The organism is Blastomonas ursincola (assembly GCF_013607875.1).
GTDB lineage: Bacteria > Pseudomonadota > Alphaproteobacteria > Sphingomonadales > Sphingomonadaceae > Blastomonas > Blastomonas ursincola.
In genome coordinates this window covers 846,248-901,040 of the sequence record NZ_VDES01000002.1, presented here as the reverse complement: position 1 = coordinate 901,040, position 54,793 = coordinate 846,248, and the positions used below count along the sequence as shown (strand labels likewise).

59 protein-coding genes and 1 tRNA gene (2 of these 60 cut by a window edge) are annotated in these 54,793 nt (G+C 65.2%); 27 read left to right on the top strand and 33 right to left on the bottom strand.

Annotated elements, in window-relative coordinates; genetic code table 11:
- The 7 genes from pstC to FG486_RS10365 form a co-directional block, all read left to right on the top strand.
- A protein-coding gene (gene pstC / locus FG486_RS10395; protein WP_060977223.1) for a phosphate ABC transporter permease subunit PstC crosses the window boundary here: on the top strand, positions 1 to 868 show its 3' portion. Its footprint begins 509 nt before the window's first position; only the last 868 of its 1,377 coding nucleotides appear in the window; its start codon lies off the left edge, out of view; it ends in the stop codon at positions 866 to 868.
- Entirely contained in the window at positions 861 to 2,156 is a 1,296-nt protein-coding gene (gene pstA / locus FG486_RS10390) for a phosphate ABC transporter permease PstA (RefSeq protein ID WP_066275601.1), read from the top strand. The genes pstC and pstA overlap by 8 nt, the downstream gene beginning before the upstream one ends.
- A gap of 8 nt (positions 2,157 to 2,164) precedes the next feature.
- Positions 2,165 to 2,950, top strand: a complete 786-nt coding sequence (gene pstB / locus FG486_RS10385; RefSeq protein WP_181267448.1) for a phosphate ABC transporter ATP-binding protein PstB — start codon at positions 2,165 to 2,167, stop codon at positions 2,948 to 2,950.
- A gap of 90 nt (positions 2,951 to 3,040) precedes the next feature.
- A complete protein-coding gene (phoU, locus tag FG486_RS10380; protein ID WP_231750002.1) occupies positions 3,041 to 3,751 on the top strand; it encodes a phosphate signaling complex protein PhoU in 711 nt (236 codons plus the stop codon).
- Between the two features lie 31 nt (positions 3,752 to 3,782).
- Entirely contained in the window at positions 3,783 to 4,478 is a 696-nt protein-coding gene (gene phoB / locus FG486_RS10375; protein ID WP_023838588.1) for a phosphate regulon transcriptional regulator PhoB, read from the top strand.
- Between the two features lie 139 nt (positions 4,479 to 4,617).
- Positions 4,618 to 5,514 carry an SDR family oxidoreductase gene (locus FG486_RS10370; RefSeq protein ID WP_060977303.1) on the top strand — a complete coding sequence of 299 codons (897 nt, stop codon included), beginning with the start codon at positions 4,618 to 4,620 and terminating at the stop codon, positions 5,512 to 5,514.
- Between the two features lie 272 nt (positions 5,515 to 5,786).
- Complete coding sequence (locus FG486_RS10365; protein ID WP_181267447.1) at positions 5,787 to 6,554, top strand: hypothetical protein; 768 nt, start codon at positions 5,787 to 5,789, stop codon at positions 6,552 to 6,554.
- A gap of 122 nt (positions 6,555 to 6,676) precedes the next feature.
- On the opposite strand, the gene serB is transcribed toward FG486_RS10365, so the two are convergent.
- A complete protein-coding gene (gene serB, locus FG486_RS10360; protein WP_181267446.1) occupies positions 6,677 to 7,561 on the bottom strand; it encodes a phosphoserine phosphatase SerB in 885 nt (294 codons plus the stop codon).
- On the opposite strand from serB, the gene miaA reads away from it, so the two are divergent.
- The 8 genes from miaA to FG486_RS10320 all read left to right on the top strand — a co-directional run bounded on the left by miaA (position 7,548) and on the right by FG486_RS10320 (position 15,864).
- On the top strand, positions 7,548 to 8,513 hold the full coding sequence (gene miaA / locus FG486_RS10355; protein WP_181267445.1) for a tRNA (adenosine(37)-N6)-dimethylallyltransferase MiaA: 966 nt from the start codon (positions 7,548 to 7,550) through the stop codon (positions 8,511 to 8,513). The genes serB and miaA overlap by 14 nt on opposite strands.
- Positions 8,514 to 8,737: 224 nt before the next feature.
- Positions 8,738 to 10,486, top strand: coding sequence for a biosynthetic-type acetolactate synthase large subunit (gene ilvB / locus FG486_RS10350; RefSeq protein ID WP_066285048.1), 1,749 nt, complete (start codon positions 8,738 to 8,740; stop codon positions 10,484 to 10,486).
- A complete protein-coding gene (gene ilvN, locus FG486_RS10345) occupies positions 10,486 to 11,001 on the top strand; it encodes an acetolactate synthase small subunit (protein WP_066285043.1) in 516 nt (171 codons plus the stop codon). The genes ilvB and ilvN overlap by 1 nt, the downstream gene beginning before the upstream one ends.
- A gap of 116 nt (positions 11,002 to 11,117) precedes the next feature.
- Positions 11,118 to 12,137: a ketol-acid reductoisomerase gene (gene ilvC / locus FG486_RS10340; RefSeq protein ID WP_066285042.1), complete on the top strand. Its 1,020-nt coding sequence runs from the start codon at positions 11,118 to 11,120 to the stop codon at positions 12,135 to 12,137.
- Positions 12,138 to 12,141: 4 nt separating this feature from the next.
- On the top strand, positions 12,142 to 13,284 hold the full coding sequence (locus tag FG486_RS10335; protein ID WP_241695688.1) for an 8-amino-7-oxononanoate synthase: 1,143 nt from the start codon (positions 12,142 to 12,144) through the stop codon (positions 13,282 to 13,284).
- Positions 13,281 to 13,898 (top strand): dethiobiotin synthase, encoded by a 618-nt coding sequence (gene bioD, locus FG486_RS10330; protein ID WP_181267444.1) that lies wholly within the window; start codon positions 13,281 to 13,283, stop codon positions 13,896 to 13,898. Before FG486_RS10335 ends, bioD begins: the two co-directional genes overlap by 4 nt.
- Entirely contained in the window at positions 13,895 to 15,148 is a 1,254-nt protein-coding gene (locus tag FG486_RS10325; protein WP_181267443.1) for an adenosylmethionine--8-amino-7-oxononanoate transaminase, read from the top strand. Before bioD ends, FG486_RS10325 begins: the two co-directional genes overlap by 4 nt.
- 83 nt (positions 15,149 to 15,231) lie before the next feature.
- On the top strand, positions 15,232 to 15,864 hold the full coding sequence (locus FG486_RS10320; protein WP_181267442.1) for a YceI family protein: 633 nt from the start codon (positions 15,232 to 15,234) through the stop codon (positions 15,862 to 15,864).
- A 182-nt stretch (positions 15,865 to 16,046) separates the two neighbouring features.
- Here the strand turns inward: FG486_RS10320 and FG486_RS10315 are convergent, their stop codons facing one another.
- Positions 16,047 to 16,520: a YHS domain-containing (seleno)protein gene (locus FG486_RS10315; protein ID WP_181267441.1), complete on the bottom strand. Its 474-nt coding sequence runs from the start codon at positions 16,518 to 16,520 to the stop codon at positions 16,047 to 16,049.
- A 310-nt stretch (positions 16,521 to 16,830) separates the two neighbouring features.
- Between FG486_RS10315 and leuA the strand changes: the two genes are divergently transcribed.
- From leuA to FG486_RS10300, 3 genes are all read left to right on the top strand, one after another.
- Positions 16,831 to 18,495 carry a 2-isopropylmalate synthase gene (gene leuA / locus FG486_RS10310; protein WP_181267440.1) on the top strand — a complete coding sequence of 555 codons (1,665 nt, stop codon included), beginning with the start codon at positions 16,831 to 16,833 and terminating at the stop codon, positions 18,493 to 18,495.
- Positions 18,496 to 18,625: 130 nt separating this feature from the next.
- Positions 18,626 to 19,600 carry an NAD(P)H-dependent flavin oxidoreductase gene (locus tag FG486_RS10305; RefSeq protein ID WP_066285034.1) on the top strand — a complete coding sequence of 325 codons (975 nt, stop codon included), beginning with the start codon at positions 18,626 to 18,628 and terminating at the stop codon, positions 19,598 to 19,600.
- 87 nt (positions 19,601 to 19,687) lie between these two features.
- Entirely contained in the window at positions 19,688 to 20,599 is a 912-nt protein-coding gene (locus FG486_RS10300; RefSeq protein WP_181267439.1) for a hypothetical protein, read from the top strand.
- 2 nt (positions 20,600 to 20,601) lie between these two features.
- Here FG486_RS10300 and FG486_RS10295 read toward each other — a convergent pair whose 3' ends face one another.
- The 14 genes from FG486_RS10295 to gspI form a co-directional block, all read right to left on the bottom strand.
- Complete coding sequence (locus tag FG486_RS10295; protein WP_181267438.1) at positions 20,602 to 20,901, bottom strand: putative quinol monooxygenase; 300 nt, start codon at positions 20,899 to 20,901, stop codon at positions 20,602 to 20,604.
- 11 nt (positions 20,902 to 20,912) lie between these two features.
- A complete protein-coding gene (locus FG486_RS10290; RefSeq protein WP_099046467.1) occupies positions 20,913 to 22,814 on the bottom strand; it encodes a potassium transporter Kup in 1,902 nt (633 codons plus the stop codon).
- A 207-nt stretch (positions 22,815 to 23,021) separates the two neighbouring features.
- On the bottom strand, positions 23,022 to 23,723 hold the full coding sequence (locus tag FG486_RS10285; RefSeq protein ID WP_181267437.1) for a tetratricopeptide repeat protein: 702 nt from the start codon (positions 23,721 to 23,723) through the stop codon (positions 23,022 to 23,024).
- Positions 23,723 to 24,145, bottom strand: a complete 423-nt coding sequence (locus FG486_RS10280; RefSeq protein WP_181267964.1) for a cytochrome c-type biogenesis protein CcmH — start codon at positions 24,143 to 24,145, stop codon at positions 23,723 to 23,725. The genes FG486_RS10285 and FG486_RS10280 overlap by 1 nt, the downstream gene beginning before the upstream one ends.
- Entirely contained in the window at positions 24,145 to 24,672 is a 528-nt protein-coding gene (locus tag FG486_RS10275; RefSeq protein WP_181267436.1) for a redoxin family protein, read from the bottom strand. The genes FG486_RS10280 and FG486_RS10275 overlap by 1 nt, the downstream gene beginning before the upstream one ends.
- Positions 24,673 to 24,685: 13 nt before the next feature.
- The gene (locus FG486_RS10270) at positions 24,686 to 26,668 is read right to left on the bottom strand and encodes a heme lyase CcmF/NrfE family subunit (RefSeq protein WP_181267435.1); all 1,983 of its coding nucleotides are present in this window, start codon (positions 26,666 to 26,668) and stop codon (positions 24,686 to 24,688) included.
- Entirely contained in the window at positions 26,665 to 27,117 is a 453-nt protein-coding gene (ccmE, locus tag FG486_RS10265) for a cytochrome c maturation protein CcmE (RefSeq protein WP_060977243.1), read from the bottom strand. Before ccmE ends, FG486_RS10270 begins: the two co-directional genes overlap by 4 nt.
- Positions 27,118 to 27,133: 16 nt before the next feature.
- On the bottom strand, positions 27,134 to 27,262 hold the full coding sequence (locus FG486_RS18300) for a hypothetical protein (RefSeq protein WP_269454100.1): 129 nt from the start codon (positions 27,260 to 27,262) through the stop codon (positions 27,134 to 27,136).
- Positions 27,259 to 27,990, bottom strand: coding sequence for a heme ABC transporter permease CcmC (gene ccmC / locus FG486_RS10260; protein ID WP_181267434.1), 732 nt, complete (start codon positions 27,988 to 27,990; stop codon positions 27,259 to 27,261). The genes FG486_RS18300 and ccmC overlap by 4 nt, the downstream gene beginning before the upstream one ends.
- Before the next feature lie 374 nt (positions 27,991 to 28,364).
- The gene (locus FG486_RS10255; RefSeq protein ID WP_181267433.1) at positions 28,365 to 29,432 is read right to left on the bottom strand and encodes a Glu/Leu/Phe/Val dehydrogenase dimerization domain-containing protein; all 1,068 of its coding nucleotides are present in this window, start codon (positions 29,430 to 29,432) and stop codon (positions 28,365 to 28,367) included.
- 68 nt (positions 29,433 to 29,500) lie between these two features.
- Positions 29,501 to 29,577, bottom strand: a tRNA-His gene (locus FG486_RS10250).
- A 161-nt stretch (positions 29,578 to 29,738) separates the two neighbouring features.
- Positions 29,739 to 30,737, bottom strand: coding sequence for a type II secretion system minor pseudopilin GspK (gspK, locus tag FG486_RS10245; RefSeq protein ID WP_181267432.1), 999 nt, complete (start codon positions 30,735 to 30,737; stop codon positions 29,739 to 29,741).
- Positions 30,734 to 31,324 carry a type II secretion system minor pseudopilin GspJ gene (gene gspJ / locus FG486_RS10240; RefSeq protein ID WP_181267431.1) on the bottom strand — a complete coding sequence of 197 codons (591 nt, stop codon included), beginning with the start codon at positions 31,322 to 31,324 and terminating at the stop codon, positions 30,734 to 30,736. The genes gspK and gspJ overlap by 4 nt, the downstream gene beginning before the upstream one ends.
- A gap of 116 nt (positions 31,325 to 31,440) precedes the next feature.
- Positions 31,441 to 31,818 (bottom strand): type II secretion system minor pseudopilin GspI, encoded by a 378-nt coding sequence (gene gspI, locus FG486_RS10235; RefSeq protein ID WP_181267430.1) that lies wholly within the window; start codon positions 31,816 to 31,818, stop codon positions 31,441 to 31,443.
- A gap of 113 nt (positions 31,819 to 31,931) precedes the next feature.
- Here gspI and FG486_RS10230 point away from each other — a divergent pair, with 113 nt between their 5' ends.
- Genes FG486_RS10230 through FG486_RS10210 form a run of 5 tightly spaced genes read left to right on the top strand, consistent with a single transcriptional unit; the run spans position 31,932 to position 36,156 of the window.
- Complete coding sequence (locus FG486_RS10230; RefSeq protein WP_066285011.1) at positions 31,932 to 32,579, top strand: prolyl hydroxylase family protein; 648 nt, start codon at positions 31,932 to 31,934, stop codon at positions 32,577 to 32,579.
- A complete protein-coding gene (locus tag FG486_RS10225; RefSeq protein ID WP_206678383.1) occupies positions 32,576 to 33,799 on the top strand; it encodes an Nramp family divalent metal transporter in 1,224 nt (407 codons plus the stop codon). Before FG486_RS10230 ends, FG486_RS10225 begins: the two co-directional genes overlap by 4 nt.
- On the top strand, positions 33,796 to 34,587 hold the full coding sequence (gene pxpA, locus FG486_RS10220) for a 5-oxoprolinase subunit PxpA (RefSeq protein WP_181267428.1): 792 nt from the start codon (positions 33,796 to 33,798) through the stop codon (positions 34,585 to 34,587). The genes FG486_RS10225 and pxpA overlap by 4 nt, the downstream gene beginning before the upstream one ends.
- A complete protein-coding gene (locus tag FG486_RS10215) occupies positions 34,559 to 35,218 on the top strand; it encodes a 5-oxoprolinase subunit B family protein (protein ID WP_181267427.1) in 660 nt (219 codons plus the stop codon). Before pxpA ends, FG486_RS10215 begins: the two co-directional genes overlap by 29 nt.
- A complete protein-coding gene (locus FG486_RS10210; RefSeq protein ID WP_181267426.1) occupies positions 35,215 to 36,156 on the top strand; it encodes a 5-oxoprolinase subunit C family protein in 942 nt (313 codons plus the stop codon). Before FG486_RS10215 ends, FG486_RS10210 begins: the two co-directional genes overlap by 4 nt.
- Here FG486_RS10210 and FG486_RS10205 read toward each other — a convergent pair whose 3' ends face one another.
- The 7 genes from FG486_RS10205 to FG486_RS10175 form a co-directional block, all read right to left on the bottom strand.
- Positions 36,157 to 36,792 carry a glutathione S-transferase family protein gene (locus FG486_RS10205; protein ID WP_181267425.1) on the bottom strand — a complete coding sequence of 212 codons (636 nt, stop codon included), beginning with the start codon at positions 36,790 to 36,792 and terminating at the stop codon, positions 36,157 to 36,159.
- Between the two features lie 41 nt (positions 36,793 to 36,833).
- A complete protein-coding gene (locus FG486_RS10200; RefSeq protein WP_066281577.1) occupies positions 36,834 to 38,147 on the bottom strand; it encodes a serine hydrolase domain-containing protein in 1,314 nt (437 codons plus the stop codon).
- A 143-nt stretch (positions 38,148 to 38,290) separates the two neighbouring features.
- On the bottom strand, positions 38,291 to 38,977 hold the full coding sequence (locus FG486_RS10195) for a glutathione S-transferase family protein (RefSeq protein ID WP_181267424.1): 687 nt from the start codon (positions 38,975 to 38,977) through the stop codon (positions 38,291 to 38,293).
- Positions 38,977 to 39,882, bottom strand: a complete 906-nt coding sequence (locus FG486_RS10190; protein ID WP_181267423.1) for an alpha/beta hydrolase — start codon at positions 39,880 to 39,882, stop codon at positions 38,977 to 38,979. Before FG486_RS10190 ends, FG486_RS10195 begins: the two co-directional genes overlap by 1 nt.
- A 10-nt stretch (positions 39,883 to 39,892) precedes the next feature.
- Complete coding sequence (locus FG486_RS10185) at positions 39,893 to 40,528, bottom strand: 3-oxoacid CoA-transferase subunit B (RefSeq protein ID WP_181267422.1); 636 nt, start codon at positions 40,526 to 40,528, stop codon at positions 39,893 to 39,895.
- Positions 40,528 to 41,442 (bottom strand): HAD family acid phosphatase, encoded by a 915-nt coding sequence (locus FG486_RS10180; protein ID WP_181267421.1) that lies wholly within the window; start codon positions 41,440 to 41,442, stop codon positions 40,528 to 40,530. The genes FG486_RS10185 and FG486_RS10180 overlap by 1 nt, the downstream gene beginning before the upstream one ends.
- Positions 41,442 to 42,149: a CoA transferase subunit A gene (locus tag FG486_RS10175; RefSeq protein ID WP_066281559.1), complete on the bottom strand. Its 708-nt coding sequence runs from the start codon at positions 42,147 to 42,149 to the stop codon at positions 41,442 to 41,444. The genes FG486_RS10180 and FG486_RS10175 overlap by 1 nt, the downstream gene beginning before the upstream one ends.
- 183 nt (positions 42,150 to 42,332) lie before the next feature.
- Between FG486_RS10175 and FG486_RS10170 the strand changes: the two genes are divergently transcribed.
- Positions 42,333 to 43,151 carry a universal stress protein gene (locus FG486_RS10170; RefSeq protein WP_181267420.1) on the top strand — a complete coding sequence of 273 codons (819 nt, stop codon included), beginning with the start codon at positions 42,333 to 42,335 and terminating at the stop codon, positions 43,149 to 43,151.
- Positions 43,152 to 43,197: 46 nt separating this feature from the next.
- Here FG486_RS10170 and FG486_RS10165 read toward each other — a convergent pair whose 3' ends face one another.
- Positions 43,198 to 45,525 carry a TonB-dependent receptor family protein gene (locus FG486_RS10165; protein ID WP_181267419.1) on the bottom strand — a complete coding sequence of 776 codons (2,328 nt, stop codon included), beginning with the start codon at positions 45,523 to 45,525 and terminating at the stop codon, positions 43,198 to 43,200.
- 256 nt (positions 45,526 to 45,781) lie between these two features.
- Between FG486_RS10165 and FG486_RS10160 the strand changes: the two genes are divergently transcribed.
- Both FG486_RS10160 and FG486_RS10155 read left to right on the top strand, forming a co-directional pair.
- Positions 45,782 to 46,813 carry an alpha/beta fold hydrolase gene (locus FG486_RS10160; protein ID WP_181267418.1) on the top strand — a complete coding sequence of 344 codons (1,032 nt, stop codon included), beginning with the start codon at positions 45,782 to 45,784 and terminating at the stop codon, positions 46,811 to 46,813.
- A gap of 28 nt (positions 46,814 to 46,841) precedes the next feature.
- A complete protein-coding gene (locus tag FG486_RS10155) occupies positions 46,842 to 47,585 on the top strand; it encodes a ParA family protein (RefSeq protein ID WP_171007870.1) in 744 nt (247 codons plus the stop codon).
- Between the two features lie 157 nt (positions 47,586 to 47,742).
- Here FG486_RS10155 and FG486_RS10150 read toward each other — a convergent pair whose 3' ends face one another.
- From FG486_RS10150 to ispG, 7 genes are all read right to left on the bottom strand, one after another.
- Positions 47,743 to 48,123 carry a type II toxin-antitoxin system VapC family toxin gene (locus tag FG486_RS10150; RefSeq protein WP_181267417.1) on the bottom strand — a complete coding sequence of 127 codons (381 nt, stop codon included), beginning with the start codon at positions 48,121 to 48,123 and terminating at the stop codon, positions 47,743 to 47,745.
- Complete coding sequence (locus FG486_RS10145; protein WP_066283519.1) at positions 48,120 to 48,362, bottom strand: AbrB/MazE/SpoVT family DNA-binding domain-containing protein; 243 nt, start codon at positions 48,360 to 48,362, stop codon at positions 48,120 to 48,122. The genes FG486_RS10150 and FG486_RS10145 overlap by 4 nt, the downstream gene beginning before the upstream one ends.
- Positions 48,363 to 48,418: 56 nt before the next feature.
- Positions 48,419 to 49,171: a hypothetical protein gene (locus FG486_RS10140; RefSeq protein WP_181267416.1), complete on the bottom strand. Its 753-nt coding sequence runs from the start codon at positions 49,169 to 49,171 to the stop codon at positions 48,419 to 48,421.
- 76 nt (positions 49,172 to 49,247) lie between these two features.
- The gene (locus FG486_RS10135) at positions 49,248 to 49,763 is read right to left on the bottom strand and encodes a hypothetical protein (RefSeq protein WP_181268001.1); all 516 of its coding nucleotides are present in this window, start codon (positions 49,761 to 49,763) and stop codon (positions 49,248 to 49,250) included.
- Between the two features lie 127 nt (positions 49,764 to 49,890).
- Positions 49,891 to 50,370 carry a GNAT family N-acetyltransferase gene (locus tag FG486_RS10130; RefSeq protein ID WP_181267415.1) on the bottom strand — a complete coding sequence of 160 codons (480 nt, stop codon included), beginning with the start codon at positions 50,368 to 50,370 and terminating at the stop codon, positions 49,891 to 49,893.
- Between the two features lie 11 nt (positions 50,371 to 50,381).
- Positions 50,382 to 50,705, bottom strand: coding sequence for a DMT family transporter (locus FG486_RS10125; RefSeq protein ID WP_181267414.1), 324 nt, complete (start codon positions 50,703 to 50,705; stop codon positions 50,382 to 50,384).
- A 3-nt stretch (positions 50,706 to 50,708) separates the two neighbouring features.
- Positions 50,709 to 51,860, bottom strand: a complete 1,152-nt coding sequence (gene ispG, locus FG486_RS10120; protein WP_066283498.1) for a flavodoxin-dependent (E)-4-hydroxy-3-methylbut-2-enyl-diphosphate synthase — start codon at positions 51,858 to 51,860, stop codon at positions 50,709 to 50,711.
- 91 nt (positions 51,861 to 51,951) lie between these two features.
- Here ispG and FG486_RS10115 point away from each other — a divergent pair, with 91 nt between their 5' ends.
- Positions 51,952 to 53,385, top strand: a complete 1,434-nt coding sequence (locus FG486_RS10115; protein ID WP_181267413.1) for a M20/M25/M40 family metallo-hydrolase — start codon at positions 51,952 to 51,954, stop codon at positions 53,383 to 53,385.
- A gap of 13 nt (positions 53,386 to 53,398) precedes the next feature.
- Here FG486_RS10115 and egtD read toward each other — a convergent pair whose 3' ends face one another.
- A complete protein-coding gene (gene egtD / locus FG486_RS10110; RefSeq protein WP_422125050.1) occupies positions 53,399 to 54,391 on the bottom strand; it encodes an L-histidine N(alpha)-methyltransferase in 993 nt (330 codons plus the stop codon).
- A gap of 51 nt (positions 54,392 to 54,442) precedes the next feature.
- Positions 54,443 to 54,793: the 3' portion of an ergothioneine biosynthesis protein EgtB gene (egtB, locus tag FG486_RS10105; RefSeq protein WP_181267412.1), read on the bottom strand. 927 nt of this gene lie beyond the right edge of the window; only the last 351 of its 1,278 coding nucleotides appear in the window; the start codon falls outside the window, past its right edge — the gene reads right to left on this strand; its stop codon occupies positions 54,443 to 54,445.

Below are 54,793 nucleotides of genomic sequence, written 5' to 3'. Positions count from 1 at the left end.
CGCCTCGCTGATCGCGATCCTGGCGACGCTCGGCATCGTCGCCTCGCTGATCTTCGAGACGATCCGCTTCTTCGGCATGGTCTCGCCGTTCGAATTCCTGTTCGGGCTCGACTGGAACCCGTCGGACAAGGTCGTCGATGGCCAGGCCACCGGCTTCGGTGCTGTGCCGCTTTTCTGGGGCACGGTGTTCATCGGTGCGATCATCGCGATGCTGGTCGCGATCCCGCTGGGCCTGATGAGCGCGGTGTATCTGACCCAATATGCCAGCGCCAATGTGCGCAAGTGGATGAAGCCGATCCTCGAGATTCTCGCGGGCGTGCCGACCGTGGTCTATGGCTATTTCGCCGCGCTGACCGTGGCGCCTGCGCTGCGCAGCTTTGCCGTGTCGATCGGCATCACCGACGCAAGCTCGGAATCGGCGCTCGCGGCGGGCCTGGTGATGGGCGTGATGATCATCCCGTTTGTCTCGTCGATGGCCGATGACAGCATCGCCGCCGTGCCCGGCAGCATGCGCGACGGCTCGCTCGCCATGGGCGCGACCAAGAGCGAGACGATCAAGCAGGTGCTGATCCCCGCGGCGCTTCCCGGCGTGGTCGGCGGCGTGCTGCTCGCGGTCAGCCGCGCGATCGGCGAGACGATGATCGTGGTGATGGCCGCAGGTCTGGCCGCGAACCTTACCGCCAATCCCTTTGCCAGCGTGACAACGGTGACCACGCAGATCGTCCAGCTGCTCACCGGCGATACCGATTTCGACAGCCCGATGACGCTCGCCGCGTTCGCGCTGGGCCTGACGCTGTTCGTCGTCACGCTGTTGCTCAACATCGTCGCGCTGCAGATCGTCAAGAGATACCGGGAAGCGTATGACTGAGGCCCTGACCATGACCGCAACGCCCCCGACTGCAAGCCCCTCGTCGCGCAAGACCGACTGGATGGGCGATGCCATGCAGCGCCGCATCGCGCGCCGCTATGCCGCCGAGCGCCGGTTCAAGTTCCTGGGCCTGGCTGCGGTGGCCGTGTCGTCGCTGTTTCTCGCCTTCCTGCTCGTTGTCATGGTCGGCAACGGGGCCAAGGGCTTCGTCACCACCGAGGCGACACTGACGATCGACCTGCCCGCGGCCACCGGCAGCATCTCGCCCGATCAGCTGACCGGGCCGCAGCTTTCCGCCACCATGGCCTCGATCGACGTTCGCCGCATCTTCGATCAGGCCGTGCAGGCGCAATATGGCGAGGATGGCGCGCGCTATTTCGCCAGCACCGCCTGGACCGCCTTGCGCGACCAGCTGGTCGAAAATCCCAATCTGGTGATGGGCGAGACCAGCTTCTGGCTGCCGACCTCGAGCGATATCGACCGCGCCGCCAAGGACCGTTCGACGCCCGAGGCCGAGCGCGATTATGCCGCGCTCACCAAGGCAGGCGAAGTGCGGCAGAGCTTCAACATGCAGTTCCTCACCGGCTCGGACGGCACCGACCCTGCGCGCGTCGGCATCTGGGGCGCGCTCAAGGGCTCGCTGATCACGATGGTCGTGACCCTGTTCCTCGCCTTCCCCGTCGGCGTGCTGGCGGCGGTCTATCTCGAGGAATATGCGCCCAAGAACCGCTTCACCGACCTGATCGAGGTGTCGATCAACAACCTTGCCGCCGTCCCCTCGATCATCTTCGGCCTGCTGGGGCTCGCGGTGTTCCTGCAGTTCCTGTCGATGCCGCGCTCGGCGGCCCTGGTCGGGGGCCTGACGCTCGCGCTTATGACCATGCCGGTGATCGTCATCGCCGCGCGCAACGCGATCAAGGCGGTGCCCCCCTCGATCCGCGAGGCGGCGATGGGCGTGGGCGCGAGCCCGATCCAGGTCGTGTTCCACCATGTGCTGCCGCTCGCCATTCCCGGCATCATGACCGGCACGATCATCGGCATGGCGCGCGCGCTGGGCGAGACCGCGCCGCTGCTGATGATCGGCATGCGCGCCTTCACCACCACCCCGCCCGATGGCCTGACCGATCCCGCCACAGTGCTGCCGGTGCAGATCTTCCTCTGGTCGGACGAGGTCAATCGCGGATTTGTCGAAAAGACCTCCGCCGCGATCATCGTCCTGCTCGTCTTCCTGCTCACCATGAACGCGATTGCCGTATACCTGCGCAACCGCTTCGAAACCCGCTGGTAACCCGATCCATGCTCGACAATCTGGCCTCTGCCAACACCAAAGCAAAAATGTCCGCGCGCGACGTGCGGGTCTTTTATGGCCCCAAGGAAGCGATCAAGGGCGTGTCGATCGATATCGACATGGACAATGTCGTCGCGTTCATCGGCCCCTCGGGCTGCGGCAAGTCGACCTTCCTGCGTACGCTCAATCGCATGAACGACACCATCCCGATCGCGCGGGTGGAGGGCGATATCACGCTCGACGGCGAGAATATCTATTCGAGCAGCATGGACGTGGTGCAGCTGCGCGCACGCGTCGGCATGGTGTTCCAGAAGCCCAACCCCTTCCCCAAGTCGATCTACGACAATGTGGCGTACGGCCCGCGCATCCATGGCCTCGCCCCCAACAAGGCCGAGCTCGACCAGATCGTCGAGAATTCGCTGGTGCGCGCCGGCCTGTGGAACGAGGTCAAGGACCGGTTGCAGGACAGCGGCACCGCGCTTTCGGGCGGCCAGCAGCAGCGGCTGTGCATCGCGCGTGCGATCGCGGTCGATCCCGAGGTGATCCTGATGGACGAGCCCTGCTCGGCGCTCGACCCGATCGCCACCGCCAAGATCGAGGAACTGATCCATGAGCTTCGCGGCCGCTATGCCATCGTCATCGTCACGCACAACATGCAGCAGGCCGCGCGCGTCTCGCAGAAGACCGCGTTCTTCCACCTGGGAACCATGGTGGAATATGGCGACACGTCGGATATCTTCACCAACCCGCGCGAGGAACGGACGCGCGACTATATTACTGGCCGTTACGGCTGACCGACACCACATGCTTAAGCGAAACGGCTTGGCAGCACGGGGATACGGGGGTCCCGCCAAGCCTGGCATCGCAACGAACGGAATTTCTTGATGAACCATAGCCTGAACGAACACACCCTGAAGGCCTTTGACGGCGACCTCATCACCCTGCGCGGGCTGATCGCGGAGATCGGCGGGCGCGCCGAAAAGGCGGTCGAGGGCGCGATGGCCGCGCTCGCCAACAACGACCATGATCTGGCGCGCCAGGTGGTCGAGGGCGACAAGCGCATCGACGCGCTGGAAGAGCAGATCGACCGCATGGTGATCCAGACGATCGCACTGCGCGCGCCGATGGCGGACGACCTGCGCGAACTCGTCGCGGCGCTCAAAATCTCGGGCGTGGTCGAGCGCATCGGCGATTATGCCAAGAACATCGCCAAGCGTGTGCTGCTGATCGATGCCGACCAGCAGATCGATGCCGCGCGGCTGCTGCCCGCCATGGCTGACGCGACCCGCCAGCTGGTCGACGATGCGTTCACCGCGTTTGCCAAGCGCGATGCCGACCTTGCCGTCGCCGTCTGCGCGCAGGACAAGACCGTCGACGATTTCTACAACAGCATCTTCCGCGCGCTCATCGCGCACATGATCGAATATCCCGAACATGTCGGCGCGGGCACGCACCTGCTGTTCATCGCCAAGAATCTCGAACGGATCGGCGACCACGCCACCAATGTGGCCGAAATGGTTTACTTCGCGGTCATGGGCCAGTCGATGAACGAGCGCGAGCGCGGCGACGACGCGCTGGCGCCCGGCAGCGACTGACCGGACCTTTTGAAACGAAAGCACGATACCGATGACGACTCCGCATCTGCTGCTGGTTGAAGACGACATGGCCTTGGCCGAATTGGTGTCCTGGCATTTCGACAAACAGGGCTTCCGCGTCAGCCAGACCGCCGATGGCGAGGAGGCGATGCTGATCGCGCGCGAGGAACGGCCCGATATCGTGCTGCTCGACTGGATGATCGAGAATCTGTCGGGCATCGAGGTCTGCCGCCGCCTGCGCCGCGACAACGATACCTCGAACATCCCGATCATCATGATGTCGGCGCGCGGCGAAGAGGAAGACCGGGTGCGCGGGCTCGACATCGGCGCGGACGATTATGTCACCAAGCCCTTTTCTCCGCGTGAGCTGATCGCGCGGGTCAACGCGGTGCTGCGCCGTGTGCGCCCCGCGCTCGCCGGCGAGGCGCTGAGCTTTGCCGATATCGAGATGGACACGGTGGGCTACAAGGTGAAGCGCGCCGGCCAGACCATTCCGCTCGGCCCCACCGAGTTCCGCCTGCTGCGCCATTTCCTCGAGCATCCCGGCTGGGTGTTCTCGCGCGAGCGGCTGCTCGACAGCGTCTGGGGGCATGACAGCGATATCGAGATTCGCACCGTCGACGTGCATATCCGCCGTCTGCGCAAGGCGCTCAACGCCAATGGCCAGCCCGATATCATCCGCACCGTGCGTTCTGCCGGCTATGCGCTGGACAGCGAACTGGCCTGATCGCCGTAGCGTCAGCTCTGCTTGACGGACGCGTAAAGTTGGATGCCCATGGCTTGGCGCTTGCCAAGCGCTTCAACATGGCTAAAACCCGCGCCATTCCGCGTGGCAATGCCGCGCATTCAAGAGAGGGATGCTTGCCATGACCATCAGTTTCAAGGACCGCGTTGCCATCGTCACCGGTGCAGGCGGCGGCCTCGGCCGCGCCTATGCGCTCGAGCTTGCCGCGCGCGGCGCGAAGGTTGTCGTCAACGATCTGGGCGGTGCGCGCGACGGCACCGGCACCTCGGACGCGGCCGAAAAGGTTGTCGAGGAGATCAAGGCCGCAGGCGGCGAAGCCATGGCCAATGGCGGATCGGTCACCGAATACGAGCAGATGGTCGAGATGGTCGCCAAGGCCAAGGAAGCCTGGGGCGGCGTGCACGTGCTCATCAACAATGCCGGCATCCTGCGCGACAAGAGCTTCGCCAAGATGGAGCCCGCCGATTTCGACCTCGTGGTGAAGGTCCACCTCGTCGGTTCGGGCTATTGCACCAAGGCGGTGTGGGAAACGATGCGCGAGCAGAATTACGGCCGCATCCTGATGACCGCCTCGTCGACCGGCCTGTACGGCAATTTCGGCCAGGCAAACTATGGCGCGGCCAAGCTGGGCCTCGCCGGCCTCACCAAGACGCTGTATCTCGAAGGCGCGAAGAACAACATCAAGGTCAACACGCTGGCTCCCGTCGCCGGAACGCGCATGACCGAAGATATCTTCCCGCCCGAAGCCTTTGCCCAGTTCAAGCCCGAGAACGTGGTTCCGGCCGCGCTCTACCTGGTCTCTGAAGAGGCACCGACCAACATGATCATCGGCGCGGGCGCAGGCGCGTTCCACGCGGCCTATGTCACCATGACCCAGGGCGCGGCGCTCCCCGAAGGCGAGCGTACCCCCGAAGGCGTGGCGCGCATCTTCGACAAGATCATCGATCGCACCGGCGAAACCGTGCCGCAGTCGGGCAGCGAACAGGCGATGACGATCATGCGCCTGCTGCAGGGCTGATCGGGACAGCGCAACCCAATTGCCGTCACCCCCGCGATAGTGGGGGTCCCGCTTCTCGAATGTCGAGGTAGAACAGCGGGATTCCCGCTTTCGCGGGAATGACGAGAGATGCTGGCTAAAGTTACGAGAAGAAGGGCGCGGCGAGCGATCGTCGCGCCCTTCTTGATTCCGCGCCGAATTAGTGCACCGCCATCGCGATTCATCACTAGGTGACATTCGACTGCTATTCCTGCTGGCATCGGAATTAGCTTTGGATGGCAGGGGCGTTGAGCATGTTAATTTCAGGCGGCTTGCGCGGCGTAACGGCCCTGATGGCTGGCCTTGTCGTGCTGCTGTCCGGCTGCGGCACCGCCTTGCCCGATTATCGCTATCGGCTGACAGTGGAGGTCGAGACACCCGAGGGGTTGAAGACCGGCTCCAGCGTGATCGAGGTGTCTACATCGACGACGAGCAGCACCAGCATTCCCAGCCCCGGCGCGGTGCGGCATCGACTCAACGGCGAGGCTGTCACGATCGATCTGGGGCAGCACGGAACCTTGTTTGCTCTGCTGCGGTCGGATGTTGACGTCGATTGGGCGACAAATCTCCTGTTTCTCCTGGCTCCGGAAGTGGGCGCAGTCCGGGATGAGAATGGCAAATATGACTCTGACGCCTCGTTCAGAGCACGATATGAAGCCATGCTGCAAAATCGTCGGCTGATCGTGCTGCCCAGGACCTTTCACCATATCAGAGTTCTCAGGGATATGCCTGCCCGCCCGATGCTGGTGCGCTTTCGCGACATAACCGACCCGACGACTGTCGAGCGCGTCGATCCGGACGATCTCGCGGCCAGTTTCGGCGAGGGCGTCAAGCTCAGGCGCGTGACGGTTCAGTTGACCGATGATCCCGTGACCACGGGGATCGAGAGGCGTTTGGGCTGGATAGATAGCTACCGCTTGAATAAATTTGACGGCAGCAAATCGCGTATAACTGACAGGCGTAAGAAAGATCTCGCAAGCCAATTATCAGCAGGATCGTTCAGTACGGAGTTTGCGAAATGAACGCAGATGTTTTTCTGCCCGTTCTCGCGATGGATGCACTCAACTTACCGTGACGGGCGTATTCTCCGACAAACAGCACACCTGTCATTGAAACCATCGGTCGGCCGCATAAACCCAGCCCCCTATTCGCTCCAGTCCCCCCGCGCGATACCCAGCGCGTGGAGCAAAGCCGTCCAGTCGCCGTGCGCGATATGCGCGTCGGCGGCGGCGACCGCGGCGGGCTTGGCGTGATAGGCGACGCCCGTGCCTGCGGCCTTGAGCATCGGGATGTCGTTCGCGCCGTCGCCCAGCGCGATCACCTGCGCCACCTCGAGCCCCTGGCCCACCGCTTGCTCCATCAGGATCGCCGCCTTGCGCGCGGCATCGACGATCCCGCCTTCGAGCGCGCCGGTCATATGGCCGTGCTCGATTACCAGCCGGTTGGCGAACACCGCGTTGAAGCCCAGCTCCGCGCCGATCACGTCGGCAAAGGAATGAAAGCCGCCCGAGACGAGCACGCAATCCACGCCGCGCGAGCGCAGCGTGCGCACCAGCGTGCGCGCGCCCGGCATCGGCTGGATGCGGTGGCCGAGGCAATCGCCGATGACATGCTCGCTCAGCCCCTTGAGCAGCGCGACACGCTCGCGCAACGCCGCCTCGAAATCGAGCTCGCCCTGCATCGCGCGCTCGGTAATCTCGGCGACCTGCGGCTTGACCCCGGCATAATCGGCGAGCTCGTCGATGCATTCATTGGCGATCATCGTGCTGTCCATGTCGGACACGAGCAGGCGCACGCCGCGCGCTGCATCGTCGAGCACCAGCACGTCGGCGGCGGCGCGATAGTCAGCCAGCGCGGCATCGGCGGCGGCGCGGTCACCGGTGAAGTGCAGCTCGCCCACCCGGCCCGGCTCGATCCAGCGCGATTCGCCGATCGCGAGGCCAGCCGCGTGCAATCGGTCGGCAGCGGCGTTTAGCTCTCCCGCAGGCAGGCTGTCTGCTGCTATCAGCGTGGCGATGGGCACGAACATTTCCCCCGAGACCGCCGACAACACCCGTCCGGCGCTGGCGCTTATTGCCGGACCCACCGCCAGCGGCAAGAGCGGATTGGCGGTGCGCTATGCGCAATTTCTGCAATCTCGCGGACAGCGCGTGGTGATCATCAATGCCGACAGCGCGCAGGTTTATTCGGATTTGGCGATCCTGTCCGCCCGGCCATCCGAAGGCGAGATGGGCGGCATAAAGCACCGGCTGTTCGGCTATATTGACGGGGCCGAAGCCTGTTCTGCCGCGCGCTGGGCGGAGGATGCGCGAGGCGAGATCGCTGCAGCGCATGCGGCAGGAGCGCTGCCGATCCTGGTCGGCGGCACCGGCCTGTACCTGCGCACGCTGCTCGACGGCATCGCGCCTGTCCCGCCGATCGATCCGGCGATTCGCCAGGCGGTGCGCGCGCTGCCGGTCGCCGAGGCTTACGCCGCGCTCCAGACCGAAGACCCTGTAGCCGCCGCGCGCCTGAACGCGGCGGATACCACCCGCGTCGCGCGCGCGCTCGAGGTGGTACGATCGACCGGTCAGACGCTCAAGGCGTGGCAGGCGCGCAAGCAGGGCGGCATCGGCGATGCGGTTCGTCTGGCACCGCTGGTGCTGCTGCCGCCGCGCGACTGGCTGTTCGAACGCTGCGATCGCAGGTTCGCCGCCATGCTGGACTCGGGCGCGGTCGAGGAGGTCGAGGCATTGCTGGCGCGCGGACTCGATGGCGATCTGCCGGTGATGCGCGCGATCGGCGTGCCCGAAATTGCCGGGCTGTTGCGCGGAGAACTGACGCGCGAGGCTGCGCTGGCCGCAGGCCAGCTTGCCACCCGCCAATATGCCAAGCGGCAATATACTTGGTTCCGCAACCAGCCGCCGGAGAGCTGGCAACGGTATACGAAGCCATATTCGGATAGCGATGGGCTGGATTTTGATATTTTATTTCTCATTTAGCTGTTGACACGGCATTTTATGTCGCATAGATCGGCCTCGTCAGGCGTTGCTGCCAGCGCCCTTCTGACACGTCGCATATTCACCCTGCCCGGCGCGGCCCGTCTGCGCCGGGTGCTTTTTTGCTGAGGGCAGGGATGCGGCACCCAAGGCAGCATATGGTTTTGCAACATCGGCCCAGCTTGTCTAAGCGGGCTGCGGTTTAACGACGAAGTAAGGCTTGCATCATGGCCGAATTGAGCGGCGCGCAGATACTGGTTGAAACGCTGGTCGAACAGGGCGTCGAAGTGATCTTCGGCTATCCTGGCGGCGCGGTACTGCCGATTTACGACGCGATTTTCGGCCATCCCTCGCTGCGCCACATTCTCGTCCGGCACGAACAGGCCGCCGCCCACGCCGCAGAGGGCTATGCCCGCGCCACCGGCAAGCCGGGCGTCGTGCTCGTCACCTCGGGCCCGGGCGCGACCAATGCGGTCACCGGCATCACCGATGCGCTGATGGATTCGATCCCGATGGTCGTCATCACCGGCCAGGTCGCTACCACGCTGATCGGCACCGATGCGTTTCAGGAGGCCGACACGATCGGCATCACCCGCCACTGCACCAAGCACAATTATCTGGTGAAGGACCCCGCGCGGCTCGCCTCGACGGTGCGCGAGGCGTTCCATATCGCCACGCAGGGCCGGCCCGGCCCGGTGCTGATCGACATCCCCAAGGACGTCCAGGTCGCCACCGCCGCGCATGACGGCGACACCCCTGCCCGCCCGAACATGCGCTATGCTCCGGTCAAGGCGGGCACGGCGGACGACATCGCCACCGCCGCGCAGATGATCGCTGAGGCGACAAGTCCGGTCATCTATTCGGGTGGCGGCGTCATCAATTCGGGACCGGAAGCGACGCAATTGCTGCGCCAGCTTCAAGCGATGACCAATGCGCCGGTCACCTCGACGCTCATGGGCCTCGGCGCCTTTCCCTCCGAGCATCCCGACTGGCTGGGCATGCTGGGCATGCACGGCACCTATGAAGCCAACATGACGATGAACCGCGCGGACCTGATCATCTGCGTCGGCGCGCGCTTCGACGACCGCGTCACTGGCAGGCTCGATGCCTTCGCGCCAAATTCCAAGAAGATCCATATCGATATCGACCGCTCGTCGATCAACAAGACCGTGCGCGTCGATCTCGGCATTGTCGGCGATTGCGCCACCGTGCTGCAGCAGATCATCGACCAGCTGGATGCGATCGGCCATTCCCCGCGCGACTTTTCCGAATGGAAGGCGCGGATCGCCGGATGGCGCACGCGCGAGTGCCTGGCCTATCCTGCCAACAAGAGCGAGATCATGCCGCAGCTGGCAATCGAGCGGCTCTATGCGCTGACCAAGGACCAGAGCCCGATCATCTCGACCGAGGTCGGCCAGCACCAGATGTGGGCCGCGCAATATTTCCGCTTCGAACAGCCGAACAAGTGGCTGACCTCGGGCGGGCTCGGCACCATGGGCTATGGCCTGCCCGCCGCGATCGGCGCGCAGCTCGGCTGCCCTGACGCGCTGTGCATCGACATTGCCGGCGAAGCCTCGATCCAGATGAACATCCAGGAACTGGGCACCGCGACGCAATATCGGCTGCCGGTCAAGATCTTCATCCTCAACAACGAATATATGGGCATGGTGCGCCAGTGGCAGCAGCTGACCTATGAAAGCCGCTATTCGGAAAGCTATTCCGACGCGCTGCCCGATTTCGTCGCGCTGGCCGAAGCCTATGGCTGGAAGGGCATCCGCATTTCGGATGAAAGCGAGCTCGACAGCGGCATCCAGGCAATGATCGATCATCCGGGTCCCGTGATGGTCGACTGCCGCGTCGCCAAGCTCGCCAACTGCCTGCCGATGATCCCTTCGGGCGCGGCCCATACCGACATGATCCTCTACGGCGATGAAGTCGCCGGGACGATGGAAGACGAAGCGAAAGCCCTGGTCTGATGCATATCCGTGAAGCCGCGTCCGAGCGGCACGTCCTGACCGTCACGGTCGATAACGAGGCGGGCATCCTCGCCAAGATCGCGGGCATGTTCACCGCGCGCGGCTATAATATCGAAAGCCTGACGGTGGCCGATATCAGCGAGGACCATGCGACAAGCCGCATCACCATCGTGACGGTGAGCCCGCCTGCAGTGATCGACCAGATCATTGCCCAGCTCGACCGGCTGGTCGCGGTGCACCGCGTCGCGGACCTCACCGAGCTCGGCCCGCATGTCGAGCGCGAGCTGGCGCTGATCAAGGTGGCAGGCGTGGGCGAACATCGCATCGAGGCGCTGCGCCTGGCGGACATCTTCCGCGCGCGCCCGGTCGATACCAGCACCAACAGCTTCGTCTTCGAAATTTCCGGATCGGTCGAGAAGATCAACCAGTTCATCGCGCTGATGCGCGAGGTCGGGCTGGTCGAGGTCGCCCGCACCGGCGTGGTCGCCATGACCCGGGGGGCCGTGGCGGGGTAACGAATTTTTGCAACACATCGTCGCCCCCGTGCAGGCGGGGGTCCCGCTTTTGCACCCTTGAGCGGGATTCCTGCTTTGGCGGGAGGGACGAACAGATTTGGAAATGGGGAAAGAACATGCGCGTTTATTATGATTCCGACTGCGATCTGAAGCTGATCCAGGACAAGAAGATCGTCATCGTCGGCTATGGCAGCCAGGGCCATGCCCATGCGCAGAACCTGCGCGACAGCGGCGTCAAGGATGTCGCGATCGCGCTTCGTCCCGGCAGCGCCACCGCCGCCAAGGCCGAAGGCGCCGGCTTCAAGGTGCTGAGCAACGCCGAAGCTGCCGCCTGGGCCGATATCGTGATGATCCTGGCACCCGATGAGCACCAGGCCGCGATCTATGCTGCCGATTATCACGACAACATGAAGCCCGGCGCGGCGCTGGCCTTCGCGCATGGTCTCAACATCCATTTCGGCCTGATCGAGGCGCGCGAGGACCTCGACGTGATCATGATCGCGCCCAAGGGCCCCGGCCATACCGTGCGCAGCGAATATGTGCGCGGCGGCGGCGTGCCCTGCCTGATCGCGGTCGATCGCGACGTGTCGGGCAATGCGCATGACATCGCGCTGGCCTATGCGAGCGGAGTCGGCGGCGGCCGCAGCGGCATCATCGAGACCAATTTCCGCGAAGAGTGCGAAACCGACCTGTTCGGCGAGCAGGCGGTGCTGTGCGGCGGCCTGACGCACCTGATCCAGGCCGGTTTCGAAACGCTGACCGAAGCCGGTTACGCGCCCGAAATGGCCTATTTCGAGTGCCTGCACGAGGTGAAGCTGATCGTCGACCTGATGTACGAAGGCGGCATCGCCAACATGCGCTATTCGATCAGCAACACCGCCGAATATGGCGACATCACCACCGGCCCGCGCATTATTACCAGCGAGACCAAGGCCGAGATGAAGCGCGTTCTGGAAGACATCCAGCAGGGCCGGTTCGTCAAGAATTTCGTGCTCGACAACCGTGCCGGGCAGCCCGAGCTCAAGGCTGCGCGCAAGCTCGCCGCCGCGCATCCGATCGAGAAGACCGGTGCCCAGCTGCGCGCAATGATGCCGTGGATCGGCGCGAACAAGCTGGTGGACAAGGCCAAGAACTGAGCCCTTGCCCATCAACGCGTTTTTCAAGGAACAGGCTGCACAGCTCGACTCCCTGAAAAGGGGGTCGAGGCTGCGCAGCCTCGCGCCGCGTTCGGGCAAGGACTTCGCCTCGAACGACTATCTGGGCCTTGCCGGCTCCACCCTGCTCCACGATGCGCTGCGCGAGGGAATGGCGCTCGGCCTGCCCGCAGGCTCGGGCGGGTCGCGGTTGCTGCGCGGAAACCATCCGGCGCACGAGGCGCTCGAGGCCGAGGCCGCCGCGCATTACGGCACCGAAGCGGCGCTGTTCATGGCGACGGGTTTTGCTGCCAATGCCGCGATCTTCGCCACCCTGCCCCAGCGTGGCGACCTGGTGATCTACGACGCGCTGATCCACGCATCGGCGCATGACGGCATGAAGCTCGGCCGCGCCGAGACGCGCGCCGCGGCGCACAACGACCCCCAGGCGTTCGACGATGCCATCACCGCCTGGCGCGCTTGCGGAGGCACGGGCCGCGCATGGATCGCGGTCGAGAGCCTGTACAGCATGGACGGCGACCGCGCACCGCTCGGCGATCTCGCGCAAGTCGCCGCTCGGCACGAAGCCATCCTGATCATCGACGAGGCGCATGCGACCGGGGTTTTCGGCACCGGCGGACGCGGCCTCGCCGAGGCGCTGGCCGACCAGCCGAATGTCATCACGCTGCACACCTGCGGCAAGGCATTGGGCTGCGAAGGCGCGCTGATCTGCGCCCCCCGCGTCGCGATCGATTTCCTGGTCAATCGCGCACGTCCGTTCATCTTCTCCACCGCCCCTTCGCCGCTGGTCGCGCATATGGTGCGCAAGGCGATCGGCCTGGTGGCGAGCCATGACGACTGGCGCGAGGACCTGTTCGCGCGTGTGGCCGAAGCGCGCAGCCTGCTCGCCCCCCGGCTCGGCGCAGCCCCTGCCGACACGCAGATCCTGCCCGTCATCATCGGCGAGGATGCGCGCACGATGCGCATCGCCTCGGCCCTGCAGCGCCAGGGCTTCGATATTCGCGGCATCCGCCCGCCGACCGTACCGCAGGGCACCGCGCGCCTCAGAATTTCGATTACCCGCAACGTGACAAAGGGTGATATCGGCGCGCTCTCCGAATCACTCGACAAGATCATGATCCCCGCATGAAACCGCGATTTGTTGTGACAGGCACCGACACCGGAATCGGCAAGTCGGTGTTCAGTGCTGCGCTGACCCAGGCGCTTTCCGCTCGTTACTGGAAGCCCGTGCAATCGGGCATCGAGGACGAGACCGACACCCAGTTCGTCGAGCGCATGGCTCCGGGCTCCACGCTGCCCGAAGCCTGGCGGCTGGTGAGCCCGCTTTCGCCGCACCGCTCGGCCGAGATCGACGGCGTCACAATCGACACCGATGCGCTCACCCCTCCGCATGTCGATGCGCCGCTGGTGATCGAAGGCGCGGGCGGTGCGCTGGTGCCGGTAACGCGGCAGGTGCTCTATGCCGATATCTTCGCGCGCTGGCAGATCCCGGTCATCGTCTGCGCGCGTACCGCCTTGGGCACGATCAACCACAGCCTGATGACGGTCGAGGTGCTCAAGGCGCGCGGCGTGCCGATCCATGGCATCGCGTTCATCGGCGAGCCGATACCCGACAGCGAGATGACCATCACGCAGATGTCCGGCATCCGCCGCCTGGGCCGGCTCGACATGCTGCCCGAAATCACGCCCGAGGCGCTGCGCGCGGCATTCGCCGCCGGGTTCGACCTCGCCGGTTTCGCATGAGCGATTCCCCGGTCTGGCATCCGTTCACCCAGCATGGGCTGGGTGAGGACATTCCGCTGATCGCGCGCGGGCAAGGCGCGCTGCTGCATGGCGCCGATGGCCGGACATGGATCGATGCGATCTCGAGCTGGTGGGTAACGACGCACGGCCATGCGCATCCGCGCATCATGGCCGCGATCCGCGAGCAGGCGGACCGGCTCGACCAGATCATCTTTGCCGGATGGACGCACGAACCGGCAGAGACGCTGGCGCGCGGTCTGACCGAGATCATGCCCGAGGCACTGACCCGCGTGTTCTTCAGCGATTCAGGGTCGACTGCGGTCGAGGTCGCGCTGAAAATGGCGCTCGGCTATTTCCACAACCGGAAAGAACCGCGCCAGGGCATCATCGTGATGGAGCACAGCTATCACGGCGACACCATCGGCGCGATGTCAGTGGGCGCGCGCGGCGTGTTCAACCGGCCCTATGCGCCGCTGCTATTCGACGTGACCAGCATCCCCTTCCCCGCGACCGGGGCCGAGCAGGCGACGCTCGATGCGCTGGAGGCGGCGTGCAAGGCAGGCGCGGCGGCGTTCATCGTCGAGCCGCTGGTGCTGGGTGCGGGCGGTATGCTGTTCTACCCGCCGCATGTCCTCGCCGAGATGGCCTCGATCTGCGCCCGCCATGGCGTGCTGTTCATCGCCGACGAGGTGATGACCGGCTGGGGCCGCACTGGCAGCCTGCTCGCCTGCGAACAGGCAGGCGTGGTGCCCGACATAATGTGCCTGTCCAAGGGATTGACCGGCGGGGCGGTGCCGCTGGCCGTCACCATGGCGCGCGAGGATATCTTCATGGCGCATTGGTCGCAGGACCGCGCCGACTGCTTCTTCCATTCGAGCAGCTATACCGCCAACCCGATCGCCTGCGCGGCGGCGGTGGCCAACCTTTCCATCTGGCGCGACGAGCCGGTGCAGGCGCGGATCGTCGGGCTTGCCGCGATGCAGGCCTCCGAGCTGACCGCGATCGCATCGCATCCCAAGGTCGAAAGCACGCGCCAGTGCGGCACAATCGCCGCGTTCGATCTTGCTGCCGATACCAGCGGTTACCTGTCGAACTGGGCGGTGCATCTGAACGCGTTCGGCAAGGCGCATGGCGTGCTGATCCGGCCGCTGGGCAACACCGTCTATGTCATGCCGCCCTATTGCATCACGGCCGAGCAGCTGAGCCATGTCTATGCCGTGGTGCGCGATGGCTTGGAGCGCAAAACGTAAACGCTGCGTTGCGCGGAACAATGATTGACTTGGGGGCCTCGGAGCCACAGTTTCGGGCTTCCTACCCTCCCAAGGAGTTCGTCATGCGCAAGACCATCGCCATCCTCGCCCTCGCCGCCGCTGTCGCCACCACGCCGCTGATCGGCCAGGGCATGCAGCTGCCCGGCCAGAAGGACGCGTCGCGCGTCACCGCCGGTACCTACAAGACCGACCCCGGCCATTCGCTGATCGGCTGGGAAGTCAACCATTTCGGCTTCAACGACTATTTCGGCATTTTCGGCGATGTCGCCGGCACGTTGACCATCGACCCTGCCAACCCCAATGCCGCCAAGGTGGATGTGACCATCCCGGTTGCCAAGGTCACCACGGCAAGTGCCGGCCTCACCAGCCATCTGCTGCGCGCTGGCAAGGATGGCGGCAAGCCCGACTTCTTCGGCCCCGCGCCAGCTGATGCGCGCTTCGTCTCGACCAAGGTCGTCGCCAGCGGAATGACCGCCAAGATCACCGGCAACCTGACGCTGAACGGCGTGACCAAGGAAGTCGTGCTCGACGCCGAGTTCACCGGCGCGGGGAACAACCCGTTCAACAAGAAGGCCACCATTGGCTTCGAAGCCGAAACCACGATCAAGCGCAGCGATTTCGGCATCGCCTACGCCCTGCCGATGGTCAGCGACGAGGTCGAGCTCGACATCAGCGTGGCGTTCGAAAAGCAGTAAGCTTCCACCTCCGCTCAAATAGAGCCTGTCGAAGGCCCCGCGCTCGCTCAAGCGGGTTTGCGGGGCCTTCAGCTTTGTCCGTCACCCCTCGCGCGGGCGGGGGTCCCGCTGTTATTTTGCGGTGCGCAAACGAAGCGGGATTCCCGCTTTCGCGGGAATGACGAGAGGAGCCTTTACTGGTCCTAGCCCCCGAACTTCGCGTCATCGGGAAAGCCCGGCCAGTTCTTGTCGCCGCTGGCGATGAAGCCGGGAATGTCCTGCAGCCACTTGGCTTTCACCTCGGCGTTGAAGTTCAGGTACAGCTTGCCGTCGACGACGCGCGATTGCAACGGATCGCCCGGCGCGAGATAGCCGCGCGCCATCGCCCAGGCGCAGTGCCCGCCATATTGCGGCGCGTAATGCGCAGGGTCCGCCTGGAATTTCGCGGCATTTTCGGCATTGGCGAAATGATAGACGGCATTGCCATGTCGCACCGCGAATTCGGCCGAGCCCTTGGCGGGCGTTCCGTCGCCGGTGAAATAGGATACGGCATCATAGCCGCCGACCGCGACATCGCCCTGCAGCCCGGTATAGACCGGTCCTGCCAGGGCTGCGCTGCCCGTCGCAAGACCAGTTGCGGAAAGCGCGAGGGCGAGCGCCGTCATCATGTGTTTCATCGCTGGAATACCTTTCGAGTCAGGGAATGGCCTGCGGTTCGCCTGAAGCGCGGCTCAGGTTTCATCACCCGGCAAATGATTTTTTTATTGCGCCTGCACGCCATTTGACGCAATGACGCTTCCGAAATGACGGTCCACGCCCTTCTTCTCGGTCTGCGACTTACGCGCCCTTAGGCGCGGCTGACCTTGTGCGCGCCGCAACGGCGTGCCCCGCGCCTAAGGGCTTTTTCCCTCCCGAAACACCAGCAGCCGGTTGCGCTCGCCGCTCGGCCTGCCTATCGCACAGCCATTCAGACAGGGCGCTTCTCTCATGCCGATGCTTGACCATCCCTCGCAGAAATACAGGCCGTTCCCGCGCGTCGACCTGCCCAACCGGACCTGGCCCGATGCGGTCATCACCGCCCCGCCGCGCTGGCTTTCCACCGACATGCGCGACGGCAACCAGGCGCTGATCGATCCGATGGACGGCGCCAAGAAGCAGCGCTTCTTCGACCTGCTGGTCAAGATCGGCCTCAAGGAGATCGAGGTCGGTTTCCCCTCCGCCGGCGAGACCGAGTTCAACTTCATCCGCGGCCTCGTCGATGGCGGCAAGATCCCGCAGGATGTCACCGTGCAGGTGCTCACCCAATCGCGCCGCGACCTGATCGAGCGCAGCTTCGAGAGCCTGGCCGGCGTGCACCGCGCCATCGTTCACCTGTATAACGCCGTGTCCCCGGCGTGGCGCGAGATCGTGTTCGGGCTCGACCGTGCGGGCGTGAAGGCGATCGCGGTCGAGGGCGCGAACATCCTCAAGGAACAGGCAGCGAAATACCCTGAGACCGACTGGCATTTCGAATACAGCCCTGAAACCTTCTCCACCGCCGAGCTCGATTTCAGCCTGGAGGTGTGCGAGGCGGTGATGGAGGTGCTCCAGCCGACCCCCGACAAGCCGCTGATCCTCAACCTGCCCGCCACCGTCGAGGCGGCGGGCCCGCATATCTATGCGGACCAGATCGAATGGATGTGCCGCCATATCAGCAAGCGCGACTGCGTCGTGATCAGCCTGCACCCGCATAACGACCGCGGATCGGGTATTGCGGCGGCGGAACTCGGCCTGATGGCCGGCGCGGACCGGATCGAGGGCTGCCTGTTCGGCAATGGCGAGCGCACCGGCAATGTCGATCTCGTGGCGCTCGGCCTCAACATGTACACGCAGGGGCTGCACCCCGGCCTCGATTTCTCGGACATGGACGAGATCGTCAAGACGGTCGAATATTGCAACCAGCTGAAAGTGCCCGAGCGGCACCCCTATGCGGGCGAGCTGGTGTTCACCGCCTTTTCCGGCAGCCATCAGGATGCGATCAAGAAGGGCTTTGCCGCGCAGGAAAAGCGCAACGACCAGATCTGGGCGGTTCCCTATCTGCCGCTCGACCCGGCGGATATCGGCCGCAGCTACGAGGCGGTGATCCGCGTCAACTCGCAGTCGGGCAAGGGCGGCGTCGCCTGGGTGCTCGAACAGGACCAGGGGCTCAAGCTGCCCAAGCGGCTCCAGGCCGATTTCAGCAAGACCGTGCAGGCGCTCGCCGATGCGAAAAGCGTCGAGCTCAGCTCTGCGGATATCTGGCAGGCGTTCCAGCAGCGCTATCACCTCGATGGCACCGGCAAGTACCGGCTGGTCGATTACGAGGAGCGCAAGGCGGGCGCCGACCGGCTGTTCGTCGGGCGCATCCTGGCGAACGGACAGGAAATCCCGGTCAGCGGGCGCGGCAATGGCCTGATCTCGGGCGTGGTCGACGCGCTGTCGTCGGCGCTGGGCATCGCGATCGACATTGCCGATTATCGCGAGCACGCCATCGGTTCGGGCTCCAAGGCGCGCGCAGCGGCCTATGTCGAATGCGCGATCGACGGCCGCTCGCCCTGCTTCGGGGTGGGCGTGGACGAGGATGTCGCGACGGCCTCGATCAAGGCCGTGCTGAGCGCGCTCGAGGAGTTGTAGAGCAACGTCAAGTCCTCCCCGACCTCGTCTCGGGGAGGATTTTGCACTTCCAAACCCATCCCCAATCAAAACTTAATTGGCCGCTTAATTGCCTCTGGACACCAACGAAACCCAGGTTAATGTCCCCGCCATGACCATGCCATCTCCGCTTTGCGACAACCTGCGCCTGCCCGTGATCGGGTCGCCGCTGTTCATCATTTCCGGCCCGGAGCTCGTCATTGCCCAGTGCAAGGCGGGCGTGATCGGCTCGTTCCCGGCGCTCAATGCGCGGCCCCAGGCACAGCTTGACGAGTGGCTGCACCAGATCACCGAGGAACTGGCCGAGTATAACCGCGCCAACCCGGACAAGCCCGCCGCACCCTTTGCGGTCAACCAGATCGTCCACAAGTCGAACGACCGGCTCGAAGCCGACCTGATGACCTGCGCCAAGTGGCAGGTGCCGATGATCATCACATCGCTCGGCGCGCGCGAGGACCTGAACAAGGCGGTGCACGACTGGGGCGGCATCACCATGCACGACGTGATCGACGACCGCTTCGCGCGCAAGGCAATCGAAAAGGGCGCCGACGGCCTGATCCCCGTTGCGGCGGGCGCTGGCGGACATGCCGGCACCATCTCGCCCTTCGCGCTGATGCAGGAAATCCGCAGCTGGTTCGATGGACCCATCGCGCTGTCGGGATCGATCGCCTGCGGTGCCTCGATCCTCGCCGCGCAGGCAATGGGCGCGGACTTCGCCTATATCGGTTCGGCCTTCATCGCCACTGAAGAGGCGCGCGCCACCGACGGCTACAAGAACGGCATCGTCGAAGGACGCGCCGCGGACATCGTCTATTCGGACCTGTTCACCGGCGTGTCGGGCAATTACCTGCGCCAGTCGATCGTCAATGCCGGGCTCGATCCCGACAATCTGCCCAAGGGCGATTACAGCACGATGAACTTTGGATCGGGCGGCAATACCGAAGCCAAGGCGTGGCGCGACATCTGGGGCAGCGGCCAGGGCATCGGCGCGGTCGGCAAGGTCGATACGGTCGCCGACATGGTCGCCCGCCTCACCGCCGAATACCAGGCCGCCAAGGCCTCTCTACTGGCGCGGACGAATTATTGATCGCGAAGCCCGGCAATTCATCTGCCGGTCAGCATTGGCTCTATTAGTATAGCTCCCGTGGTGTTCATTCAGCACGGGAGTTTTTATATGCGGGTCGCTTGCAGTTTCATCATTCCGGCACTGGTTCTTGCTTCTCCTGCCCTGGCCAAGGCCGGGCCTTCGCTCCCGGACGAGCTGGTTCTCTCCGGCGACAACATCATCGATGTCACGATCAACGGCCAGCCGCTGCGGCTGGAGGTGCGACCTGAAGCCGCCGAAGCGCCCACGCTCAACGCCGATGTCGCTGCGAAGCTTGGCCTCAAGCCGGGCATGCTCGCGTTTCGCAGCATGGTGGGGCCCGAAAAGATCAATGGCAACTCGTCGGTGCACCGGGTCGATTATGGCGCGGGCGAGAAGAAGCAGCGCATCTTCTGGACCGATCGGCAAAGCTCTACCATCGCCGACGGTACGATCAGTCCGGCTTCGCTGCCGTACAAGAAGGTCACTTTCCGGCTCGGCGAGGCGGGTCCCGGGGCAAGCGACATCAGCCTTCCGCTCGACAATTTCGGCTTTCTTGGGCGCCTGGGTGTCGGCACGACCTTGAACCTTGCTGACGAGAAGGTGCGCTTCCAGTTCAGCCTCGCCCGCGACGAAACTCTGGTCAGCGCGCCCACCGGCAACTGGCTCGCGCAGTATCGCGGCGGCAAGTTCACCGGCCAGCCGCGCCAGACGCTGATCTTTTACGGCATCCAGCGCCCCACCCGCGAAATGACCCTCGCCCAGCCCATCGCGCTGGGCTCGCGCCAGCTTGTTACCGCCGATGTGCGCTACAGCGATTATGGCGATGCCAGCGGCATTGCCGCGGCCGACCAGGCGAGTGCGGACTCGGACGAGATCGTCGTGGTGGGCGACAAGAAGCGCGATGTCGATCTGCGCATCGTCGCCGGGCGCGCGTTCCTGAAAGGCTGCGCCAGCCTGACCTATGACATGCAGAAACGGACGCTGGGGCTGCGCTGCTGACCTTAAAGCGAGCGCTCGCCGGTCACCTCATAGGCGGTGATCGTGCGATCGTGGATGCCGTGCGCCGCGCTGGCGGCGCGCCATTGGGCCATGTGCGCGCTCGCCGCGTGCGCCTTCAGCGCATCCTCATCCGCCCAGGATTCGCTGACGCGCACCATGCCGGGCTCGACCACGTCGAACGAGAAGGCATAATGGCCGCAGCCCGGTTCTGCCCGGCTGAGCGCGATCATCTTCGCCATTGCGGGCTTCACTGCCTCGATCTGGTCGAGCGGAAAGCGATAGAAACCGGCGATGACGATCATGGCGAAGCTCCTCAGATCTCGAGCTGGCTGCCCAGTTCGACCACGCGGTTCGAGGGCAGGTTGAAGAATTCCATCGGGCTCGCCGAATTGCGCAGCATCCAGGCAAAGATCTTCTCGCGCCAGACCGGCATGCCGGGCCGCTCGGCGGTGAGCAGCGTCTGGCGCGACAGGAAGAAGCTGGTCTGCAGCATCTCGAACTTGCCGCCGCACAATTCCTTCACGTCCTTGAGCGCGGCGGGAACGTCGGTCGACTGCATGAAACCATAGCGCAACACCATGCGGTAGAAGCCATGGCCCAGGTCCTCGACCTGGAAGCGGTTGGCGTCGGTGACATAGGGCACTTCCATGATCTGCACGGTCAGGATGACCACGCGCTCATGGATCACCTTGTTGTGCTTCATGTTGTGCAGCAGCGCGGTGGGCACGCCGGTGGTCGCCGAGGCCATGAAGATCGCGGTGCCCTTGACCCGGGTTGCAGAGCCCTGCGCGGACTTCACGAACACCTCGATCGGCAGCGCGCTCTCGATCATCGTTTCGCGCATCAGCTTGCGCCCGCGCGCCCAGGTGGTGAGCAGCGTGAAGGTGAACGCGCCGATGACCAGCGGGAACCAGCCGCCATCGGGGATCTTGGTGGCGTTGGCGAGGAAATAGGCGCCATCGACCACCACGAAGGTGACGATGATCGGGATCGCCATCCAGAGCTTCCATTTCCACATCGCGATCAGCAGCACCGCCATCAGGCAGGTGTCGATCAGCATCGCACCCGTCACCGCGATGCCATAGGCCGCAGCGAGGTTGCTCGAGCTCTGGAAGCTCAGCACCAGCAGGATCACCGCGACCATCAACACCCAGTTGATCAGCGGAATGTAGATCTGTCCGCTTTCCGACGCGCTGGTGTGCTTGATCGACAGGCGCGGGATATAGCCGAGCTGGATCGCCTGATGCGTGATCGAGAACGCGCCCGAGATCACCGCCTGGCTGGCGATGAAGGTCGCGCCGGTCGCGAGCAGCACCAGCGGCAGGCGCAGCACATCGGGCGCAAGCAGGAAGAACGGGTTCCTGATCGTCTCGGCCGCGACCTCGGGCGACATGCCGATGATCATCGCGCCCTGGCCGAAATAGTTGATCAGCAGCGCGGGCATGACAAAGCCGAACCAGGAAAGGCGCAATGGTCCCCGCCCGAAATGGCCCATGTCCGAATAGAGTGCCTCCGCCCCCGTCACCGCGAGCACAACCGAGCCGAGCGCCAGAAACGCGAACCAGCCATCGTTGATGAAAAAACGGATCGCGAACCAGGGGTTCAGCGCGAGCAGAATTTCAGGGTTGAACACGATCTGGTACATGCCCAGCACCGCGATCGTGCCGAAATACAGCACCATGATCGGCGCGAACAGCGTCCCGATCTTAGCCGTTCCGCGCGACTGGATGAAGAACAGGAAGACCAGCAGCCCCACCGCGATCGGCACGACCAGCGGCTGCAGACCGGGATTGACCACGGTCAATCCCTCCACCGCCGACAGCACCGAGATCGCCGGCGTGATCATGCTGTCGCCATAGAAAAGCGCCGTGGCGAACACACCGAGCAGGATCAGCAGCCAGCCATAGCTGGTCCGCCCGATGCTGCGCGAGATCAGCGCGACGAGAGCGAGACTTCCGCCCTGCCCCTTGTTGTCGGCGCGCATCAGGATGCTGACATATTGCACCCCGACGACCAGGGTCATCGACCAGAAGATCAGGCTGACGACGCCGAAAATATGCTCGGCATCCGGCGTCAGCGGATGGTGGCCGGCAAAGGTCTCGCGAAAGGCATAGATCGGGCTGGTGCCGATATCGCCGAACACGATACCGATCGCGCCGAAGGCCAGTGCCGCGACCGAACTGCCCTTGCCATGGTCATGCCCGGGAGGCTGCATGCCTGGTTCCCCGGCTGCCGATCCGGCGGCGGGTGGCGCTATGGGCGCATCTGATGGTGAATCGCTTATCATCGGGCAATATGCAGGCGCTGCGGACCTTGCGATCGAACAGCGCTCATCGTCCCCTTTCGCCTATCGCCCATAGGGGCAATGGCAGGCGGATTAGCATGGCGCATGATGCAGTGCAATATAATCGCAATAGAGCGATTATGGCTTTTTTTCAGTAGCTTGACCGGGTTCTGCGACAGGCGGAACCGATCCGGGCATACCGGGCGCAGGCGCACCGTCCTGCTGAGCGATCAGGGCATCGATCCGGGCGAGTCGGCTCGTCAGGTCCTCGCGCCACTCGGCATCGGGCGGCGAACGCTCGAGAAGCTCCGCCCAGATGGCGCGTGCCTGCTGCAACTGGCCCGATGTCGCAAGGGCAAGACCCAGGAAAAACGGCGGTGCCGGATGATCGGGCGAGAGCGTCGCGGCCTTCTGATAGGCATATTGCGAGGCCGGGGTCAGCAGGCCATTGCTGTGCCCGACCAGCGCATTGCCGAGCGCCACCCACAGATCCGGGTCTTCGGGAAAGGTCTCAAGCCCCTTGCTGAGCGCGGTGGCGGCCGTGGCGAACTTGCCTTGGCGGCTCTGTGCATCGGCGAGCACCAGCCAGGCGCGGGCATCGCCGAAATTGCCGCCCATCTCGTCGCGCTGCTTGGCGAGGTCCTCGTCGAACATACCGAGCTTCTCGACCGGCTCCTTGGGCGACCCGGCGAGCGAGGGCTGGCCCTGCCAGGCATAGCCTGCGATGCCGACGAACAATGCGGCACCTGCGAGTTCCCACGCCTTGCGCGGCATCTTGCCCAGCCAGATGAGCCCCGCCATGATCAGCAGCGCGAGCAGTCCCACGACGATCCAGGCCATCAGCTCTTGCCTCCTTGCGCCCTGGCGCGGGTGAAACGCTTGCGCACGATGATCGCGGCGAGCAGCAGCAGCACGACCGGCGCGGCAAACAGCGGCCAGGTCATCGTCGTGACGCGCGGCTCATAGGACACCCAATCGCCATAGCGTTCGATCAGCCAGGCGCGGATCGCCTCGGGGTCCTCGCCCCGCGCGATGCGCTCGCGCACCTGATTGCGCATGTCGCCCGCCATCGGGGCATCGGAATCGGCAATCGACTGGCTCTGGCAGGTCAGGCAGCGCAGCGTCATCATCAGGTCTTGCGCGGCCTTTTCCTTCGCCGGGTCCTCGAGCTGCCTGTAGGCATAGGGCGCGGGAGGGAGCGAGTCCTGAGCTGCTAAAGGCGCCGCCAGCGCGAGCGACAGGAAAAGAATGAGAGCGCGGATCACTGCGCCTCCTTCAGCTTTTGCAGGATCATGGGCACCTGATCGGCGCGGATTTCGCCGATATGCTGATAGGTGATGATCCCCTTGCCGTTGATCACGAAGGTTTCGGGCACGCCCGAGGAGCCGAGATCGAACTGGATCTTGCTGACATCGTCGCGTCCGATCCGCGTATAGGGATTGCCGTTGCGCGCGAGGAACTGCTGCACGTCTGCGGTCCGATCGCGAATGGCGACCCCATCGATCTCGACGCCTGCCCGGGCGAGCTCAGCCAGCACCGGCGCTTCGGCGATGCACGGCACGCACCAGCTGGCGAACACGTTGAGCAGCTTGGGCTTGCCGCCCGTAAAATCGGCCTTGGCCAGCGCCGGACGATCGGGCACGGCCTGGGGCAGGTCGAAATCGGGAAGCGGCTTGCCGATCATCTGCGAGGCGATGGTGCGATCGCCAGGCGCGATCAGCCCCGATGCGAACACCGCGAACAGCAGGCCGAACAGGGCCAGCGGCAGCCAGATCGCCCAGTGCTTCATGACTTTACGGGCTTCATGCGAGCGCTTCCTGGCCCCCGGCAGCAGGCTTGGGCGCGGCGGGTTCGCTTGCCGGCTCGAGCTCGGGCTCGCCCTTGCGGCGCAGGTCGCGCGCGGTGCGGCCGACCAGCGACAGCACGCCGCCCAGCCCCACGAGCAGGCCGCCATACCAGATCAGCGGAACGAACGGCTTCCACCACAGCCGCAGCTGCCAGCGGCCGTCATCGCCCTCTTCGCCGAGCACGGCATAAAGCTGGCCATTCCAGCGCGTGAGCAAAGCCGCCTCGCTCGTCGCGGTGGGCGGCGAGGCGAACATGCGCGCCTGCGGGTTGAGTACGGTCTGGACATTGCTGTCGCCATAGCGCGCGACCAGGCGCGCCTCGAGCGCGGTCCAGTTGGCTCCGGCGATCGGCCTGACGCCCTGCAACTCGATCGTCCAGGGGCCGACGGTATGGCTCTGCCCGATCTCGCTCGCCACGAGCTTTTCGGTGTTGAACGCGCTTTCGGACGCCATGCCGGCGAGCGCGACAGCGATGCCGAGATGCGCGATCACCATGCCCCAGATATGCGCAGGGGTGCGGCGCAGATTGCGCTTCCACAGCGGCAGCAGGCTCGCCACGGCAAGGCCAGCGGCAAAGACCAGGCCGAGCAGCGGCAGCACGCCGATATCGCCGCCGAACACCACCACCAGCGCCAGCGTTCCGGCGGCCACCAGCGCGGGCACGGCGAGCAGATTGGCGAGCTTGCGACCGTTATCCTGCCGCCAGCGCATCAGCGGACCCGCCGCCATGATGACCAGCATCGGGAACACGAAGATTGCGCTCACCGGGTTGAAATAGGGCGGGCCGACCGAAACCTTGGTGCCGAACGCCTCGGTCACCAGCGGGTAGAGCGTGCCCATCAGCACGATGCCCAGAATGCCGACCAGCAGCACGTTGTTCATCACCAGCGAGCCTTCGCGGCTGAACAGATGGAATTTCGCGCCCTCGGTGACGGTCGAGGCGCGCAGCCCGAACAGGGCTAGTGCGCCGCCGATATAGATGGCCAGCAGCGTGAGGATGAAGCTGCCGCGCTCGGGATCGACCGCAAAGGCGTGCACGCTCGTCAGGATGCCCGAACGCACCAGGAAGGTGCCGACCATTGACATCGAGAAGGCGACCACCGCCAGCATCACCGTCCAGGCCTTGAGCGCATTGCGCGTTGCCAGCACGCTGACCGAATGGAGCAAAGCGGTCGCCGCGAGCCAGGGCATCAGCGAGGCATTCTCGACCGGATCCCAGAACCACCAGCCGCCCCAACCAAGCTCGTAATAGGCCCACCACGAACCCGCGGTGATGCCGAGCGTCAGGAAGATCCACGCGCCCATTACCCAGGGCCGCATCGCGCGGGCGAAGGCAGGACCGACATCGCGGGTGATCAGCGCGCCGACAGCGAAGGAAAAGGCGATCGAGAGCCCGACATAGCCGATGTACAGCGTCGGCGGATGGAAGGCGAGGCCCGGGTCCTGCAGCAGCGGGTTGAGGCCATTGCCCTCGACCGGCGCGGGATTGAGCCGCTCGAACGGGTTCGACGAAAACAGCATGAAGGCGTAGAAGCCCAGGCTCACGAACGCCTGGCCCGCCAGCGTGGCGACCATCGTGCGCTCGTTGAGCCGCCGTTCGAGCAGCGCGACGAAACCGCCCGCCAGGCCCATCACGGTGACCCAGAGCAGCATCGAGCCTTCGTGATTGCCCCAAGCCCCGGCGATCTTGTAGATCAGGGGCTTCAGGCTGTGGCTGTTCGCCGCGACCAGCTTGACCGACAGGTCGGTGCGCAGGAACAGCACGATCAGCAGCGCAAACGCGACCGCCACCAGCAGCCCCTGCACCACCGCGATCGGGCGCACAGCGCGCAGGAATTCTGCCCCGCGTGCGGTCAGCGCATAGCTGCCCAGGCCCAGCTGCAAGACCGCCAGCGCGGCGGCAAGCCACAGGATCGCAAGCGCGATTTCGGCAATCATGGCTGCTGCACCGTTCCGCCGAGCTTCTTGACATCGGCCTTGGTCATGTCGCGCATCTCGCGCGGCACGTAATTCTCGTCATGCTTGGCGAGGAGGTTGTCGGCGACGAACTGGCCCGAGGCGTTCATCCGGCCTTCGGCCACGACTCCCGATCCTTCGACGAACAGGTCGGGGGTGATGCCGGTAAAGCGCACCGGCACCGTGCCCTTGCCATCCTCGACGATGAAATCGATCGTCACGCCATCGGCCTGTTTCTTGATCGAGCCTTTCTGCACCATGCCGCCCAGCCGGATCGCCTGGCCCGGCTCGACGCCCTTTTCGGCAATGTCGCCGGGGGTGTAGAAATAGCTCGCCTGGTCGCGCAGCGCATAGGCCGCGATCAGCCCGGCGGCGACGAGGCCGACCAGGGCGATGCAGATCAGGACGAGACGCTGGTGCTTGGCTTTCATGGGGTCGTTATCCGGTTCACTTGCGCTTGAGCGCATCCAGCCGCGCTTCTGCGCGTTTGAGCGCGAACCAGCAATAGCCGATCAGCCCGGCAGTGCCGGCAATGCCCAGCCCATAGGCCATGATGACATAGGTCCACTGGGTCATACGGCCGCGAGCCTGCGCATGCGCGCCTCGATGCGGATATCGGCCAGCAGGGTGCGCATGCGCATCAGCACGATCGCGCCGAAGATCAACGAAAAGCCGATCACGGCCATACCGAGCGGCCAGAGAAAGGCAGGATCGATCGCCGACTTGCCGATCGAGATGCTCGCGGGCTGGTGCAGGCTGTTCCACCACACCACCGAGCGGTTGATGATCGGCACGTTGACCGCGCCGACCAGCCCGAAGATCGCGGCGACGCGCGACGTGCCGCCACGGCCCGCAGCCGCATCCTTCTGGCTGGCGTCGGCGAGCGCGATATAGCCCAGGTACAGGAAGAACAGCACCAGCATCGAGGTCAGCCGTCCGTCCCACACCCACCAGGTGCCCCAGGTCGGCCGTGCCCAGATCGATCCGGTCGCAAGGCACAAGGCGCAGAAAAATGCGCCGGGCACGGCAGAAGCGCGCGCCGCGATCCCGGCGAGCGGATGCCGCCAGACCAGCTCGACCAGGCTGGCAATCGCGATGCTGGTCCAGCCTGCCATTCCCAGCCAGGCGGCGGGCACGTGAATGTAAAGGATGCGCACCGTCTCGCCCATCAGCCGGTCGGCAGGCGCGTTGAACACGCCGAGGAACAGCGCGATGGCGACCATGATCAGCCCGGAAACCATGAACGCCGGGGTTAGCGGACGGGCGATGGACAGGAACCGCGTGGGATTGGCAAAACCGTGCATGAGCGAAGGTGCGTCAGCTTCCTAGCGCCGAGGCATATCGGCGTCATGCCCTTGTTGCCACGATGCCGCTGCAGCCTCAAGGGAATTTGCGTGCGGATGGGGGAGGACGATCGCAGTGCCTTTGCAGGACAATCACTTCCTCCCCCTTGATGGGGGAGGCTGCGGAGACTTGGTGGTCCTGAGCTTGTCGAAGGGCCACCTAGTCGTAGCGGTGGGGGTGATGGCGCCGCTGGGCGCGGCGATTGACCGGGGGCCTGAACTCGAAAGATCACCCCCACCCAACCCTCCCCCATCAAGGGGGAGGGCTTAAGCTACGCCACCGGTGATACGTCAACTCAGCCACCCCTCCCGCAAACGGGAGGGGAGAGAGCGGCTCAACCCCGCCCGATGAGCTTTTGCGCCATGCGGTCTGCGACGGTCGCGGGCGACTCGCCGGTGGTGCGGCTTTCCTGCCAGATGCCGGTCAGGCGCTGCGGAATGCCGGTGAGGCGTGCGTGCACTTCCTCGACCTGCGCCGCGCGACCTTCGGCCTGCGCGAAATATTCGAGCGCGACCGAGATGATGCCGCCGGCGTTGATCACATAATCGGGCGCATAGAGGATGCCGCGATCGATCAGCATGTCGCCATGGTGCGGCCGCGCGAGCTGGTTGTTCGCACCGCCCGCGACGATCGCGACATTGAGCTTCTCGATGCTTTCCGAATCGAGGATCGCGCCCAGTGCATTGGGGCTGAACACATCGGCCTCAACCTGCATGATGCGATCGGCGCTCACCGTCTCGGCGCCCAGCTCGTCGGCAAGCTTCTGCGCGCGATCGGCGTTGACGTCAGCGAGGGTCAGCTTCGCGCCCTCGGCCGCGAGCAGCCGGGCGAGGCCACCGCCGACGCTGCCGGTACCCTGCACCGCGATGCGCACGTCCTTCAGCCGGTCCGTGCCAAGCTTGAACGCGACCGCGGCCTTGACGCCCAGGAAGATACCCTTGGCGGTGAACGGCCCCGGATCGCCGCCAGCCGAACCCGCATCCTGCACCGGGAGGCCCGAGACGAACTTGGTGCGCTTGGAGATCGCGACCATGTCCGCATCCGACATGCCGATATCCTCCGCGGTGACATAGCGGCCGCCCAGCGCATCAATCGCGTCGCCGAACGCGGCAAGCATCTCGGGGGTCTTGCGGTTGTCGGCATCAGCGAGGATCACCGCCTTGCCGCCGCCCATCGGCAGGCCGGCCATGGCGTTCTTGTAGCTCATGCCACGCGACAGGCGCAGCGCATCGGTGATCGCGCGACCCTTGTCTGCATAATGCCAGAAGCGCGTTCCGCCGCCCGCCGGGCCCAGAGCCGTGGAGTGAATCGCGATGATCGCCGAAAGCCCAGAGGCGCGGTCGTGCACATATTGCACCGCCTCATGCTCGTCGAAGTCCGGCAGATCCCAATAGCTTTGCACGCGCCCATCTCCCCAAGGCTGGTCGCGCGGCAGGCCTTTTGAAAAAAGGCAAGGATTTCAATAGCAGATGGGGCGACCGATGGGGTTCGAACCCACGACCTCCGGTACCACAAACCGGCGCTCTAACCAACTGAGCTACGGTCGCCACACACTGCTTACGCCACGCGGAGGCGTCCCTTAGGGGCGCGCGGGCGGGATCGTCAAGCGACGAAATCAAGGCGGTCGCTATGTTACAAACTGCCCCTGCAATGCAAGGGAAAATACGGCAAAAATGCTTGTTGGCGAAATTAAATTAGCCCGACCAATTCACGGCTCGCCGATGCGGCGGCTGATGATGCGCGCAGGGGTCAGCTGCGCATCGAGCAGGCTGGTCTGCCGCCAGCGACTCTCGCCCTGCTGGATCACCAGATCGAGCTCGAACCAGCGGGTGACGATCTGCGGCTGCGATTCGATCTCGGGGCCGAAGGTCTGCGATTGCAGCGCCAGCGGCCGCCAGAAATCGGCGATGCGGGCGTAACCGAGCGGCGGCCGATCCGCGATCATGGTGCGGGCGCGGTCGAGCGGGATCTTGCCGGGCGCGAGCATCATGACCAGCGGTGCCTGTTCGGGCAGCAGCGTGTTGACGTTGATCGGCGAGAGGATCGCATCGGGCAGCGCGCAGATCCACGGCTCCAGCCGCGCATAGAGCTGCGGCGTCATCCCGCGCAGCGCCTGGATCTCGCCCTTGTCGCCGAGCAGCCGCCCCGCAGTGCGATAGGGCGCATCGAGCTGCTGGTAGAACTGATCCTCCGCCCCGGCGGGCAGCGCGACCTGATCGGTATCGATCCAATCGGCCAGCGCATCGGCCAGCCCCCGCGCCTCGTCCGATCCGACGCCCAGCGCCTGCATGAGACCTGCAAACTGGCCGATACCGACCGGGCGCGCGGCAAGGTCGCCCGGCTGGCCTGCAACCACCGAATTCAGGTTGAAGCAGTTGCCGCCGTCACGCACCGTCGCGGTCACCACCGCGCCCGATCCATCGTCGATCGGCATCACATTGGGCTGGCCGATCCAGCCGCCGACATTGACCGTGCGCGCGGGGCTTAGATCGAGCTGGCGCTTGATCTCGCGCGCGGCGAACTGCTCCGCGCCCAGCGCGGCAAAGCGCGCCCGGTCCGCCGCATCGGCATTGGCGGCGAGGCGGACGGCAAGGTTCACCCGGTCGAGAATCAGCGTGGTGACGATCGCCATCACCGCGACCAGCAGCAGCACGCTGAGCAGCGCGATGCCGCGTTCGGACGGCTTGGGAAAGCGGTGCCCGCTCATCCGCCGCCGCCTGCGACCAGGAATTCGAAGGTCAGCGGCCGTGCGCCATTGCCCTGCTGCACTAGGGTGAGCTCGATCGCGATCGGCAGTTCGTCGGTGCGCTGCGGGCGCCATTCGGTCTGCCATACGCCCTGCTTGTCGCGAAAACGCAGTCGCGCCTGCTCGATCCCTTCCAGGATCGCGACCGGCGCGCCGGTCTTCGCGCCATCGGCCTTGGGCGCGATCGCGCGGGTCAGTTGCCCATCGCTCAGCGCCCATTCGACGCGTTGCAGGCTCGAGCTTCCGGGCTGTGGATCGATCTGCGCAATCTGGCGCGCAAAGCCGAGCAGCACCCCATCGCCGTTCATCAGCGCCACCCGGTCGCTGCCCAGCGCATCGCGCGACGGCCGCGGCAGCATTAGTGTCATGTCCTGCGCAAGAATCGCGGAGAAGCGACGCAGGTCGCCCATCTCCTCGAGCCGGACCGCACTGCGCGCCTCGGCCTCGACGCTCTGACGCAGCAGCACGACCGAAGCGGTGGCGATCATCCCGAAGATGAACAGGGCGACCATCATCTCGACCAGGGTGAAGCCGGTTGATGGGTGCACCCCTTGCCCGTCATTCCCGCGAACGCGGGAATCCCGCTTCAAGCCTTGGTCACAACCTTCTCCGCGTTCCCGAGCGAAGTCGGGGGACAAACGGAGGGAGGCGTGATCTCGCCTACTCATAACACCGGCCTCAGCACGGTGAGCGTCACCTCGGGGCCCGTCCCCTGGCGCACCGCCAGATCAACCTTGAGCAGTTCGCCCCCTTCCAGCGCCGTCGCCGTCCGTCGCCAGGCGAAATCGCGCCCCGCATTGCTGATCGTGCCCTGCGTATCGCCGAGCGCGGGCGGGTTGGGATCGGTCAGCGCCTCGACCGCCAGATTGCGCACGGTGATCTCGCTGTAGAGGCGGCTGTCGAGCTCGGCGGTCTGCATCAGGCTCGCGCCCTGAAGCTTGATCAGCGCGAGCGCGGCGATCGAGAAGACCGCCAGCGCGACCAGCATTTCCAGCAGGCTGAAGCCCGAGTCTCGGCGGGATGGGCGGGTGCGTCGCGGCATGGCCCGCCATTTAGCCGCCAACGCGACGCCGCGCCAGCCGTTTGCCGCTTGAATCGTCCCCCGATAGGCCGCTATTCGCAAGGCGGGGCAAGGCCGTAAGAGGCATGGGGACGATGAGCGATAGCGAGACAGCAAGCAACCAGTGCAACACCGCGGCGCTGGGCAAGGTTCCCGGCATCCAGAAGGTGCCGACGCCGCGCATGGAATTGTACATCCTGCGCAACTTCCTGACGCCCGAGGAATGCGCGCGCTTCGTCGAGAAGATTGATGCCGATCGCAGGCCGTCGACCATCGCCGATCCCAATGGCGACAATTATTTCCGCACCTCGGAAACCTGCGACATGCGCGCCGACGATCCCGAGGTTGTCGCGCTCGACGAGCGGCTGAGCGCGCTGTCGGGCATCGACCTGCAGTTCGGTGAGACGATGCAGGGCCAGCGCTATGCCGTGGGTCAGGAATTCAAGGCACATACCGACTATTTCGAGCCGCAGGGCCAGGATTTCACCCGCTATACCACGGTCGGCGGCCAGCGGACCTGGACCTTCATGATCTATCTGAACGAACCCGAAGCGGGCGGCGCGACCCGGTTCAAGACCATCGGCAAGTCGATCCAGCCCGAGATCGGCAAGCTGCTCGCATGGAACAACCGCCGTCCCGATGGCAGCTGCAATCCGGCCACCATCCATCATGGCATGAAGGTGCGCGAAGGCACCAAATACGTCATCACCAAATGGTATCGCGAGAGGCCCTGGCGCCTGTGAGCGTCACCCGGTACCGCCCCGGTCCCGCGATGCTGGTGACCGCGGCTTTCATCGGCCCCGGCACCGTCACCGCCTGTGCCAGTGCAGGCATAGGCTTTGGCTATGCGCTGCTCTGGGCGCTCGTCTTCGCGACCCTCGCCACGATCATCCTGCAAAACATGGCCGCGCGCGTCGCCATCGTCACCGGCCAGGGGTTGGCAGAGGCGATCCTGGAGGCGGCGGCAAATCCTGCGCTGCGCTGGACCATCGCGGCGCTGATCTTCGCCTCGCTCGCCATCGGCAATTCGGCCTATCAGGCGGGCAATATCAGTGGAACGGCGGCGGGCCTGAAGCTGCTGGGCGCAGGCACGCTCTCCCCTGCCCTGCTGGCGCTGGCGACCGGCCTGCTGGCGGCGGCGCTCGTGGTGGTCGGCAAGCCGGCCTGGCTGGAAAAGCTGCTGATTGCGCTGGTGCTGGCGATGTCGCTCGCGTTCATCGGCGGCCTTGCGGTGATCCGAGTCGATTGGGGCGCGGTGCTGAGCGGCTTCCTGCCGCGCCTGCCCGCAGACAGCCTGTTCACCGCGATCGCGCTGATCGGCACCACGGTGGTGCCTTATAACCTGTTCCTCCACGCCGCCTCGGTGCGCGGCAAGTTCGCGCCGGATGCCGAGGGGCTGGCGGCATCGAACCTCGACACGGGGCTTTCGGTGACGCTGGGCGGGCTGCTGTCGATGGCGATCGTGACCATGGGCGCGGCGACAGCCAAGCTGACGGCAAGCGGCGCAGGACCGCTCGACGACATTGCGCTGCGGCTCGAGAGCCTGTTCGGCATGCCGGCGCGGATCGTGTTCGCGCTGGGGCTGGTGGGTGCAGGCTTCAGTTCGGCGCTCACCGCGCCGCTCGCGACCGGCTATGTGCTGGCCGAGATGACGGGGGGCGCGAACGATCCGGTGCGGCGCACGCGCATCTTCAAGCGCACCGCGCTCGCCGTGGTCGTGATCGGCACCGCCTTTGCGTTCTTCGCGGTGAATCCGGTCGAACTGATCCTGATCGCGCAATCGGCCAACGGGCTGCTGCTTCCGATACTCGCCGCCTTTCTGCTCTGGGTCGCGGCGCGGCGCCAAAGCCTTGGCGCCTTCGCCAATGGCCCGATCGCCAATCTTCTCGGCTGCGCGGTGGTGCTGGTCTGCGCGGGGCTGGGCGCGCGATTGATCCTGCGCTCGGCGGGCCTCTGGCCATGAACCGCTCGATCGACCTCAACGCGGATCTGGGCGAACAGCCGGAGGAACAGGCCCGCGACATCGCGCTGATGCGCCATATTTCCAGCTGCAACATCGCGTGCGGCGGCCATGCAGGTGACGAGGCGAGCATGGCGGTGATGCTGCGCGCGGCCAGGGCGGCAGGTGTCGCGGCGGGCGCGCATCCAAGCTATCCCGACCGCTCGGGGTTCGGGCGGGTGTCGCTCGACATGCTGCTGCCCGATCTGATCGATTCGCTGCTCGAACAGGTCCGGGCGCTCGAGGCCGTGGCCGCGCGCGAGCGCGTGACGCTCACGCATATCAAACCGCACGGCGTGCTCTATAACGATCTGGCCGACCGGCCCGACATGGCGCTGGCGGTGGCCGAGGCGCTGCACGCCGCCTTCCCGCATCTCGCACAGGTGGGGCTCGCGCATTCGGCGAGCGAGGAAGCGGCGCGCGCGGTGGGCGCGCGTTTCATCGCCGAGGGCTTTGTCGATCGCGGCTACACGCCCGTGCGCCGCCTGGTCCCGCGCAGCCAGCCGGGCGCGCTGATCGCCAGCGATGCGGAACGCGCCGCGCAGGCCATCGCTATCGCTAAAGGCGAGCCGATCGCCGCGAACGACGGCAGCCTGATCCATGTTATGGCGCAAAGCCTGTGCATTCATTCGGACAGCCCCGGCGCTGAACAAACCGCTTTGCGGATTGCGGGGGAGATGGCAGTCTTGGGGATAACCATAAAAGCCCCTGGAGAGCTGCCCGATGAGCCAGTCGATCTATTGCGCCGATGACTGGTTGATGATCCAGGGCTTGCCGGCAGAGCGCGTGGCAGCCCTCGCAGCGGCGGCCGAAGGCGGTGGCTGGGACGATATCGTGCCGGGGCTCGACAGCCTGTCGCTAAGCTGGGACCCCGCCCAGCGCAGCCTGGAGGCCGCGCACGCAGCGGCCGAGGCGCTGGCCGGGAGCGATGCCGATGCGGCGCCCGCCACGACCATCGCGCCTGCGACGCTGCATATCTGCTACGAAGCGCCATGGGCGCATGATGCCGACATCGTCGCCGAGCTGCTCGGGCTAAGCACCGACGCGCTGCCCGGCTGGCATGCGGCGCAAGACTGGCGCGTGGCGATGCTCGGCTTCCAGCCCGGCTTTGCCTATCTCAATTGCGATGCGCGCATCCCCGACATCCCGCGGCTCGCCGATCCGCGCGCGCGCGTGGAAGCCGGGTCGGTCGGGCTGCTCGGCCAGATCTGCGGGCTCTATCCGCATGCGAGCCCCGGCGGCTGGCCGATCATCGGGCGGATTGCCGAGACGCTGTTCGATCCGCACGCCTCCTCTCCCGCTTTGCTGCAGGCGGGACAGGCGGTGACGTTCGCGCGGATCGATGCAGCCGAACTCGCCCGGCGGACGGGAGGCGCGGCATGACGCTGACTGTCATCAAGGCTGGCCTGCAATCGAGCCTCCAGGCCGCGCCCTATCGCGGGTTGCGCAAGCTGGCGGTGCCTTCGGGCGGCGCGGCGGATGGATTGAGCCTGGCGCTCGCCAACCGGCTGGTCGGGCGCCCGCTCGATGCTGCCGCGATCGAGATCACGCTGGGTCCGGCAGAGTTCCGCGCTGATCGCGCACTCGCTGTCGCTGTGACCGGCGCGCCGTGCCAGGTGCAGATCAATGGCGAGGAAGCCGAACCGCACCAGACGCTGCACCTCAAGGCCGGCGATGTGCTCAGCATCGGCCGAGTCTGGGCCGGGTGCCGGGTCTATCTCGCGCTATCGGCAGAGATCGAGGTGCCCAAACTGCTCGGCACGCGCTCGACGCTGATCGGCGCGGGCTTTGGCGGGCTGGAAGGACGCGCGTTCGCCGATGGCGATGTGCTGGCGCTCGGCAAGCAGGGCGACGATGCGCCCGCGCTCGTCACCCCGCCCGAGCTGCAGCCGTTTTTCGGCCATGGCTTCGTGCTGCGTGTAGTCGCAGGGCCCGAGAGCGACCGGCTGGCGCTGGGCATGGCCGCGCTCGCCCGCAAGCGCTGGCGCGTCTCATCGCGGTCGAGCCGCATGGGGCTGAAACTGCAGGGCAATGCGATCGACCTCAACAGCGCCGCGCCGATCCGCAGCGGCGCGGTCTTTCCCGGCATCATCCAGTGCCCGCCCGACGGCCTGCCCTATCTCATCGGCTGCGAGGGGCAGACCACCGGCGGTTATCCACGCATCGGCCAGGTCATCCGCGCCGACCGCCATCTGATCGGCCAGCTCGCCCCCAATGCGACGATGCTGCTGGTTCCCGTCCAGCCCGATCAGGCCGAACAGATCCTGCACGAGAAGCTGAAGCTCTGGGCCGAGTGGTTGCCCGGCCTCGCGCTCGTCTGATCAGGCCGAAATCGCGGCGAAGATCATCGGTCCGCCGATCTCGATCGATTTCTGATAGGCCGGACGCGCGCGCAGCCGCTCGAGATAGGCGATGAGGTGGGGCCGATCACCGATCTGCTTGCTGGCGGTCGCGACCTCGAGCAGATAGGCCATGTTGATGTCGGCACCGCTCAGCCGGTCGCCGACAAGATAGTCATGGCCGGTCACCGCGCGTTCGACATGGTCGAGCAGCTTGGTGACTTCCGCGCCCATGAAGCCGCCGAGCATCGGGCCGAGGCCGCCGAAGCGCGGTGCCAGCGCGGAAAAGATGATCGGGCTCGCCATCGTGCCTTCAGCAAAATGCAGCCATTCGAGATAGGCCGGGCGGTCCTTGGCATTCGCCGGGGCAAGGGTCTCGCTACCGAAGCGCTCGATCAGATATTCGATGATCGCGCCCGATTCGACCATGACATGGCCGTCGACGATCACCGTGGGCGCCTTGGACAGCGGATGCACCTCGGCAAGGCCCGGGGGCGCGCGGAAGGTCTGCGGATCGCGCTGGTGGCGCACCATCTCATAGGGCGTGCCCATTTCCTCGAGCAGCCAGATCACGCGGGTCGAGCGCGAATATTCCAGATGGTGCAGCACGATGCTCATGGCGTTTCTCTCCGGTTCTTATGTTCTTGCAGGCTTATGAGTCAGTCCGCGGACGTCATCGTCTCGGGCGCGGCTTCCGGCAGCGGCGCGTTCAGCCGCGGGTCGTTGTCGAGCTCGGTCCAGTCGCTGTACGGGCGGCCATAGACCTGGTCGAAAAACTCGTAGGGCAGCCGGAAGGGCCGGGTCGATCCGCTGTTCCACAGCATCACGATGCCGGTGCGCCGTTCGGGATCGAACCACATCACCGCGCGATAGCCGTTGACCGCACCGCCATGGCCGACCAGCCAGTGTCCGTCATAGATATGGCTGCGCCAACCCTGGCCGTAACCATGGCTGATGATCAGCGCTTCGGGCCCGCCGCGTCCGCCCTTGTAGGTGGCGACGCGCGGGCGGTGGATCTCCGCGAGCACGCCCGGCGTGATGACCTGCGGCGCCTGGCCCATCTGCGCTTCCATCCAGCGCGCCAGATCGACGATGTTCGAGCTGACGCCCGCAGCGGCAGGCACGCGGAAATAGGCGTCCGACAAGGTCTGCACCTGGCGATGGCGATAGGGCCGCGCCCAGTTCCTGGCGCCGGTCAGGTTCGCCATGCCGAGGCCTGCGCTCTTCATCCCCAGCGGCGCAAACAGCATCTGCTCTGCAAGCTGGTCATAGGGCGTCTTCGTGGCATTGGCGACGATCTCGCTGAACGCGTCATAGGCGACGTTCTGATAGCTGTGGCAGTCGCCCGGCATGCACTGCTGCGGCACGGTGGACAGCATGTTGCGCAGCATCGGCGCAGGATCGCCCGATTCCAGCTTGCCGTCATAGGCATTGCGCGCAAGGCCCAGCCGGTGCGCGAGCAGATCGGGAATGGCCAGCCGGTTCTCCGCGCCGCCCGCCAGCTTCAGCGTGGTGTGGTACGAGGACAAGGGAGCCGAAAGGCTGAGCTTGCCCTGCTGCGCGAGCTGATAGGCGAGCGTTCCCGCCACGCCCTTGGAGACCGAGGCCCAGCGGAACACGGTCTGCGGCGTCACCGGCAGGCCGGCCTCGCGATCGGCAAAACCATATCCGTTGACGAAAGTGAGCCGCCCGTTCTCGACCGCGGCGACGGCGAGGCCCACCATTTCGGGATCGCGCATCATCCGGGTGATCCGCGCATCCAACGCGGCATAATCGACCTTGCCCTGCCAGCGATCGGGCGTCAGCGGCAGGTTGGCATCGTCGATCAGCGGCGCGCTGGCTTGCGCTGCGATCGCGGGCGTGCCGGTGACGACAACGCCGCCCCCGCGCGATACGCTCATGCCGATCAGCAAGGCCCCCGCGGCCACGCCGCCTGCGGTCCAGACCAACGGACTGCGCAGCCAGTGCTTCATGCGATCTCCGATGTGTAAATTGCGCCCCGGCTGCAATGCCTTATTGCCTGCATGTCAGCCACTTTACACGTTCTGCCCTGTAAAATGCTTAAGCACAAGTCAGGGAAGATTCGGCCTGTCGCCGCTCCGGGTCAGGCTGGCGGTCAGGCTGCACGGAAATCCGCGGTTATCGTCGCGACGCCGGCGATCTCTTCTTCGTGCGCGGGATCGCGCCAGGTTTCGGCGAGCGCCTGCGCCTCCCAGTCGAGCATCGCGGGATGGGCGAGGACATGCTCGACCCAGGCCTGGCCCTTCGCCCCGATCTTGAGGTCGAAGCTGCGCACGCGATAGGCGACCGGCGCGAAGAACGCATCTACCGCAGAAAAGTTATCACCCGCCAGCCAGGGGCCGCCGAACCGGTCCAGCCCTTCAGCGAACAGCGCGCCAATCCGGTCGATGTCATTCTGCAATGCTGGCGGCACCGCGATGAGTTCCGCGCGCACGCCGACGCTCATCGGGCAGATGTTGCGCAAGGGGGAAAAGCCCGAATGCATCTCCGCCGCCGCGCAGCGCGCCCAGGCGCGGGCGTTCCGATCGGCGGGCCAGACGCCCGGATGCCGCTCGGCCAGATATTCGACGATCGCCAGCGAATCCCAGACGATCACCTCGCCGTCGTGCAGACAGGGCACCTTGCCATTGGGGGCGAAGCTGCGAAATTCCTCCGAATTGTCGGGGCCCGCAAACGGCACCAGCCGGTCCTCGAAGGGCAGCGCGAGCGCCTTCATCAGCAGCCAGGGGCGCAGCGACCAGCTCGAATAATTGCGGTTGGCGGTGAAAAGGGTGTAGCCCATCAATCCTGCTCCTTGCCCAGATGGCGGTTGAGGAACGCGACGCTGTCGGCCAGCACCGGACCCTTGCTGCGGAACGGCACCGACAGCGCCATCACCACCTCTTCATGGTCGAGCCCGCGATAGTTGATCAGCTCCGCCGGGGCGCCGAGTGCCTTGAGCCGCCTGCTCAGGTTGATCGCGTTGCGCGGGCGGACGGTCTCGTCCCTGGTGCTGGTCACCAACAGCGTCGGCGGTGCATCGGCGCGCGCCTGTTCGATCGGCTGGGTGAGCTTGGGGTCGGGATAATGCGACATCGCGTCGATCGAGCGCTTGGTCGTGAAGGGGTAGAAATCGTACGGACCGCTCAATCCCACCACCGCCTTGACGATGCCGGGATCGACATCGGCGGCCTTGAGCCAGCGCGGGTCGAGCGCCAGCAGCACGGCCGTATGCGCGCCCGCCGAATGACCCGAAAACGCGATGCGCTTGGGGTCGCCGCCATAGCGCGCGATATTGTCGCGCACCCAAGCGACCGCCTCCGCGCCATCCTCGACAAAGGCGGGAAAGCGCACATCCGGCACCTTGCGGTAATCGGGGATCACGACGACAAAGCCCTGGCGCGCAAAGGCGCGTCCGGCAAAGGCGTAATCCTGACGCGCCCCCTTCACCCAGCCGCCGCCGTGCCAGAAGATCAGCACCGGGCGCCTGTCGTTATGGGCAGCGGTCTCGGCGCGCCAGACATCGAGCGTCTGACCGTGGCTGCCGAAGCGAACGCCCTGCGTCACCAGCGCCGCGCCCTTGCCGCCCCCCATCATCGCATCGAGCTGGCTCAGCAGCAGCGGCGGCGATGTCGTTGCGGCATAAGTGCCGAAACCACCGAGCAGCGCGACAGCAGCGCCCAGTCCCAGCTTGGTCGAGCGCTTCATCCTGCCCCGCTCAGCTGACGTAGTGCGCGGTGGTCTTGGCGGCGACCTCTTCTGCCGTGACGCCGGGGGCGAGCTCGATCAGCTTGAACGGGCTGTCATGGTCGGGCCGCTGGAACACCGCGAGATCGGTGATGATCATGTCGACCACATTCTTGCCGGTCAGCGGCAGCGTGCAGGCCGGGATGAACTTGGGGTCGCCGTTCTTGCTGGTGTGCTCCATCACGACGATGATCTTCTTGACGCCCGCGACCAGGTCCATCGCCCCGCCCATGCCCTTGATCATCTTGCCGGGGATCATCCAGTTGGCGATGTCGCCATTTTCGGCGACTTCCATCGCGCCGAGCACGGTGAGATCGATATGCCCGCCGCGGATCATCGCGAAGCTGTCCGACGAGCTGAAATAGCTCGACGAGGCGAGCTCGCTGATCGTCTGCTTGCCCGCGTTGATCAGGTCTGCATCCTCTTCGCCCTCCAACGGGAACGGGCCGATGCCGAGCATGCCGTTTTCCGACTGAAGCGTCACCTCGATGCCTTCGGGCACATGGTTCGCCACCAGCGTCGGAATGCCGATGCCCAGGTTCACATAAAAGCCGTCCTGCAATTCCTTCGCGGCGCGCGCCGCCATCTCGTCACGGGTCCAGGCCATTATTCAGCTCCTTGATTGGGTTGCCAGTGCGTTTCCGGCGGGAAGATGTCGTCATAGCCGCCCCGGATCGAAGGGCCGTAGACCGGGTTGGCGAACAGGAACCAGCCCTGGCCCCACAGCTTGTCATAGGGCGCGGCCATGGCGAGCGCGCGGCGTTGCAGCGGCGGCAGTTCGGGCTTGTTGAAGCCATTGCGGAAATCGCCGAGCTGATCGCCCGCCATCGCGATCACGCACCAGCGCGCGGCGATGGTCGCGCGGCGTTGGTCCTTGCTCGATCCCGTGGCATCGTCGCCCATCAGGAACAGCGTGTCGCCATGCTTGAAGGTGCCGAGCCCGGCGGCGGCGAGCGTCTGTTCGCTGCCAGCTGCATTCGCGGAAGAACGGTTGGTGTTGGCGATCGGCGTGATACCCGCCGCACGCAGCGCCTGCATCGCCTCGACCGCGCCGGGCATGGCGACGGCCTTGCCCGTGCCCGTCTTTTCCCACTGGTCCCAGGTCTTGGCGTCGAATTCCTTGCCGGTCAGCGCGAACCAGCGCATCGGGCCGATATTCCAGATCAGCGTCTCGTCGGCATCGAACACTGCGGCGAGCGGCTTGTTGCCGCACGCGAAGGGCTTGCCGGTCGCCTCGTCGATGATGACGCTGTCGGCGGGCCGCGCTTTGGCCTTGGCGAGCGCATAGGCGGTGAGCCCGCCATAAGTCTGGCGGACCGCAATCGCGCCTTCGGCCGAGCCATAGAGCCATTGCTGGCCCATCGGGACGGTCGGGACCATGGCGGTCTCAGCGGATGCCGGAGCCGGTGCTGGCGGCGGCGGCGCAGCGGGCGCTTCGACGACCGTCGTGGTGCAGGCGGACAGCGCCAGCGCGGCTAGCGCTGCACCGGCCCTGCCAGCGCCGATGGTCGATTGCCGCATCACGCCGCAGTCCGCTCGCGGACGGTGCGGAATTCGATCTTCTTGTCGTACGGCGCGCCGCAGATCAGGCGCTTCACATAAATGCCGGGCAGATGGATGGCATCGGGATCGAGGCTGCCGGTCTCGACGATTTCCTCGACCTCGGCGACGCAGATCTTGCCCGCGGTCGCCATCGGCTGGTTGAAGTTGCGCGCTGTCTTGCGGAAGATCAGGTTGCCCGACTTGTCCGCCTTCCAGCCCTTGATGATGCACAGATCGGCATAGATGCCGCGCTCCAGGATATAGGTCTGGCCGTCGAAATCCTTGTGCTCCTTGCCCTCGGCGACCTGGGTGCCGACGCCGGTCTTGGTGTAGAAGCCGGGAATGCCCGCACCGCCCGCGCGGCAGCGTTCGGCGAGCGTGCCCTGGGGGCAGAATTCCACCTCGAGCTCGCCTGCCAGATACTGCCGTTCGAACTCCTTGTTCTCGCCGACATAGCTGGAGATCATCTTCTTCACCTGGCGCGTGCGCAGCAGCTTGCCCAGCCCTTCACCGTCGATCCCGGCATTGTTCGAGGCAATGGTGAGGTCCTTGGTGCCCGCGTCGCGGATCGCGTCGATCAGGCGTTCGGGAATGCCGCACAGGCCGAAGCCGCCCGCGCAGATATGCATCCCGTCGAACAGCAGACCTTCCAGAGCGGATGCGGCGTCGGGATAGATTTTCTGCATGACGGATGTCTCCCAGTCAAAAGGGTCTTGGATCGGCAGCCGGACGGCCACCTCGGATGATTCGAGCGTCCCGTCTCCGCCTAGCGCCCCGACCCGGCTTTTTCCAGCACCGCTTGATTTGAATCAATGCACTTGGGTCCGCTTCCTGCGCAATTTGGTTACGTCAAAAGAGGAGAGAGCGTGATGAAATCCATTCTGGTTTATGCCGATGGCGGCAAGGCATTCGAATCCCGTCTGCAGGTGGCACTCGATCTCGCCCGTGCGCAGAACGGGCATATCACCTTCCTGCAGGCAACGCCGCTTTCGGGTTTCATCGTGATGGACCCGATGGGCGGCAGCTATGTGCCCGCTGCCATGCTCGAACAGCTTCGCGCCGACGAGGACAAGCTGCGCGCGCTGGTCGAGGCACAGATGAGCATCGAGGGTCTGCCCTGGGACTGGACCGCCTATGACGGCGACGTCACCCAGGCAGTGATCAGCGCCTCACGGCTCGCCGATGTCATCGTGCTGTCGCTCGACAATGCCGAGCGCAACGTGCGTCCGCACCCGCTGCTGTCGATTGCCGATGTTGCGGTCGAGACTCGCTGCCCGGTGCTGGCCGTGCCGACCACGCTCAAGTCGCTTTATACCGGCGGCAAGATCCTCATCGCCTGGGACGGCAGCCACGAAGCGGCCAATGCGGTGCGCCAGGCGCTGCCGCTGCTCAAGAACGCAGGCTCGGTGCATCTGGTGACGGTGGTCGAGCCGAAAAAGGCGGGCGGATTCCCCTCGACCGAGGCGTGCGAGTATCTTTCGCGCCACGGCGTGTGCAGCGAGTTGATCGAGCGCGAGCGCGGCCTCATGTCGATCGAGGAGATCATCGAGAATGTCGCCGGCGAGATCGGTGCGGACCTGCTGGTGATGGGCGCGTTCGGCCACAGCCGCTTGCGCGAGGTGCTGCTCGGCGGCGTGACGCGCTATTTCCTCAAGGATTCGAACATCCCGCTGCTGCTGGCGCATTGAGCCGGGCCGCCACCGCTCCCGCCAATGACGGCGGGAGCGGCCTGGATCACATGCGGACGGTAAACCCTGCCTGGATCATGAATGGCTGGCCGGGCAGCACGCCGCGTGCCCGGTCGATGATGTACAGCCGGTCGAACAGATTGCGTGCGGAGAGGAAAACCTCCCAATTGCCCTGGGGCGGACCGTAGGACACGGCGGCATTCACCTGAGTCCAGCCGTTGATACGACCACGCTGGCCATCGGGCGTGACGGGCACGAGGTTCACGTCATCGGCGAACATCGATGACTGGCTGACCAGCTCGACCTGGCCGGTAAAGCCGCGATGCTCGATGCCGACTGCTGCGTTGAACAGCCATTCGGGCGCATAGGGCAGACGGTTGCCCTCGATATTGCGCGCGACACCGCAAGGCACCGGGCCGCTGCCGGTCAGCACCGGCGTGCCGGTGGTCGCGCCGTCGAAACAGGGCGCGGTGGCGATACGCGTGCTCTTGTAGCGCGCATTGGCGACCCAGGTCGCGGCCATGCGCGCGAACACATCGGTGTCGGCTCCCGTCCAACCCGCCTCGCGCGAGGAAAGCGAGAGCGACAGCTCACCGCCCCGGTGCAACGTGCGCCCGGCAGAGGTCAGCGTCGCACCGACCCCACCTGCCACCGATTGCGCGACGATCTGATTGTCGAACTCCATGACGAAGAACGTCGCATCGCCGCGCACGCCCTTGACGATATTGCCGCGGATACCGGCTTCCCAGTTCCAGCTGAGCTCCGGATCGAGATCGACCGTGCCGCCCGCCGCGGTGATGATGTCCTCGACCCGCGGCGGAGCGAAGCCGCGATGGACGCCGCCATAGAGCGTGACATCGGGTGCGATTTCCCAGGTCGCGCCAAGGCCGGGGAGCAGCTTGTCGAGGCTTTGCGAAGCGGCGGTGGGAGCGGTCACCGCCCCCGTCGGTCGACCGCCCACCAGCACCGAGATAGGCAGGTTGCGCCGCTCGAAATCGATGAACTCGCCGCGAAGGCCGGGGATGATCGCAAACTTGCCGAACTCCAGCCGTGACTGGATGAATGCTGAAAAGGCCGTCGCATCGCGCTCGTTATTCTCGCGAACACCCGCGTTGACGCTGGTGCCCGGTGTGCGGGCATTGGGCGTATCGCCGTTCCACTGGCGGCGACGCTGGCGCTCTTCATGATAGCGGATGCCGATCTCGGTCGATCCGCCGAAGCCGAGCGCGTCATGATCGAGTTCCAGGCGGCTCTCGATGCCATAGGTATCATAATCGCGCAGACGGCCCTCGTTGCCGCAGGTCGTCAGCAGATTGGCTAGGCCTCCACAGGTCGGGTCGCTCGAATCGTTCGGACGCTGGCCGCTATTCGACGACTGGCGCCACCAGTCGCGCGTGAAATAATGGTAATAGGCTGTGGTGCGCAGCGTCGCGGCTTCCGAGATCGACCAGCGATGCGCCAGCGTGGCGTTCCAGCGTTCGGTCTGGAAATCGTCGTTAACGAAGACGTTGCCGCGCGGATCGGCGGCGAATTCGGCGCGCGTCAGGCCCGAATAGCTGACCTGGCTGTCTTCCTCGAAACGCGAGACCTTGAGCGTGATGCCATGATCGGGCCCGAGTTCCCACTCGCCCTTCAGGAAGATGTCAGTGAAGCGCAGCGCCTGGTTGTCGCGATTGCCATCGGTGCGCTTGTGGTTGACATGGAGCAGCAGCTTGCCGCCCAGCGCCGGGCCGCCGACCATCGCGTCGAGGTTCAGCGTGTCGCGGTTGCCAAGGCTGCCGGTAAAGCGCGCCGTCAGATCGTCGGGCGCCACCGGCGTGATATAGTTGACCGCGCCGCCGATCGTCTGCGGGCCAAAGCGGATCTGCGCGGCGCCCTTGAGCACCTCGACCGCGGTGAAACGTTCGATCGGCGGGTGATAATAGGCGGCATTGTCGCCATAAGGCGCAAAGCCCAGGGGGACACCGTCCTCCAGCAGCAGCACTTTGGTCGAACGAATCGGGTTGAGCCCGCGAATGCCGATATTGGGACGCGCGCCCGCGCCTTCCTCGTCGCGCGGAAACAGCCCGGCGACCTGGCGAAGAGCGTCGTTGACGTTGAATACGCGCGAGCGCTTGAGGTCGACATCGGTGACGATCGCGGATGATCCGGCAATCTCGTCCGCCTTGATGGCATCGCCCACCACGACGATGTCGGTACGCGACCCACCCGGTGCCTCGGCCTCCGCATCGCCTGCTACACCTGCAGCAGCAGCAGCAGCGGGAGCCACATCTGCCTTGACGGCCTCAGCCTGGGCAGTGGGCGCAAGGCCTGACATCATCAGGGCTGCAAAGCTCGCTCCGGCAGACCAGCGCCAGCTTCCGGGCATCACCATCTCAAACATCTCCACAAACAGCATTTCCGGTCGCAGCCGTACCTGAACCGGCGCTTAATGCGAGGCGTTATCATCTGCAACATGCAATTGCGCATACGGTGCAATTTCGGGTCGCGTGATAAATCTGCAACAAGCCGGGGCGAGACCGACGCACGCGATCAAGGGATTTTGCTTGCGGGCGCGGTCAGGTGATGCAGTAATGGCATGCCGGACAAAACAAACGGACCGGGCAAGGCAAGGTGGAGACGAAGGCGGGATGCTCAAATTCCTGAAATGGCTGTTCATTCTGCTGGTCTTGGCGATCGTCGGGCTCGGCATCTGGGGCTATGCACCCGATATCGAGCCGAGCGAGTTGCAAGCCCAATATGGCAGGCCGCCCTCGCGCTTCATCGAGCTGCCCAATGGTCAGAGCGTACATGTGCGCGATGAAGGTCCGCGCGATGCGCCCGCGATTCTGCTGATCCATGGCTCGAATGCGTCGCTGCACACCTGGCAGGGCTGGGTCGATGACCTGAAGAAGGACTATCGCGTCGTGCGCTACGATCAGCCCGGCCATGGCCTAACCGGTGCGCAGATCAAGGGCGATTACAGCACCGAGGCGTTCCGCGACACCGGGGCCGAAGTGATGAACGCGCTCGGCATCAACCGCTATATCGTGGCGGGCAACTCGATGGGCGGATGGGTCGCCTGGAATATCGCGCTCAAATATCCGCAGCGGGTTGCGGGACTGGTGCTTGTCGACAGTTCAGGGGCTCCCGAAGCCAAGCCGACAAAGATCCCGATCGGCTTTCGCCTGGCGCAAAGTGCAGCGGTGCGTCCGATCATGAAGATCTTCACCCCGCGCAGCATCATCGAGCAGAGCCTTCAGCAGAGCGTCGGCGATCCCAGCAAGGTGACGCCCGAAATGGTCGATCTCTACTGGAAGCTGCTGCGCCATCCCGGCAATCGCGAGGCGACCGTCGCGCGGGGCGATTTTCCGCGCAAGCCGGCCGATGCGGTCGAGTTTGCCGGCCTGACCATGCCGTCGCTGATCGTATGGGGGAAGAAGGACACGCTGATCCCGCTTGCCAATGCCACCTGGTTTGCGCGCCAGCTGCCCAACGACACGCTCGTCACCTATGACGATCTGGGTCATATTCCCATGGAGGAGGACCCGAAGCGCACCGTCACCGATTTCCGCGCCTGGCTGGAAAAGACCGGCCTGAACCGGACTGCAACACCGGCGACACAATCCACCGCTAGCCCGAACGCGCCTGTTGCCGCCGCGCCAGCCACTAGCGGGGCATAGCAGCAGGGAGGCTGATATGGGGGACCGGATGCACAGCGTGGCCGTCTACAATCTGAAGGGCGGCGTGGGCAAGACGACCAGCGCGGTCAATCTCGCCTGGTGCTCTGCGGTCCTCTCCTCGCGCCGCACCCTCTTGTGGGACCTCGACCCGCAGGGCGCGGCGAGCCATCTGATCGGCGACGATCACGCGGTGAAGGACGAGGCGCGATCGATCTTCGCGCGCGATGTCTCGCCCGAAAAGCTGGTGCGCCCTTCGCGCATTCCGGGGCTCGACCTGCTCGCCGCCGACCATTCGCTGCGCGGGCTCGACCGCATGCTGTTCGAGATCGGCAAGGCCAAGCGCCTCAAGAAGCTGATCGAGGGGCTAGGCAAGCATTATGACCGGATCGTGCTCGATTGCCCCCCGGGACTGAGCGAGACCTCCGATCAGGTACTGCGCGCGGCCGATCTGGTGATCGTGCCGATCATCCCCTCGCCGCTGTCGCAGCGCGCCTTTGCCGAGGTGCAGAATTATCTCGACGGGAAATCGGGACGCCACGCGCCGATGCTGCCGGTGTTCGTGATGGTCGACCGCCGCCGCGCGCTTCACAAGCAGGCGCTCGAAGCCTATCCCGACTGGCCGGTCATTCCGATGGCGAGCGCGGTCGAGCGGATGGCCGAGGAGCGGCTGCCGGTGGGCGCATTCGATGCGAAGAGCCCGGCGGCGCAGGCCTATGCCAGGCTGTGGCAGGGGATCGAGCGCAAGCTCGCGAGTCAGAAAGGCAGCGGATAACGGGCCAGGATAAGCGCGCTCGCACAGCCCGAAACGAGCACGAAACGCAGGACAGCGAGCCAGGCGGTATCGGTCTGCGAAGGACGGGCGGCGATGGCGATGGCTTTGCGCATGAGCAAAGGATGCGCCGCGATTGCTAATATCGCGTTAAAGCGGCCTAACGGATCAAGCGGATGTCGACGCCCACATCCAGACCTTCCCATTGCCGGTCGGCGGTGAGCACCGGCAATCCTTCGCGCCGCGCCAGCGCCAGGCTCGCGCGATCACCCAGCGATAGGCCGCGATGGCGCGTGGCAGGCAGCAATAGCGCGGTCTCGATTGCTTGTTCAGCGCTGAAGGAGATGGTCATCAGGCCAAAACCTTCCAGTATCCATTGAGCATCATCGGAGGAAACCCCGGCCTTCAAAGCACGCGCAAAGACCTCGCTGAGATTGACCGCCGAAATGATCGCATCCATCAGGTGAGGCTCGACATTGTCGCGGCCAGGCTCGACCAGAAGCACCGTAAGCAATGCAGATGCATCAAGGACAACCGTCATTCGCGGGCAGCCTCGGCCCGTCGTTCTGCCAAGAAATCATCGACGGTAAACGGCTCCTTGATGGCAGCCTTGAATGCTTGCTGCAACTCTCGAATAACCTGCGAGTGGCTCTTCACTACCAGCGAATTGCCCTCGCGCTCGAATACCAGCCGGTCGCCGTCGGCAAAGCCGAGCTCGCGGCGCAGTTCCGCCGGGATGACGATCTTGCCGCCCTTGATGATCTTGGCCGTATAGGTCATGCGTGCCTCCTTGGGTCCTAAATGGTATCACAGGACCCAAACTGGCTCAACGCACCCTATTGGCCGATCGCGCCCCAATTGCCTTGGGCATCCTTGGCGACGATGGTCAGCGAGCCGGGATCGATCTCGGCATAATCCTGGCCGAAATCGAAGAACCAGGCATAGCCTTGCGCCGCGCGCCAGAAGCGGAAGCCTTCATCAAAATAACCGAGATCGCCGCACACCGCGACCGGGCTGCCGTCCACGGTATTCGATCCCTTGGGATCGGTATCGATGACATACGCATCCTTGGGCCAGCCTTCGATATTCGCGGGCCGGGCATTGCACTTGGCCGCCTCTGCCGGATCCTCGATCACCGAACGCGCGCGCTGGGTGATCGCCTGGGCCGGCTCGCCCTCTGCGGTGTAGAGATAGCCGAGCGTGAACGGTTCGGGCATCTCGTCCGACATGGCCGACTTGATCAGCTTCACCTCGGCGCGCTCTGCCCCGCCCGCGATCTCGATTTCTGCCGCCTTCTTGCCGCAGACCAGCCCGCGATAGAGCAGCACCTCGTCAGCGGGCAGCGCGGCTTCCATCACCTGCCATTCGCAGCCATCGGGCGCTTCCGGCGAGGCGCTCGCGTCCATGTTCATGGAGTTGACCGCCCGGCCCTTGCACAGGCCGGTCAGCTTCAGCTTCTCGCCATCATCGGCGCATCCGGCATCGGCAGTCTTGTCCGTGCCCTTGTCGGCGTTGTCGTCGGCACCGCCTCCGCTGCAGCCCGCCAGCGCGAGGCTGAGCAGCCCCGCCATCACCCAATGTCCGCGCATCGTCCATTCTCCTCGAAAGCCCGCAGGTCCGGCCCCCGCGCCCCCCGCGGGCAGGGGCCGGACCTGCCGGAAAGAGTCAGCCTTCGCTTTCGCCTTGCGCGCAGAAGGTGACGAACGTGTCGGCCTCGCCCTCGGCGGGCGTGTCGACGGTGATGGTGTTCATGCCGAAGGACAGCACCTGCTTGCCGGCAAAGGCGGCATTGAAATGGTCCGGCAGCGGCGCGGTGCCGCTGGCAAAGCCTTCACCGTCTGCGGGCACCATGATGCTGAGCACCGGCTCGCCGCCATCGGGGGCCAGCGTCAGCGCGATCTCTTCGGGAATGCGCGCGAAGCCGGGGACTTCGAACTCCACCGTCTTGCTGCCATTGGCGCATTTCAGTGTCGCGAGCGTCTTGTCCGCGCCTTCGACCAGCGACATCACGGTCTTGCCCTCTTCGGCCGACACCGCCCAGACCGGCCCCTTGGCAGCGGGCGCGGCTTCTGCGGCAGCTTCGCCCTCGGCGGGCGCGTCGGCGGCCTTTTCCCCACCGCATGCGGCAAGCGCAGACACCATCATCGTCACGCCCAGAAGGCGCAGGCTGGCGAGCTTCATCTCGATTTCCCCATCTCGTTTCCGTCCGCAGGCCCTCCCCTGCGATCCGGTGGCGAAACTAGGGTGCTGCACCACGGAGGCAAAGCGCAAACGGGCTGCCCTGTACGGCTGTACAGGGTTGAGGCGATCAGCCTGCGGCAAGCCGCTCCAGCGCGTCGCCCTCGATCCGCCAGGGCTCCCAGCCCTTCGAATGATGCGCGCCGATATGGGTGTAGAATGCCCTAGCCTTCTCGTTCCAGTCGAGCACTGCCCAGTCCATCCGCGCACAGCCGCGCGCCATGGCTTCCTTGGCCAGCGCGGTCAGCAGCGCGCGACCGGTGCCGGTTCCGCGCGCGGCTTCGGCAACGAACAGGTCCTCGAGATAGAGCGAGGGCGCGCCGGTCCAGGTCGAATAGGTGAGGAACCACAAGGCCAGCCCGACCGGCTCGCCGTCTAGCTCGGCAATATGCGCAAAAACCTGAGCGTTCTCACCGAACAGCGTCGCACGCAGCGATTCCTCGGTCGCCTTCACGGCATCCGGCTCGCGCTCGTACACCGCGAGCGCGATGACCATGCTGAGGATGGCATCCTCATCGCCGGGCACTGCCGGCCGGATCGTTACCGTCATTGTTCGTGTTCCTAATGCTGTCCGGCAAATTTCAGGCCGATCACGCAGCCTATCAACCCGATGACCAGCGCCAGCCGGACCAGGCCAAGAGTTTCATCGCCCGTGGCCACTCCGACCGCCAGCGTCCCGACGGCGCCTATGCCGACCCAGACGGCATAGGCGGTTCCCAGCGGAATGGTCTTGGCCGCCTTGTCGAGCAGCGAAAAGCTGAGGATCACGCAGAGGACGAAGCCCGCAGTCCAGGCAATGTTGCGAAACCCGTCCGCATAGCGCAGACAGGTAGTGAAGCCGACCTCGAACAGGCCGGCAGCAACCAGAATCAGCCATGGTCCCATGGATTATTCCGCGGCGACCGGCTCGGCATTGCCTGCGTCGCTCGCTTCCGCCTCGATCTCGGCCGCCTTGGCCTCGACCAGCTTGACGATATGCTCGACCATGTCCTCGTCCTCGACCGTGTGGTCGGTGACGCCCGACAGGTACACCATGTGCTTGCCCTTGCCGCCACCGGTGAGACCAATATCCGTCTCGCGCGCCTCGCCCGGGCCGTTGACGACGCAGCCGAGCACCGAAAGCGACAGTGGCGTGTTGATATGCTGCAGCCGCTCCTCCAGCTTCTGCACGGTGCGGATCACGTCGAAGCCCTGGCGTGCGCAGCTGGGGCAGCTGACGATGCGGACGCCGCGGGTGCGGATGCCGAGCGATTTGAGGATCTCGAAACCGACGCGCACCTCTTCCTCGGGCTCGGCGGAGAGCGAGACGCGGATGGTATCGCCGATGCCCGCCCAGAGCAGGTTGCCGATGCCGATTGCGCTCTTGACCGTGCCGCCGATCAGCCCGCCCGCCTCGGTGATGCCGAGGTGCAGCGGGCAGTCCACCGCATCGGCGAGCTGCTGATAGGCCGCGACCGCGAGGAACACGTCGCTCGCCTTCACCGCGACCTTGAACTCGTGGAAATCATGGTCCTGCAGCAGCTTGATATGGTCGAGGGCGCTTTCGACCAGCGCCTCGGGGCACGGCTCGCCATATTTCTCGAGCAGGTCCTTTTCCAGCGACCCGGCATTGACGCCGATACGGATCGCGCAGCCATTGGCCTTGGCGGCATTGACGACCTCGCGCACGCGCTCGGACGATCCGATATTACCCGGATTGATGCGCAGGCAGGCCGCGCCCGCGTCTGCCGCTTCGAGCGCGCGCTTGTAGTGGAAATGGATGTCGGCGACGATCGGCACGCGCGAGGCGCGAACGATCTGCTTCATCGCAGCGGTCGACTCGACATCGGGGCACGAGACGCGGATGATGTCGACCCCTGCCTCCTCGCAGCGGCGGATCTGGTCGATTGTCGCCTTCGCGTCAGAGGTCAGCGTGTTGGTCATCGTCTGCACGCTGACCGGTGCATCGCCACCCACCGGCACCTTGCCGACCATGATCTGGCGGCACTTGCGCCGATCGATATCGCGCCAGGGTCGCAAAGAAGGGTTGTGGGCCGACATGAATTGTTCTCCAAGAGTATGCGAACGCTATAGTCGCTTCGACCGGCTTTGGCGAGATGTGCGGGCGATAGAAAAGGGGACGCTGAATACCATGAAAACCGTGATGAAACTGGCGCTGGCCACCGGCCTGGCCGCTCTTGCAACCGCGACGAGCCTGCCCGCGCTGGCGCAGGCCCCGGCCCCGCAGCGCAACCCCAACGAACTTGCCGCGCGCCAGCTCTACAGCGATGTCGTCGGCATCCGCACCGCACGCGGCCACAAGCAGATGGGCGTGATGACCGGCTATCTCAAGGAACAGCTGCTCAAGGCCGGCTTTGCCGAAAGCGATATCACGATCACCGATTATGACAGCGAGGGCGAACCGACCCAGGGGCTGGTGGTGCGCTACGCCGCCAAGGGCAAGCCCAAGGCCGGTCCGATCGTGTTCCTTGGCCATATGGACGTGGTCGAGGCGCTGCCGGAGGACTGGGAGCGCCCTCCGTTCACGCTGACCGAGGAAAACGGCTATTTCTTCGGGCGCGGATCGCTCGACAACAAATATGGTGTCGCCACGCTGACGCACAATTTCATCCGGCTGAAAAAGGAGGGCTGGTCGCCCAAGCGCGACCTGTATCTCGTCTTCTCGGGCGACGAGGAGACCGGCATGATCTCCACCCGCGCCCAGGCGAAGATGGTGGCGGAAACGATCAAGCCCGCGCTGGTGCTCAACGGCGATGCCGGCGGCGTGGCGATGACCGAGGATTTCAAGCCGGTCATGTACCAGGTGCAGGCGGGCGAGAAGACCTTTGCGACCTTCGAGCTCACCGTCACCAATCCCGGTGGCCACAGTTCGCGGCCGCGCGCCGACAATGCGATCTATGAACTGGCAGCGGCGCTCGGCAAGATCCAGGCCTATCAGTTCCCGGTCAATGCAAGCCCGCTGGTGCGCAGCTATTTCGGCGCGATGGGCAAGTTGACGCCGGGCGAGATGGGCCAGGCGATGCAGGCCTTTGCCGCCAATCCCGAAGCCCCCGAACCGCGCGTCAAGCTGCTTTCCGATCCGGGCATATCGACCCAGATGCGCACCACCTGCGTTGCGACGATGCTGCGCGGCGGCCATGCCGAGAACGCGCTGCCACAATCGGCGATCGCAACGGTCAATTGCCGCATCATGCCCGGCGAGGGCGGCGCGGCAGCGACCCAGGCGGCACTCGCCAAGGCCATCGGCAATGACAATGTCAAGTTCAAGCTGATGACCAATGTGGTCGAGAGCCCCGAATCCACGTTGACGCCCGAAGTGCGCGCGGCGGTCATGGCCAGCCTCGATGCGCGCTATCCGGGCCTGCCGATCGTGCCCGAGCTGTCGTCGGGCGGTACCGATGGGATGCACTATCGTGCGCTGGGCATGAACACCGTGGGCATCGGCAATGCCGCGATGCGCAGCGCAGACATTTTCGCGCACGGTCTCAACGAACGCATCCGCGTCGAGGATTTCTACAAGGGCCTCGACCACTGGTATCTGGTGATGAAGAAGCTGGCGGGCTGATCCCCGCCACGCCTCAAGGCGCGGTCTGGAACGGCTTGGCTTCGGCTAGAATCAGCGCGAACCAGTCGTCCGGATCGGTCCATTCGTGCCGCACCGTCCAGCCGCCCGCGCGCAGCAGCAGCCGCGCGTCGCGCGGGCCGTATTTGTGGCTGTTCTCGGTGTGGATGGTCTCGCCCTTGCGCATCGAGAAACGCTCGCCGAGCACGGTGAAGCTCATGTCGTCCTGCGCCTCGAGATGCATCTCGATCCGCGCATAGCTGTCGTTCCAGCGCGCGACATGGCGGAAGCGATCGACGGGGATGGTGCCATCAAGCTCGCGGTTGATGCGGTGGAGCAGATTGAGGTTGAACCGCGCGGTCACCCCCTGCGCATCGTCATAGGCGGGGATCAGGATATCCGGGGACTTGATCCGGTCCATGCCGATCAGCAGCAGCGACCCGACGCCCAGCGTCTCGCGCATCGAGCGGAGCAGGTCGAGCGAGCTGCGCGCGACCATGTTGCCGATGGTCGAGCCGGGGAAGAAGCCGAGCTTGGGTTCATCCGCGACAGCCTCGGGCAATTTCAGCGGTCGCATGAAATCGCCTTCTAGCGGATGAACGTCGAGCCCCGGAAAATCCGCAGCGAGCGCGGCGGCGGATTCGCGCAGGAACTCGCCCGAGATATCGATCGGCACATAGTGGCTACCCTGCACCGCGCGCAGCAGATGCGGGGTCTTGACCGAGGAGCCCGAGCCGAATTCGACTACGGTGCGCCCGGCCCCGCCCTGCTGCGCCACCTCGCCGCAATAGCGCTCGAGCAGCGCGGTTTCGGTGCGGGTCGGGTAATATTCGGGAAGGTCGGTGATCGCCTCGAACAGTTCGGAGCCGGTCTTGTCGTAGAACCAGCGCGCCGGGATCGCGCGGCGGGTGTCGCGGAAACAGGCGAGCACATCGGCGCGGAAGGCGGGATCGGCCTCACCCGATGCGGCTACGGTCTGGGCTTCGGGCGGGTCGATCAGGGTAGCCAAGCGAGAGTCTCCTGCGCGGGATCAGTTCAGGTCAGGTCAGGTCAGGTCAGGTCAGGTCAGATCCTTGGCGAGCCTGAGACCGGTGAACTGCCAGCGCTGATGGGGATAGAAGAAGTTGCGATAAGAGGGACGCACGGAACCGCGCGGGGTTGCACAGCTCGATCCGCGCAGCACGAACTGGCCCGACATGAACTTGCCGTTATACTCGCCGACCGCACCTTCCGCGGCCTTGAAGCCGGGATAGGGGCGATAGGCGCTGCCGGTCCATTGCCAGACATTGCCGAACATCGAGGCCGCCGCATCGGCGCGCGGGCGCACGGGTCCGGCGCGGTCGAGCTGATTGCCCGATGCGGCATCGTGCATCGTCGCAACCGCCTCCCATTCCTGCTCGGTCGGCAGCCG

What these genes read in the sequence shown, in the direction of transcription:
- pstA (WP_066275601.1), top strand. Translation starts at nt 861, where the DNA reads ATGACTGAGGCCCTGACCATGACCGCAACGCCCCCGACTGCAAGCCCC.
- pstB (WP_181267448.1), top strand. Translation starts at nt 2,165, where the DNA reads ATGCTCGACAATCTGGCCTCTGCCAACACCAAAGCAAAAATGTCCGCG.
- phoU (WP_231750002.1), top strand. Translation starts at nt 3,041, where the DNA reads ATGAACCATAGCCTGAACGAACACACCCTGAAGGCCTTTGACGGCGAC.
- phoB (WP_023838588.1), top strand. Translation starts at nt 3,783, where the DNA reads ATGACGACTCCGCATCTGCTGCTGGTTGAAGACGACATGGCCTTGGCC.
- FG486_RS10370 (WP_060977303.1), top strand. Translation starts at nt 4,618, where the DNA reads ATGACCATCAGTTTCAAGGACCGCGTTGCCATCGTCACCGGTGCAGGC.
- FG486_RS10365 (WP_181267447.1), top strand. Translation starts at nt 5,787, where the DNA reads ATGTTAATTTCAGGCGGCTTGCGCGGCGTAACGGCCCTGATGGCTGGC.
- miaA (WP_181267445.1), top strand. Translation starts at nt 7,548, where the DNA reads ATGGGCACGAACATTTCCCCCGAGACCGCCGACAACACCCGTCCGGCG.
- serB (WP_181267446.1), bottom strand. Translation starts at nt 7,561, where the DNA reads ATGTTCGTGCCCATCGCCACGCTGATAGCAGCAGACAGCCTGCCTGCG.
- ilvB (WP_066285048.1), top strand. Translation starts at nt 8,738, where the DNA reads ATGGCCGAATTGAGCGGCGCGCAGATACTGGTTGAAACGCTGGTCGAA.
- ilvN (WP_066285043.1), top strand. Translation starts at nt 10,486, where the DNA reads ATGCATATCCGTGAAGCCGCGTCCGAGCGGCACGTCCTGACCGTCACG.
- ilvC (WP_066285042.1), top strand. Translation starts at nt 11,118, where the DNA reads ATGCGCGTTTATTATGATTCCGACTGCGATCTGAAGCTGATCCAGGAC.
- bioD (WP_181267444.1), top strand. Translation starts at nt 13,281, where the DNA reads ATGAAACCGCGATTTGTTGTGACAGGCACCGACACCGGAATCGGCAAG.
- FG486_RS10325 (WP_181267443.1), top strand. Translation starts at nt 13,895, where the DNA reads ATGAGCGATTCCCCGGTCTGGCATCCGTTCACCCAGCATGGGCTGGGT.
- FG486_RS10320 (WP_181267442.1), top strand. Translation starts at nt 15,232, where the DNA reads ATGCGCAAGACCATCGCCATCCTCGCCCTCGCCGCCGCTGTCGCCACC.
- FG486_RS10315 (WP_181267441.1), bottom strand. Translation starts at nt 16,520, where the DNA reads ATGAAACACATGATGACGGCGCTCGCCCTCGCGCTTTCCGCAACTGGT.
- leuA (WP_181267440.1), top strand. Translation starts at nt 16,831, where the DNA reads ATGCCGATGCTTGACCATCCCTCGCAGAAATACAGGCCGTTCCCGCGC.
- FG486_RS10305 (WP_066285034.1), top strand. Translation starts at nt 18,626, where the DNA reads ATGACCATGCCATCTCCGCTTTGCGACAACCTGCGCCTGCCCGTGATC.
- FG486_RS10300 (WP_181267439.1), top strand. Translation starts at nt 19,688, where the DNA reads ATGCGGGTCGCTTGCAGTTTCATCATTCCGGCACTGGTTCTTGCTTCT.
- FG486_RS10295 (WP_181267438.1), bottom strand. Translation starts at nt 20,901, where the DNA reads ATGATCGTCATCGCCGGTTTCTATCGCTTTCCGCTCGACCAGATCGAG.
- FG486_RS10290 (WP_099046467.1), bottom strand. Translation starts at nt 22,814, where the DNA reads ATGCAGCCTCCCGGGCATGACCATGGCAAGGGCAGTTCGGTCGCGGCA.
- FG486_RS10285 (WP_181267437.1), bottom strand. Translation starts at nt 23,723, where the DNA reads ATGGCCTGGATCGTCGTGGGACTGCTCGCGCTGCTGATCATGGCGGGG.
- FG486_RS10275 (WP_181267436.1), bottom strand. Translation starts at nt 24,672, where the DNA reads ATGAAGCACTGGGCGATCTGGCTGCCGCTGGCCCTGTTCGGCCTGCTG.
- FG486_RS10270 (WP_181267435.1), bottom strand. Translation starts at nt 26,668, where the DNA reads ATGATTGCCGAAATCGCGCTTGCGATCCTGTGGCTTGCCGCCGCGCTG.
- ccmE (WP_060977243.1), bottom strand. Translation starts at nt 27,117, where the DNA reads ATGAAAGCCAAGCACCAGCGTCTCGTCCTGATCTGCATCGCCCTGGTC.
- FG486_RS18300 (WP_269454100.1), bottom strand. Translation starts at nt 27,262, where the DNA reads ATGACCCAGTGGACCTATGTCATCATGGCCTATGGGCTGGGCATTGCC.
- ccmC (WP_181267434.1), bottom strand. Translation starts at nt 27,990, where the DNA reads ATGCACGGTTTTGCCAATCCCACGCGGTTCCTGTCCATCGCCCGTCCG.
- gspK (WP_181267432.1), bottom strand. Translation starts at nt 30,737, where the DNA reads ATGAGCGGGCACCGCTTTCCCAAGCCGTCCGAACGCGGCATCGCGCTG.
- gspI (WP_181267430.1), bottom strand. Translation starts at nt 31,818, where the DNA reads ATGCCGCGACGCACCCGCCCATCCCGCCGAGACTCGGGCTTCAGCCTG.
- FG486_RS10230 (WP_066285011.1), top strand. Translation starts at nt 31,932, where the DNA reads ATGAGCGATAGCGAGACAGCAAGCAACCAGTGCAACACCGCGGCGCTG.
- pxpA (WP_181267428.1), top strand. Translation starts at nt 33,796, where the DNA reads ATGAACCGCTCGATCGACCTCAACGCGGATCTGGGCGAACAGCCGGAG.
- FG486_RS10215 (WP_181267427.1), top strand. Translation starts at nt 34,559, where the DNA reads ATGAGCCAGTCGATCTATTGCGCCGATGACTGGTTGATGATCCAGGGC.
- FG486_RS10210 (WP_181267426.1), top strand. Translation starts at nt 35,215, where the DNA reads ATGACGCTGACTGTCATCAAGGCTGGCCTGCAATCGAGCCTCCAGGCC.
- FG486_RS10205 (WP_181267425.1), bottom strand. Translation starts at nt 36,792, where the DNA reads ATGAGCATCGTGCTGCACCATCTGGAATATTCGCGCTCGACCCGCGTG.
- FG486_RS10200 (WP_066281577.1), bottom strand. Translation starts at nt 38,147, where the DNA reads ATGAAGCACTGGCTGCGCAGTCCGTTGGTCTGGACCGCAGGCGGCGTG.
- FG486_RS10195 (WP_181267424.1), bottom strand. Translation starts at nt 38,977, where the DNA reads ATGGGCTACACCCTTTTCACCGCCAACCGCAATTATTCGAGCTGGTCG.
- FG486_RS10190 (WP_181267423.1), bottom strand. Translation starts at nt 39,882, where the DNA reads ATGAAGCGCTCGACCAAGCTGGGACTGGGCGCTGCTGTCGCGCTGCTC.
- FG486_RS10185 (WP_181267422.1), bottom strand. Translation starts at nt 40,528, where the DNA reads ATGGCCTGGACCCGTGACGAGATGGCGGCGCGCGCCGCGAAGGAATTG.
- FG486_RS10180 (WP_181267421.1), bottom strand. Translation starts at nt 41,442, where the DNA reads ATGCGGCAATCGACCATCGGCGCTGGCAGGGCCGGTGCAGCGCTAGCC.
- FG486_RS10175 (WP_066281559.1), bottom strand. Translation starts at nt 42,149, where the DNA reads ATGCAGAAAATCTATCCCGACGCCGCATCCGCTCTGGAAGGTCTGCTG.
- FG486_RS10170 (WP_181267420.1), top strand. Translation starts at nt 42,333, where the DNA reads ATGAAATCCATTCTGGTTTATGCCGATGGCGGCAAGGCATTCGAATCC.
- FG486_RS10165 (WP_181267419.1), bottom strand. Translation starts at nt 45,525, where the DNA reads ATGGTGATGCCCGGAAGCTGGCGCTGGTCTGCCGGAGCGAGCTTTGCA.
- FG486_RS10160 (WP_181267418.1), top strand. Translation starts at nt 45,782, where the DNA reads ATGCTCAAATTCCTGAAATGGCTGTTCATTCTGCTGGTCTTGGCGATC.
- FG486_RS10155 (WP_171007870.1), top strand. Translation starts at nt 46,842, where the DNA reads ATGCACAGCGTGGCCGTCTACAATCTGAAGGGCGGCGTGGGCAAGACG.
- FG486_RS10150 (WP_181267417.1), bottom strand. Translation starts at nt 48,123, where the DNA reads ATGACGGTTGTCCTTGATGCATCTGCATTGCTTACGGTGCTTCTGGTC.
- FG486_RS10145 (WP_066283519.1), bottom strand. Translation starts at nt 48,362, where the DNA reads ATGACCTATACGGCCAAGATCATCAAGGGCGGCAAGATCGTCATCCCG.
- FG486_RS10140 (WP_181267416.1), bottom strand. Translation starts at nt 49,171, where the DNA reads ATGCGCGGACATTGGGTGATGGCGGGGCTGCTCAGCCTCGCGCTGGCG.
- FG486_RS10135 (WP_181268001.1), bottom strand. Translation starts at nt 49,763, where the DNA reads ATGAAGCTCGCCAGCCTGCGCCTTCTGGGCGTGACGATGATGGTGTCT.
- FG486_RS10130 (WP_181267415.1), bottom strand. Translation starts at nt 50,370, where the DNA reads ATGACGGTAACGATCCGGCCGGCAGTGCCCGGCGATGAGGATGCCATC.
- FG486_RS10125 (WP_181267414.1), bottom strand. Translation starts at nt 50,705, where the DNA reads ATGGGACCATGGCTGATTCTGGTTGCTGCCGGCCTGTTCGAGGTCGGC.
- ispG (WP_066283498.1), bottom strand. Translation starts at nt 51,860, where the DNA reads ATGTCGGCCCACAACCCTTCTTTGCGACCCTGGCGCGATATCGATCGG.
- FG486_RS10115 (WP_181267413.1), top strand. Translation starts at nt 51,952, where the DNA reads ATGAAAACCGTGATGAAACTGGCGCTGGCCACCGGCCTGGCCGCTCTT.